Source organism: Lactococcus formosensis, from assembly GCF_037892375.1.
GTDB lineage: Bacteria > Bacillota > Bacilli > Lactobacillales > Streptococcaceae > Lactococcus > Lactococcus formosensis.
On sequence record NZ_CP141721.1, the window covers coordinates 1,384,115 to 1,441,785 of the forward strand.

General features: G+C 38.2%; 44 protein-coding genes (2 of these 44 running past the window's edge). 37 read left to right on the plus strand and 7 right to left on the minus strand.

Annotation, left to right across the window (positions count from 1 at the left end):
* The 7 genes from smc to VNN39_RS06825 all read left to right on the plus strand — a co-directional run.
* Positions 1 to 846, plus strand: the final stretch of a protein-coding gene (smc, locus tag VNN39_RS06795) for a chromosome segregation protein SMC (RefSeq protein ID WP_338997181.1). Its footprint begins 2,673 nt before the window's first position; only the last 846 of its 3,519 coding nucleotides appear in the window; the start codon falls outside the window, past its left edge; it ends in the stop codon at positions 844 to 846.
* A gap of 84 nt (positions 847 to 930) precedes the next feature.
* Positions 931 to 3,168 (plus strand): LTA synthase family protein, encoded by a 2,238-nt coding sequence (locus VNN39_RS06800; protein ID WP_096369304.1) that lies wholly within the window; start codon positions 931 to 933, stop codon positions 3,166 to 3,168.
* A gap of 6 nt (positions 3,169 to 3,174) precedes the next feature.
* The gene (locus VNN39_RS06805; protein WP_017369216.1) at positions 3,175 to 3,597 is read left to right on the plus strand and encodes an EbsA family protein; all 423 of its coding nucleotides are present in this window, start codon (positions 3,175 to 3,177) and stop codon (positions 3,595 to 3,597) included.
* Positions 3,551 to 5,125 (plus strand): ArnT family glycosyltransferase, encoded by a 1,575-nt coding sequence (locus tag VNN39_RS06810; protein WP_165714803.1) that lies wholly within the window; start codon positions 3,551 to 3,553, stop codon positions 5,123 to 5,125. Before VNN39_RS06805 ends, VNN39_RS06810 begins: the two co-directional genes overlap by 47 nt.
* Complete coding sequence (locus VNN39_RS06815) at positions 5,109 to 7,202, plus strand: hypothetical protein (RefSeq protein WP_165713414.1); 2,094 nt, start codon at positions 5,109 to 5,111, stop codon at positions 7,200 to 7,202. Before VNN39_RS06810 ends, VNN39_RS06815 begins: the two co-directional genes overlap by 17 nt.
* Complete coding sequence (locus VNN39_RS06820) at positions 7,195 to 8,298, plus strand: YibE/F family protein (RefSeq protein WP_338997186.1); 1,104 nt, start codon at positions 7,195 to 7,197, stop codon at positions 8,296 to 8,298. The genes VNN39_RS06815 and VNN39_RS06820 overlap by 8 nt, the downstream gene beginning before the upstream one ends.
* Complete coding sequence (locus VNN39_RS06825) at positions 8,291 to 9,040, plus strand: YibE/F family protein (protein ID WP_165711533.1); 750 nt, start codon at positions 8,291 to 8,293, stop codon at positions 9,038 to 9,040. The genes VNN39_RS06820 and VNN39_RS06825 overlap by 8 nt, the downstream gene beginning before the upstream one ends.
* A 427-nt stretch (positions 9,041 to 9,467) precedes the next feature.
* Here VNN39_RS06825 and VNN39_RS06830 read toward each other — a convergent pair whose 3' ends face one another.
* A complete protein-coding gene (locus tag VNN39_RS06830) occupies positions 9,468 to 10,796 on the minus strand; it encodes a hypothetical protein (RefSeq protein WP_338997189.1) in 1,329 nt (442 codons plus the stop codon).
* 485 nt (positions 10,797 to 11,281) lie between these two features.
* Here VNN39_RS06830 and VNN39_RS06835 point away from each other — a divergent pair, with 485 nt between their 5' ends.
* From VNN39_RS06835 to VNN39_RS06865, 7 genes are all read left to right on the plus strand, one after another.
* Positions 11,282 to 14,677: an Ig-like domain-containing protein gene (locus tag VNN39_RS06835; RefSeq protein ID WP_338997190.1), complete on the plus strand. Its 3,396-nt coding sequence runs from the start codon at positions 11,282 to 11,284 to the stop codon at positions 14,675 to 14,677.
* 198 nt (positions 14,678 to 14,875) lie between these two features.
* Positions 14,876 to 15,685 (plus strand): Cof-type HAD-IIB family hydrolase, encoded by an 810-nt coding sequence (locus VNN39_RS06840; protein WP_096369312.1) that lies wholly within the window; start codon positions 14,876 to 14,878, stop codon positions 15,683 to 15,685.
* A gap of 8 nt (positions 15,686 to 15,693) precedes the next feature.
* Positions 15,694 to 16,995, plus strand: coding sequence for a signal recognition particle-docking protein FtsY (gene ftsY, locus VNN39_RS06845; protein WP_165711531.1), 1,302 nt, complete (start codon positions 15,694 to 15,696; stop codon positions 16,993 to 16,995).
* Between the two features lie 160 nt (positions 16,996 to 17,155).
* Entirely contained in the window at positions 17,156 to 18,127 is a 972-nt protein-coding gene (locus tag VNN39_RS06850) for a ribose-phosphate diphosphokinase (protein ID WP_004256224.1), read from the plus strand.
* Between the two features lie 34 nt (positions 18,128 to 18,161).
* The gene (locus VNN39_RS06855; protein ID WP_270264956.1) at positions 18,162 to 18,839 is read left to right on the plus strand and encodes a helix-turn-helix domain-containing protein; all 678 of its coding nucleotides are present in this window, start codon (positions 18,162 to 18,164) and stop codon (positions 18,837 to 18,839) included.
* Positions 18,840 to 18,945: 106 nt separating this feature from the next.
* Positions 18,946 to 21,426 (plus strand): leucine--tRNA ligase, encoded by a 2,481-nt coding sequence (leuS, locus tag VNN39_RS06860; RefSeq protein WP_338997195.1) that lies wholly within the window; start codon positions 18,946 to 18,948, stop codon positions 21,424 to 21,426.
* A 153-nt stretch (positions 21,427 to 21,579) separates the two neighbouring features.
* Entirely contained in the window at positions 21,580 to 22,389 is an 810-nt protein-coding gene (locus VNN39_RS06865; protein ID WP_213496061.1) for an alpha/beta fold hydrolase, read from the plus strand.
* A 12-nt stretch (positions 22,390 to 22,401) separates the two neighbouring features.
* Here VNN39_RS06865 and VNN39_RS06870 read toward each other — a convergent pair whose 3' ends face one another.
* Positions 22,402 to 23,571 (minus strand): AI-2E family transporter, encoded by a 1,170-nt coding sequence (locus VNN39_RS06870; RefSeq protein WP_338997198.1) that lies wholly within the window; start codon positions 23,569 to 23,571, stop codon positions 22,402 to 22,404.
* A gap of 134 nt (positions 23,572 to 23,705) precedes the next feature.
* Positions 23,706 to 24,059: an iron-sulfur cluster biosynthesis family protein gene (locus VNN39_RS06875; RefSeq protein WP_165711525.1), complete on the minus strand. Its 354-nt coding sequence runs from the start codon at positions 24,057 to 24,059 to the stop codon at positions 23,706 to 23,708.
* A gap of 254 nt (positions 24,060 to 24,313) precedes the next feature.
* On the opposite strand from VNN39_RS06875, the gene VNN39_RS06880 reads away from it, so the two are divergent.
* Both VNN39_RS06880 and menA read left to right on the plus strand, forming a co-directional pair.
* Entirely contained in the window at positions 24,314 to 26,296 is a 1,983-nt protein-coding gene (locus VNN39_RS06880; RefSeq protein ID WP_338997200.1) for an FAD-dependent oxidoreductase, read from the plus strand.
* Between the two features lie 198 nt (positions 26,297 to 26,494).
* The gene (menA, locus tag VNN39_RS06885) at positions 26,495 to 27,454 is read left to right on the plus strand and encodes a 1,4-dihydroxy-2-naphthoate polyprenyltransferase (protein WP_004256242.1); all 960 of its coding nucleotides are present in this window, start codon (positions 26,495 to 26,497) and stop codon (positions 27,452 to 27,454) included.
* 49 nt (positions 27,455 to 27,503) lie between these two features.
* On the opposite strand, the gene VNN39_RS06890 is transcribed toward menA, so the two are convergent.
* Positions 27,504 to 29,036, minus strand: coding sequence for an acyl-CoA synthetase (locus tag VNN39_RS06890; RefSeq protein ID WP_338997204.1), 1,533 nt, complete (start codon positions 29,034 to 29,036; stop codon positions 27,504 to 27,506).
* Between the two features lie 278 nt (positions 29,037 to 29,314).
* On the opposite strand from VNN39_RS06890, the gene sdaAB reads away from it, so the two are divergent.
* The 11 genes from sdaAB to VNN39_RS06945 all read left to right on the plus strand — a co-directional run bounded on the left by sdaAB (position 29,315) and on the right by VNN39_RS06945 (position 40,772).
* A complete protein-coding gene (gene sdaAB, locus VNN39_RS06895) occupies positions 29,315 to 29,986 on the plus strand; it encodes an L-serine ammonia-lyase, iron-sulfur-dependent subunit beta (protein ID WP_004256246.1) in 672 nt (223 codons plus the stop codon).
* Between the two features lie 9 nt (positions 29,987 to 29,995).
* On the plus strand, positions 29,996 to 30,868 hold the full coding sequence (gene sdaAA / locus VNN39_RS06900) for an L-serine ammonia-lyase, iron-sulfur-dependent, subunit alpha (protein WP_165711521.1): 873 nt from the start codon (positions 29,996 to 29,998) through the stop codon (positions 30,866 to 30,868).
* Positions 30,869 to 31,011: 143 nt separating this feature from the next.
* Entirely contained in the window at positions 31,012 to 31,452 is a 441-nt protein-coding gene (locus VNN39_RS06905; protein ID WP_017369199.1) for a CopY/TcrY family copper transport repressor, read from the plus strand.
* 15 nt (positions 31,453 to 31,467) lie between these two features.
* Positions 31,468 to 31,677: a heavy-metal-associated domain-containing protein gene (locus tag VNN39_RS06910; protein WP_017369198.1), complete on the plus strand. Its 210-nt coding sequence runs from the start codon at positions 31,468 to 31,470 to the stop codon at positions 31,675 to 31,677.
* A gap of 73 nt (positions 31,678 to 31,750) precedes the next feature.
* Complete coding sequence (locus tag VNN39_RS06915) at positions 31,751 to 33,838, plus strand: cation-translocating P-type ATPase (RefSeq protein ID WP_338997207.1); 2,088 nt, start codon at positions 31,751 to 31,753, stop codon at positions 33,836 to 33,838.
* A 76-nt stretch (positions 33,839 to 33,914) separates the two neighbouring features.
* Complete coding sequence (recQ, locus tag VNN39_RS06920; RefSeq protein ID WP_339006988.1) at positions 33,915 to 35,693, plus strand: DNA helicase RecQ; 1,779 nt, start codon at positions 33,915 to 33,917, stop codon at positions 35,691 to 35,693.
* A 125-nt stretch (positions 35,694 to 35,818) separates the two neighbouring features.
* Entirely contained in the window at positions 35,819 to 36,769 is a 951-nt protein-coding gene (locus VNN39_RS06925) for a N(4)-(beta-N-acetylglucosaminyl)-L-asparaginase (protein ID WP_165713401.1), read from the plus strand.
* 16 nt (positions 36,770 to 36,785) lie between these two features.
* A complete protein-coding gene (locus tag VNN39_RS06930; protein ID WP_035001163.1) occupies positions 36,786 to 38,156 on the plus strand; it encodes a PTS sugar transporter subunit IIC in 1,371 nt (456 codons plus the stop codon).
* Positions 38,157 to 38,165: 9 nt separating this feature from the next.
* Positions 38,166 to 38,684 (plus strand): GrdB-related putative oxidoreductase, encoded by a 519-nt coding sequence (locus VNN39_RS06935; RefSeq protein WP_046400981.1) that lies wholly within the window; start codon positions 38,166 to 38,168, stop codon positions 38,682 to 38,684.
* Between the two features lie 28 nt (positions 38,685 to 38,712).
* On the plus strand, positions 38,713 to 40,005 hold the full coding sequence (locus tag VNN39_RS06940; RefSeq protein ID WP_270231627.1) for a Sapep family Mn(2+)-dependent dipeptidase: 1,293 nt from the start codon (positions 38,713 to 38,715) through the stop codon (positions 40,003 to 40,005).
* A gap of 41 nt (positions 40,006 to 40,046) precedes the next feature.
* Positions 40,047 to 40,772 (plus strand): GntR family transcriptional regulator, LSA1692 subfamily, encoded by a 726-nt coding sequence (locus VNN39_RS06945; RefSeq protein ID WP_017369191.1) that lies wholly within the window; start codon positions 40,047 to 40,049, stop codon positions 40,770 to 40,772.
* Between the two features lie 23 nt (positions 40,773 to 40,795).
* Here the strand turns inward: VNN39_RS06945 and VNN39_RS06950 are convergent, their stop codons facing one another.
* Positions 40,796 to 43,390: a YfhO family protein gene (locus tag VNN39_RS06950; protein WP_338997215.1), complete on the minus strand. Its 2,595-nt coding sequence runs from the start codon at positions 43,388 to 43,390 to the stop codon at positions 40,796 to 40,798.
* Between the two features lie 45 nt (positions 43,391 to 43,435).
* Complete coding sequence (locus VNN39_RS06955; protein WP_017369189.1) at positions 43,436 to 44,215, minus strand: DUF4931 domain-containing protein; 780 nt, start codon at positions 44,213 to 44,215, stop codon at positions 43,436 to 43,438.
* Positions 44,216 to 44,375: 160 nt separating this feature from the next.
* Here VNN39_RS06955 and mnmA point away from each other — a divergent pair, with 160 nt between their 5' ends.
* From mnmA to VNN39_RS06995, 8 genes are all read left to right on the plus strand, one after another.
* Entirely contained in the window at positions 44,376 to 45,500 is a 1,125-nt protein-coding gene (gene mnmA, locus VNN39_RS06960) for a tRNA 2-thiouridine(34) synthase MnmA (protein ID WP_339007281.1), read from the plus strand.
* A gap of 98 nt (positions 45,501 to 45,598) precedes the next feature.
* The gene (locus tag VNN39_RS06965; RefSeq protein ID WP_165713395.1) at positions 45,599 to 46,126 is read left to right on the plus strand and encodes a hypothetical protein; all 528 of its coding nucleotides are present in this window, start codon (positions 45,599 to 45,601) and stop codon (positions 46,124 to 46,126) included.
* 181 nt (positions 46,127 to 46,307) lie between these two features.
* A complete protein-coding gene (gene rpsA, locus VNN39_RS06970) occupies positions 46,308 to 47,531 on the plus strand; it encodes a 30S ribosomal protein S1 (protein ID WP_004256275.1) in 1,224 nt (407 codons plus the stop codon).
* A gap of 221 nt (positions 47,532 to 47,752) precedes the next feature.
* A complete protein-coding gene (locus tag VNN39_RS06975; protein WP_338997217.1) occupies positions 47,753 to 48,178 on the plus strand; it encodes a hypothetical protein in 426 nt (141 codons plus the stop codon).
* 101 nt (positions 48,179 to 48,279) lie between these two features.
* A complete protein-coding gene (locus VNN39_RS06980) occupies positions 48,280 to 49,908 on the plus strand; it encodes an alpha-glucosidase (protein WP_338997219.1) in 1,629 nt (542 codons plus the stop codon).
* Positions 49,909 to 50,066: 158 nt separating this feature from the next.
* Positions 50,067 to 50,972, plus strand: a complete 906-nt coding sequence (gene gnd / locus VNN39_RS06985) for a phosphogluconate dehydrogenase (NAD(+)-dependent, decarboxylating) (RefSeq protein WP_165714767.1) — start codon at positions 50,067 to 50,069, stop codon at positions 50,970 to 50,972.
* A gap of 9 nt (positions 50,973 to 50,981) precedes the next feature.
* Entirely contained in the window at positions 50,982 to 52,478 is a 1,497-nt protein-coding gene (gntK, locus tag VNN39_RS06990) for a gluconokinase (RefSeq protein ID WP_338997222.1), read from the plus strand.
* A 16-nt stretch (positions 52,479 to 52,494) separates the two neighbouring features.
* Positions 52,495 to 53,847, plus strand: coding sequence for a gluconate:H+ symporter (locus VNN39_RS06995; RefSeq protein WP_279364461.1), 1,353 nt, complete (start codon positions 52,495 to 52,497; stop codon positions 53,845 to 53,847).
* Positions 53,848 to 53,884: 37 nt separating this feature from the next.
* Here VNN39_RS06995 and nhaC read toward each other — a convergent pair whose 3' ends face one another.
* The gene (nhaC, locus tag VNN39_RS07000; protein WP_339006991.1) at positions 53,885 to 55,300 is read right to left on the minus strand and encodes a Na+/H+ antiporter NhaC; all 1,416 of its coding nucleotides are present in this window, start codon (positions 55,298 to 55,300) and stop codon (positions 53,885 to 53,887) included.
* Positions 55,301 to 55,930: 630 nt separating this feature from the next.
* Between nhaC and pyrR the strand changes: the two genes are divergently transcribed.
* Both pyrR and VNN39_RS07010 read left to right on the plus strand, forming a co-directional pair.
* Complete coding sequence (gene pyrR / locus VNN39_RS07005; protein WP_004256286.1) at positions 55,931 to 56,455, plus strand: bifunctional pyr operon transcriptional regulator/uracil phosphoribosyltransferase PyrR; 525 nt, start codon at positions 55,931 to 55,933, stop codon at positions 56,453 to 56,455.
* Between the two features lie 2 nt (positions 56,456 to 56,457).
* Positions 56,458 to 57,671, plus strand: the 5' portion of a protein-coding gene (locus tag VNN39_RS07010; protein WP_017369180.1) for a uracil-xanthine permease family protein. 73 nt of this gene lie beyond the right edge of the window; the window shows 1,214 of its 1,287 coding nt (coding positions 1-1,214); the start codon lies at positions 56,458 to 56,460; the stop codon falls past the right edge of the window.

Sequence of the window (57,671 nt, forward strand, 5' to 3'; positions counted from 1 at the left end):
GCTCAAACAGAAGAACTTGAGGAGCAAAATCGTGACTTGCTGGAAAAAAATCAAATACTGAATAATAAAAAAGCGCGTTTGGAAGTAAGGATTGAACAATCAGAAAAACTTTTAAAAAATCGCCAAAACACACTTTTTACTGAGTATGAAATGAGTTTCGATGAAGCTAAAATGAAGGCTAAAACCCTTGAAAATCTTTCTGAATCAGAGCAACAGCTCAGTCTTTTAGAGCGCCAAATCCGTGCACTCGGACCGATTAATTTAGATGCAATTACTCAGTATGAGGAAGTACATCAACGTCATGCCTTTTTGAGCAGCCAACGGGATGACCTCTTGGAAGCTAAAAATATGCTACTCGAAACGATTCAAGAAATGAATGAAGAGGTAGAAATCCGCTTTAAGACAACCTTTGAACAAATCAGAGAAAGTTTTCAATTAACTTTTTCACAAATGTTTGCAGGAGGAGAAGCCGACCTTGAATTAACGAGCACCAACTTATTGGAAGCTGGTGTTGAAATCAAAGTTCAACCTCCAGGTAAAAAATTAGCCAGCTTGAACCTTATGTCTGGTGGGGAAAAAGCATTGACTGCTCTGGCCTTAATTTTTGCTATTTTACGTGTTAGAACGGTGCCATTTGTGGTCTTGGATGAGGTAGAAGCAGCATTGGATGAGGCTAATGTTAAACGTTTCGGAGATTACATGAATCACTTTGATAACTCCAACCAATTTATTGTTGTCACACATCGCCGTGGAACAATGGCAGCAGCTGGTACAATGTATGGTGTGACGATGGCTGATGCGGGGGTTTCTAAGGTTATTTCTGTACGATTAGAGGATGAAGTTTAAACAGGTTAGCCATATGAAGCTTAAGCTTAGCTCAAGGCTCATTTGTTAGAATTATTCTCAATGTAAAAAAAGGAAATTACTCTTGTGCAAATAAAAAATAAATTGAGGCTTACCTTGAAAAAATTACTTAATAGTTTTAATACACGACTAGGTTTAGTATGCTGGTCGACCTTCTTTATTTGGGTCAAAACCATGATTGCCTACTTTTCTGTCTTTAAGGGGTTAAACTCTTCTAACATTGCAGATTATCTATTAGTCATTGTTAATCCAATAGGCTTTACAGCAATCTTCTTTAGCTTAATACTGTTTGTTAAAAGAAAGCAGCTTTTCTACTTAAGCATGCTGTTGATGAACTTGATTGGAAACTTATTGGTTTATGGGAATATTCTCTATTATCGTGAGTTTTCAGATTTCCTTACGCTTAACACCTTGACTGGGGGAGCCGGAATGGTCGGGAAAGGTTTCGACTTAGGTTCTATTGCTGTTTCTTGGGTGGATCTCGTGTTCTGGATTGACATTCTCGTTATTCTTGTGCTTTTTCTGACCAAGAAGATTAAGATGGATGAACGTCGTCCTACGAATATTTTTGCCTTTAAGGTTTTCAGTGCCTCAGTCATGATTTTTGGATTGAACTTTTGGATGGCTGATCTCACTGAACATCGTCTAGTTTCACGACAAGCGCAATATGATGCCACTTATGTTGTACGTTATTTGGGCTTAGGCCCATGGTTAGCGACCAATAGCTGGTATACTCATGTGTCCAACGAAACGAGAGCTATGGCTTCCAAAACAGACTTTACAAAAGTTCAAAAATACATTCAAGAAGATCGCTATCTTGCGCCAAATGCGAAGATGTTTGGTATTGCGAAAAACCGGAATGTTATTGTGATTCACCTTGAATCACTGCAGCAAGATGTTATTAATATGAAGGTAAATGGTGAAGAAGTTACACCTTTCTTGAATTCACTTTATAATAATAATCCTTCCGTGTATTCTTTCTCAAACTTCTTTAACCAAGTTGGGCAAGGTAAAACTTCTGATGCAGAAACTATGCTTGAAACTTCAACATTTGGTTTATCATCTGGCTCACTTTTCTCAAGCCTAGGAAGTACACAGACTTTCCAAGCTATGCCGGCCATTTTGCAACAAAAAGAAGGCTATTCAAGTGCTGTATTCCATGGTAATGTTGGTTCATTTTACAGTCGTAATAACGTTTATCGTAATATGGGTTATCAAAATTTCTTTGATCAATCTTTCTATGATCTCACGCCAACCAACTCTACTGCCTGGGGTGTTAAGGATAAATACTTCTTTAAGGACTCAATCCCATATCTTGAGCAGTTACAGCAACCTTTCTATGCGAAATATTTGACGGTTTCAAATCATACGCCCTATACAGGACTTGAAGATTATGAAATGAATCCGAAACTAGTAGAAGGCGGCTCTGGAAACTCAGTCGTTGATAACTATTTTGTGACGGCTAATTATCTAGATTCATCGGTTAAAGATTTCTTCGACTACTTAAAAAAATCTGGACTTTATGAAAAATCTGTTATTGTTCTTTATGGAGATCATTACGGAATTTCTGGTTCCGATACAAAATATTATGCCCCATTCATCGGTAAAAGCGCAGACAACTGGACAGAGTATGATAATACGATGATGCAACGTACACCGTTCATGATTGATATTCCTGGTCAAACATCAGGACATATCAGTGATGAATTTATCGGTGAAATAGATGTTATGCCAACCTTAGAGCATTTGCTTGGTATTTCAACGAAAGATTATATTCAATTTGGGCAAGATGTTTTTGCACCTAAACGAGAACAATTTGTTGCACTCCGAAATCGTGGTTTCGTTACACCAACTATTACGAAATCAAGCGCGACAAGTTCGGTTTATCATGATACAAAAACCGGAGAAGTTCTGAAGTTAAACGAGAGTCAACAGAAGTATGTTGATAGCATCCAAGAAAAAGTTAATAAAATGTTAGATATGTCGGATACTTTCAATACGGAAGATCTGCTTCGTTTCTACACACCACCTGGATTTAAGCCAGTACAACCGGGCAACTATAGTTACAACGTTACTTCAACAAGGAATCGTCTCAAAGAAGAACAAGATGTCCTAAAAGCACGTTCAACATCTCTTCTTTCAGAAAACCAGGGAGTATCTACAGTTGATCTCTTTAATGATCCAGTCTTAGCGGCGAAAAAAGCTCAAGAGGAAGCTGAAGCAACAGCAAAAACAAAAAATAAAGAAAAAGAAGATGCCAAAAACTCATCTTCTGTCAGCAAAAACGAAGAGAAAGGAAAGTAAAATCTTATGAAATCAGGATATTTTCAGCCTTTAAGCAATATTTATAAAATAGCCTGGATGTGGTGGGTTATCCTTCTTTCTTTCCAACAAGTTCTTTTCTATGAAAACAATCTTCGAATGAACTGGTTTCAAATAACTATTCTTGTCTTCTTGGTTCTCGCTTTCTATTTCTTGGTGAGACAACGTCGCTTTTTTGCAGCGGAGAATGCACTTCATTTTTCTCGTGATTTTCGTTTGGGTATGCTTGAGATTGATTTCAATTATATGAGTTCAGTCAAACTTACGTCAAGAACGCTTCGTTTTATCTATGTTGGAAAAGAATATCATTTTGTTGTATTGGGAAAATCCAATCAACTACTACAAAACGTTTTAAAGGAAAATAATGTTGAATACACTACATCAACACTTAAAAGATCCGCGAAAGTGTAAGATCTTTTGGTCTCTTATTTTTGGCCTCATTTGGCTTGGGACAAATATCTATGTTATTATGGAAACACCTGTTTGGAGTGAAAAGTACATCACAGCTTTTATCCTTGGGAATATCTGTATGTTTATCGCAGCAGCTTACATGGTTTTCATCTATCGTTCGGTCAAGAAAATCGACACACTTACAGAAAGTAAAATCCAGCATTACTATAAAATGTCAATGTGGATTTTAGGGCTTGCAGTATTGCTTGTGCCTTTTTTCTTTATTATTCATGTACCTGACACAGCACACGACTGGGATTTCTTCGTAATATTTAGAGATACCATGCAGCTTGGTGGTCGTTCATTTGCCAATCTTCCGATGACTGAAGATGAACTTCTCTACTTTTTACGTTATCCAAATAATCAGTTCTTTGGGATTGTCTATAACACTCTTTTTGCACCTTTCACAACCAACTTATCGAGAATTATTGCGACAACTGTTGTAGCGGCAATTCTGACAAGTATTTCTGTATTGGGTGGATCATTGATCATTAAAAAGATTTCTAATCTTAAAATGGCCTTGATTTACAATTTGGTTGCTTTTGGTTTTATACCGTTTTATCTTTATGGAGCACAGCTCTACACAGATACAGCGACATTACCATTTGTCATTTTTGGCTTACTCTTCATGATTTATGCACTTCAATCAGAGAAGACCAGCAAGATGATCATCTGGTGGATAGCAGCATGCCTTGTTGTATTCTTTGGCTACAGTATTAAACCTACTGTTTTCATCCCAATGATTGCTGTCTTTTGTTTCCTGGTACTTAACCGTAAATGGAAAAAACTGCTTATTATGGTTCCTGTAGCAGCGTTGCTCTTTGTAGGTGTTCATCAAGGAGTTAAAGCAGTTATCGCAAACGAACCAGCTTTCTCAGAACAAGCCAATGACCGATATAATCTACCGATGATTCACTGGGTGACGATGTCTTTTGACCCTATCAATAAGTATGGAGGCTTCAATCCGGATGTCTTAGCATACTCTCAATCATTTACAGATGTAGCATCGAAGAAAGAAGGAATAAAGCATCGTTTTATTGAAAATCTCAAGGAAATGGGTGTTCCGGGTGTTCTGGTTCAATTGTGGCGTAAAATCATGTATACGTGGTTTAATGGTGATTTGAGTAATTTCTTCTACACATATCGTCATTCTAATCCCTTTATTTTCCGTTATTTTGACTGGACGAGCTTTGCTCCAGAAGAAGGGAATATTACGGGCTGGTTGTTGATTAAAGCAGCACAAACACTCTATTGGTTAGCCATTGTCCCATTGATGTGGTATGAGATTTTCCTGGGTATTTTCAAGAAACACAAGACAGAATGGTTTATTGTCGGACTTTCAATGGCAGGTTTGACAGGGTTCTTATTGCTTTGGGAAGCTAATTCTCGCTACCTTTATAACTTCGCACCAATAATGCTTATTTTGGCAACCATGGGCTTGGTAGACTTCATTCAACGCAACAGGAGGAAAAATGGAATTTCTGAATAAAAGCATGTATCGTATTTTGCTTTGGCTCTTTATGGCAGCTTTAGCTATTATGGCTGTGCAACCTTTTACGGATGCTGGTTTTGTCGAACCTATTTCGGTTGTGTTGTGTGCTAGTTTGCTCTTTTTTCTCCTCCGTTTTGCCTATCGAAAATTTCATAATATGAATAAAAAAGGCTTGAAAATGTTTATTTTCGCCTTTTTTGCAGTTTTTATTCTTTTGCAGATTTTATCTGTGACTCAAATTCATACAATGGTTTTTGGAGATCCTTGGCATATTCAGGCACAAGCTACACGAATTATGCAAGGAGACATGGTCTGGGATGTTTGGATTAGACAATATCCTAATCTCGTACCTTTAGTTGCCTTGAACGTCGGATTTATGAAGGTTGCAGAAGGACTTCATATCTCTTACTACTTCGTTTTTTATGCATTTAATATTCTTATCAATACTAGCATTTGGGCTTTGCTGATTCGCTTCCTATGGAAAAAAAGAGCAGGCTTAGCAGCCTTTGTTACCTTACTAATGTTAATTCTCCCAATGAATTATGATTTCTTATTGAGGGTAGGATATTCAGATGGATTTGCGATTTTAGTTTTATTGATTATTGCATTGCGCTTTGATAAGATTCAAAGTACAGGCGTGTTCGGTATTTGGCAACTTATCAGTACAGCGCTCTTGTTTACTCTCGGCTTTCTTGCACGTCCTAATGTGATTATCATTCTGGTTGCTTTAGCAATTTTAGGCTTAGTGGCCTTCAGTCAACGAAAAAAATATAAAAAATTATGGATTTTAATAGTTAAGCTCATTTTAGCTTCTTTTGTTGGTATTATTTTGGCAATGGGAGTAACTCGTGGATTAGCAAGCGCTATGCAGTATGATTTAAAAGGCCCAGATGTATTTCCTACTGTAAACTGGATTTATGAGGGTCTAAATACAGAATCAATGGGCGAATGGACACCCATTGATCGTGATTATACACTCAACCACTTTGGTTTTGAAACAGCAAAAGAAGCCAATATTGCTGGAATTAAAGAGCGTTTAATGCACTTAGGAAAAAATCCATGGATGATCCCAATACTCTTATTGGCGAAATTTGGGCAGCTTTGGTCTTGCGGAACGTTCGCAACGGCTACGGATTATCAGCTTTTCTCTGGTTATTACAACTGGACAAAAGCTCCAGGTTGGATCATTGATAATATCGGTGCCATTAATATCTTTATCTCAACTTACGCTAAAGCGCTGATGACCGTATTCCTCTTTGCCATTGTTTACCGCCTTTGGAAGACAAAAAAAGAGGAGATATCAGTTTTTTCTCTAGCAATTTTAACAACGATGGGAATTACACTCTTTCATACTTTACTTTGGGAAGTTAAACCTCGTTACCAATTCATGACCTTTGCTTTAATCATTCTTGCGGCTGCACTCAGCTTTGATAAAATTTTTTCGGAAAAAACTGTCTTTAGACCTGAAAAAGGGCGAAGCAAGCTTTTGAAAATAGCTTATCCAATTATGGCTTTGTTATCTTTAGGGCTGATGTTAACATTGATGCAAAAACAACCAAAACAAGCAATTGTCGTGAACGCACAGCAACATTCGGTTAATCACTTTGGTTATAGTAAAGGGAGTATTGACTTAGGTGCAGGAAAAAGTATTTCTCAGTCTTTTGACTTAACAACATCGGCTAATCGTATTGATTTCAATTCTTATGCGAATATGGAAATGAAATTAATTCTTGAGAAAAAAGAAGAAGATATATGGAAAAAAGTGGGTGAAACTCCAATCCTTGCAGAAAATGCTATGACTGTTTTGGAAACAGCTATGCCCGTTGGGCATTATCGTATGCGAGTAGAAAATATTCAAAAAGTTCCTGTTACGATGGGCTTAATGACGAATACGGAAAATCTAGATTATCCGCATCTGATTGAGTTACCCAACAGTAAACATGCTTCTTTTGGCTTCTCAATTTCACAAAATGAGCCAAAAACAAAATTTCCCTTGGGATTGATTCTCACCTTTGCGGTTATTTATATCTTAGGATATTTTGTCATTTTGACTGTGGTAAAAAACAATGATTAAATTCTTTCTAAAAAAAATTATTCTGCCCTGCTTGGTTGCAGTGGCAGCTTTTGTTATCGTTGATCATAACGCACGATTTTATCATGAACCTTTAGGCCTTATTGAGGAAGTAAAAACTATTGAAAAGATAACTTTAAGTGATAATTTCAACAATAAAGATACAGAAATACAGCAAAATCTTAAAGTCAGGATGCTCAATACTTCACAAAAAGATCAGGTTTTAAATCTTAAAAATATCTCCAATCAGTCCCAACTCACCGGCCAGCTTTACCGTAAAAATCAAAAAATATTATTACGTGAAAGTGCGGGAACGATGCAGATTGTTGGTCAGAAGCGAGATGCATTGATGGTTAGTTTAGGTGTTCTTTTCATCGGACTAACCTTGAGTTTTATTCGATGGCGTGCAGCACTCTTCCTTACCTTATCCCTTCTACTCAATCTTCTATACTTTGTTTTAGCGATTGCTTTTGATATTCGTTTTACTTCTGTAAATGCGCTCATCACTTTTTCTTGCTTGGCATTGGTTTTTGCGATTAGTTCATTAGGTTTTGTTTTAGGCTTTACGCGGCAGATGTTATTTACTTTGTTGACCACAGTTCTTACCAGCCTTTTGACATTCCTGCTGACTTTTTCTGTTTTAAAACTTACCGGAAATTCAGGGATTCATTTTGAAATGATGAATTATGTAACCCAAAACCCAATCTTATTTTTCTTTGTAGGTGCAATCATTAGTGTCTTAGGGGCAATTATGGATGGTACAGGAGATATTGTTGCTGGTTTATTTGGTCTTTATCGTCAAAATCAGTTTAATAAAATAAAGATGTCTCAAAAAGACTATATTAAGTCCGGTATGGAAATTGGGAAAGAAATTATTGGAACATTGACAAATGTACTCTTTATGATTTTCATGGCGGAAACGATACCCATGACTTTACTTCTTTTAAGAAATGGAAATACGTGGAATTATATCGCAGGCACAGCTCTAAATCTGGGTCTACTACAAACAATTATTTCTGCAATTGGTATTGTACTTGCAGTTCCAATCACAGCTGTAGTGACGAGTTTCGGACTAAGAAAGGAAGCAGTAAATGAATAGTTTAGTTGTTCTCTTCATTGTTTTGACTGTCTTAATTATTTTAGTTTCGGGTGTTGAAGGGATAAGAAACCTCATCGGCCTAGCGCTTAATTTCATTTTGATTTTTGCAATGATAACTCTGCTTTCTTGGGGGATGAATACCTTTATTCTCTTAAGTGTGGTGTCGGTGCTTATTCTGGCAATCGCAATATACATGTCTTCCGACGATAATATGGTAACAAATATTTCCTTTAAAACAAGCCTTATAGTTGTATTTTCTCTTCTTATTTTAGCTGTTTTGGTGCAGTACATTGGGAACCTCCAAGGCTTTGCAATTGAAGATACAGAAGAGCTAGAAGAACTATCGCTAGCAATAGGATTGAATTTCTCTAATATTGCAATTGTTGTCATGGTTATTTCGATGTTGGGTGCAGTTGCAGAAGCGGCCATGGCCTTGGTTGCCAGTTTATCTGAAGTTGTAGAACAAGATGAGCAGATGACATTGCCACAGTTTAAAGAACAGCGCTTTATAATTTCACAGCAAATTCTTGGGACCGCTGTAAATACACTTTTTTTTGGTTTATTAGGATCATCACTAAGCCTTATTCTTTGGTTTATTAGACTTCATTATAGCTTTGCTGAAATAATAAATTCTAAATTACTCATGGCTGATATGGCATCAATGCTTTTAGGAATGCTTGGAATTCTGTTTGCTATTTGGCTCTCTGGATATTTCGTTGAAAAAGAATTTGTGAAAATGTAACTCGAAGTAAAACGATAGCTCAAAAGTTATCGTTTTTTTTGAATTGTTGGTTAATCAATTTGTAACTTTAAAGAAAGTAAAGAAATGATATTGAAAAGAATTAAACTTTTTGATATATTATATGTATGAATAAAAATATATTGGATGGGATTGCAGATCGATTACACATTAAAGGTCTGAACCCTTTACTTTCATTAATGGTCTGGGAGATACTATTATTATTGGTCGTGCTTTTTGCCGTTCTATTAATCATTTCTGTGAATTAAACAACAATGCATGAGCAGTTGCTGATTCTTTTACGTACTTTTATTAAAAAAATATTCTGAATAAAACACTTATCAATGCTAACTAAGAATATAGAATTATAATTTCCATTATACTAATGTATAAAACCATATTCCTAAGTGAATATGGTTTATTTTTTATATTACTTTTCTAATGCGGCAATCTTTGCTTCAAGAACTTTGATTTCCTTTTCTAATGTCTCTTTTTGATCGGGATTTGAGGCAGCTTGAAGCTCTTTCTTCATTTCTTCTAAAGATTGTTTTTGATAAGTAACGAGCTCTTTTTTCTTATCTGTTATTTTTTCTAAAAGCTTGCTTTTATCTTCTTCATTAGGTGGAGTGTATGCTGGAAGTTTTTCATTTTGGAAATGATCAGCTAATAAACTCATTGGTGTAGTTTCTTTATCTTTCATGAGTTTCATTTTCCATGATGAATCATAATGATCTAATAAAAGACCTGCGAAAGCACCAATATCATAAGCTTCCTCTACATTTCCAGTAGAAGTACCATAGCCTTTGGTCTGTTTTCCTAAGGCTTGGATGGCCTGAGCTATATCCTCATCTGTGCGAAGTTGCTCTGGGAAGTAGGTATATAAGGCAACCATAATTTCCATATATTGTGCAGAACCTTCAGTACGGTCCCAATAATGTGCGTTATCAAAGTCAGTTTTATGTTTTGCCTTATATTCATTATAAGTTGCGATAGCTTGCAAAACTAAGTCCATGTCCTTTGGTTGAGCAACAGCCTTCATCAAGTTTTGAATCAATTGATAACGGATAATACGTGCTTCTGTTTCTTCTAGATGTTGGTCTTTTTCTGAGCCTATCTTGGCGGTATTATTTTCAGAAAGCTTATTCCATTTTTCCTGTTCAAAGATATGAAAATTTTCATGTAAGACAAAGACCAAGGCATCGTAAGCTCCTAAGTGGGGATAGCGATTAAGAAGTTCCTTGTCTTTGAGTGTAGCATCATTCAGGGAAAAATACATTCCTCCGCCCTTAAGCTCCTTATCATGCACGCTATAGTTTGCATCTACTCCAAATTTTTCAAACTGCTTGCCGTAATAGCCCCAAGTACCGGGAGTCTCTGAACGTTCGACATTCATTTCCTTGGCTTCTTGTTCAGAAAAATCACTGATTTGCCCGTCTGGAGTGATTTTCCACATTTTTTTACTGTCTGTGTCTTCCAACACGACTGGAATATTTGTCACAGCACTCTTCGGCCAAATCTTTTCAGCGACTTGATTATATTTTTTGAGTTGTTGTGCAAAGATAGGGACAAAATCTTGCACTGTTTCAGGTTGATTTTTATTTGGAATAAAATTAAAAGCTGCTTGCTTTTTGTTTTCCTTACTTTGTTTAGAATCTACAGATTTTGATTTGTTTGTATTTCCAGTCGAGCAGCCAATAAGACTTGAACTTAAAATGATGATCCCTATACCTGCAGTTATTTTTACTATTATTTTTACCATGCTTTTTTCCTCTACTTGTTTATCATTTTTATCTATACAATGTTTTATGAGTTTATATAAATCCTCCTCTCTTTTGAAGACCCTTGTCCCTTGATGGAGAACAAAGCATTCAAAAAATAAAATATTAGTTATTCCAGATAAATATCATAAAAGCACTCTAAATATTAGTACGTAAATAAATCTAAAGATTCACTCAAAAAATATTTTGAATAAAAAGGTTAAATTAACGTGTTAATTATAGATAGTTTTCGCTATTAATTAAGTGTTATGAAGTTTTCTTCTTAGCCGTAGCAGCTACGAATTACAAAGGGAATAAAAGAGATGTTTTTATGAGACACTGGACTATTCTGGCATCTGAATGTAATGTAAGTAAAATAAATATCTTTTTAGTGATCCCAAAAACAATAAAGTTATATTGTTTTCTAAGTATTGATGATTGTGAGATAATAGTAATATAATTAAAATAAAATGAGAGTGGAGCACTTATGTACAAAACACCCCATCACTTTTCTAGTTCAGATGCGAGACTAGAGCGCTTAAAAAAATTTGGTAATGTGATAATGACGGCTACAGTGGCTGCAGGATTAGGTACTGCAGTAGGAATTGCTTTACCTGTTAAAAAAGCATCAGCAGATGAAGCAGGCCAAGAAATCATTGCTAAGCAACTTAGTAACTTCGCAATTTCAAATAAAGCTGATGATGCTGTCTTACGCTCAGAAATTGAACGCTCCCTTTTAATTTCAGCATCAGCTGCCATTTATGCAAACACGTCGGAAACAATAATTGATGGGTATATTGATGAGATTGTAGATACGTTATTCTATCAGCTCCGTGAAGCTGGAACACCTGTAGGTGTGAATGACATGTCGGCAGTCGTAAGCATTGATGGGCATAATGTGTCTTTTAACCTTGAAATTTTTGTCTATGATGATACGCAGGCCTTTCTGGAGGATAATCATTTTGTCCTCTTTGATCAAGCACCTGTACAGCAAGACCAGAGTGAGGAGATGAGAAATTTGGCAGGGGCTGTGACCTATAAGGTACAAACTGGAGAACTCCTCTCCACTGTAGAGCCGCAGCAGATACAGACGGTAGCACAAGCTTTTGATACACTAACCATTGTTGCGAGTGATCCAAACGGGAATGACCGTATCAATGCTACAGGTACAGCTGAGCCCTATACGACAGTTACCGTGACTTGGCCAGATGGCACACAGACGCATAATATCCCAGTAAATGCAGAAGGAAATTGGACTGTAGAAAGCCCTACATCTCAAAACACTGGTGAGCTAAGTGCTACTTTTATTGACTTGGCTGGGAATATGAGTTCGCCAGTAATTACTCAGTATGTAGACCTTACACCACCTGTTAAACCTACAGTTTTTGTTTCTAATGTAGACAATGACCGCTTCCCTACAGCCTCAGGCAGCATGTTCGGAGAGTTTCAGACTGGGACGACGATTACGGTTACTTGGCCAGATGGCACGATGACTGCTGGTATCCCGCTTGATGCAGCGGGGAACTGGACTGTTGAGAGCAGTAATCAGCAAGCTTCTGGAAATGTTACTGCCCAAGCGGTTGATCCCGCTGGAAATACAAGTCCAGAGGCAGTTGCCCCTTGGGAAGCTGACTTCTATGCAGAAATTGAATTTGATGCAGAACCGGTAAACCCGAGCAACATCATCTACAAAGGACAGTTTTTCGATGTTACAGGTACAGTCACAGATGTGGAAGATGGGCAAAGTGTTACCCTTACAATAAGTAGTGGTGGAGGAACTTCAAGGGTCTTTAGAACGATTGTCGAGAATGGCAAGTGGAAAGTTTCCGATATTGACTCCACAGACCTTAATCTTGGTTCTCTCGGTATGTCTGTTGCAACAGTTGATCAGGCGGGAAATCAAACAAGCACTGTTTGGGTGACAGCTGTCTTCACTCCTCCAAGTATTGAGATTCTTGATGCTATGACTGTTGTTGAAGGTGAAAGTAGCCAATTCGTTATTAGTTTAGAAACAGCCCTTGCGTATGACGTTGAGATTACCTACCAAACGAAGTCTGGTACAGCCAGTGAAAGCTCAGACTTTATCGGGAAAACAGGAGTGGTTGTTCTTAAGGCTGGTCAAAGTTTTGTTGTTGTTGATGTCGAGACGCTTGATGATACTTTTGACGAGGCAGATGAGGAGCATTATAGTTTGCAGTTGATTTCAGCAAAAGCACATATCGGTAACCAACTTTTAGCACTAACGCTAGGAAAGACAGAGGCCCAAGCAGCAATTAAGGATAACGATAGAGGATTTGTCGTAGACACACGAGCTGTTGTTCACATTAACCCCGTCAGTGCTATCTATGAGAGTCAGATTTTAAATCTTTCAGGCTATGTAGAAGATATCGAAGATGGGCAAGAAATCATTGTAAGACTCTCCTCTGCTCTCGGAGGCGTCAAGGAGTATCGAGTTATCATTGCAAATGGTCAATGGATAATCTCCAATATTGATTATAGTCAGTTTCTAGAGGAGCACACGGTATCAGTGGAAGTCACAGCTGTTGCTACAGATCAGGCAGGAAACACAGCATCAGACGGAGAAGTATTCGCCATATTGCCTTTACCAACGGTTCGTGTGACCGATAACCCAACAGTTAAAGAAGGAGAGCAGGCAGAGTTTATCTTTAGTCTGGATCAAGAACAACCTTATGATGTTTATTTGACATTTACCAGCTTGAGCGGTAGTGCGGGTGTAGATGAGGATTTTGAAAATCTTTCAGGCGGTGTGTGGATTAGAGCGGGGCAAAAACAGGTGACTGTCTACGTGTCTACCAAACAAGATTCGATTGTAGAGCTAGATGAAAACTTTATGGTTGTCATCTTAACGGCGCATCTGGACTTAGACGGAGATGGGACTATTTCAGAAACAGATTTGCCTATCCGTATCCTACCACCAGCCAATGAGATTATCTTAGATGACGATACATTGACAGATACGGAACATATCAACAATGTTAGGATTGAAACTGTTTCAATCGATAATCACTTGACCTTGCTTGAACAAGTGCAAGAAAAAACTGTAATTACGGGACAGGCTATTTTACCAGAAGACACCGCTGAATATACCTTGATAATTAAAATCTATAATCATACTTACGAGGCAACAGTTGCTACAGATGGTTCATGGACCCTAACAGTGCCGACGATCGATTTACTGCAAGATGATGATTTGAAGGTCGAGGCGTTTTTGATCTCTAAGGATAATGTAGGAAATAGTGCTGAAAGTTCACACTACTTAAACTATAAACTAGAGCGTGATATAGAGGCACTAGAGGGTGCTACATTAGATATACTGCATGTCGCTCAGGATGATCGTCTGTCACTCGTTGAACAAGAACAAGGTACTGCTATCATCGAAGGGATATTTAGTCTCCCACCAGATGTTAGAGAAAGTAGTCTTGCAGTTCTTGTTGGAAATACGACTTATCTTGTAAGTTTAGGAGAAGATGGTTCTTGGCAAGTGAATGTACGTATGGAGGACCTTTTGCTAGATTTAGACCGTACGGTAACTGCGATTTTAACTGTAATTGATCAATCAGGAAATAGTAATACACTTGTTAAATCTAGAGTGTACAGTATTGACACAGAACTTTTGTTATCAAAAGAAAAAAATGATGTTGGAGTGGAAAAAATAACTTCACTACCTGTTCTGCAGACGGTGCAAGTTCCTCAGGCTAATGATAAAGTATTTGCTCTTGAAGTAGTTGCTGAAGAAAAGGATAAGGTCAATGAATTACCTGATACAGGAGAAAATCTTGACTGGACACTAACTGCAACTGGAATTTTACTGCTTACTTTAGTAGCTTTCTTGAAGAAGAAACAATCTTTGGCAAAACTTTGAAAGCTAAATATTAATTAATTTTTAAAGGCAGTCTGAGAGTATCAGATTGTCTTTTTTGAGGGGGAGAAATCAACAAAGAAATACGATACACTGATAAGAAATGAGGAATAATCTTTTTCAAAAACAATAGAGAGACTGTAAACTAATAATATCAATAATTAACAGCTGTCTTCTCATGGAGTATGTTATAATATAAGCATGACAAATGATGTAAAATTGATCGCTTTAGATCTTGATGGGACACTGCTGAACAGTGCAAAAGAAATTTCTGCTCCAAATATTGAAGCAATCCAAGAAGCACGTCAGAAAGGTGTAGAAGTAGTTTTGACAACTGGGCGTCCTCTTGCAGCAATTCAACCTTTTTTGAAAACATTGAAGATGTTAGATTTTGATGATTTTAGTATTACTTTTAATGGCGGCTTGGTGCAACGTAATACAGGGGAAATTCTTTCAAAAAGAGTACTGAGTTACGATGATGTTCGTCTGATTAAGCAAGAAACTCAGGCTTTAGAAATTCCTTGTGATATTTTGAGTGATGACATTGTCTATGTCACTGAGAGTGCACGACAATCCCAATATGGTTTTATCAACAGTCTTTTAGAATTTCATCCCGTAAAATTTGAAGACCTTGCTCAAGATGCAATTTATAATAAGATAGTTTCTTGCACAGATGCATCTTTTCTAGATTTACAGATTCCTAAGTTTCCCAAAACATTATTTGACCAGTTTGAAATTTTTAAAACACGTGATATTTTGTTAGAATTCATGCCCAAAGGAATAAATAAGGCCTTTGGTTTATCAAAATTGATTGAGCAATTGGACATCACACCTGAAAATGTAATGGCAATGGGCGATGAGGAGAATGATTTAAGCATGATTTCATGGGCTGGTTATGGTGTTGCAATGGGGAATGCTGTACCGACAGTGAAGAAGGAAGCCAATATCATTTCACGCTTTACAAATGATCAACATGCAGTTGCTGAAGTGATTCAAGAGTATGTTTTATAGGAGGAAATATGGGATTATTTGATCGGTTATTTGGTAAGAAAAAGGAAACCGAAGAGGTTCCTGAAGAAGTTGTTGAAGTAAAAGAACAGCCAGAGGTTGAATCAGAAGAAATAACGGACGATGTAGCTGAAGCAGAAGAACAGGTTCAGAACGAGCCAGCTGAAGAAGCTTTAACGGAAACGATACCTGAAATTGTAGCTGAATTTAGGCAAGAAACGTCAGCTAAAGAAGCTGAAGAAAAGAAAGAATTTCAAGAAGAATCTGATATCTTGGAAGAAGAAATTGAGGAGATTGAAGCAGCCGAAGTTGAAGAACTTACTCCAAAGGAAGAAGTTCTAGACGAATCTGAAACTCCAGTAGAGTCAAAAGTTCAAGAGGAAGAAAACTCTAATATTGAAGAGAAATACGACAAGTCCTTAGAAAAAACACGTAAAACTTTTGGACAACGCTTTAATGCTTTTTTAGCTAATTTCCGATCTGTAGATGAAGAATTTTTTGAAGAGCTTGAAGAAACACTAATCATGTCAGACGTCGGTGTTGACTTGGCTCTAGAAGTCACGGAAGAGTTACGAAATGAAGCTAAACTGGCAAATGCAAAATCACAAGAAGCATTACGCCAATTAATTGTTGAAAAAATTGTAGATAAGTTTGATGATGAAAAAGTACCTTCTGAGTTAAATTTACAAAATGATCTCACTGTTTTTCTATTTGTGGGTGTAAATGGTGTAGGTAAGACAACAACGATTGGTAAACTTGCACATCGTTATAAAAATGAAGGTAAAAAAGTCCTTCTTGCAGCTGCGGACACTTTCCGTGCAGGTGCGATTGACCAACTTGTGGAATGGGGCAAACGCTCAGATGTACCAGTCGTAACGAAACCAGCGGGATCAGATCCAGCGAGTGTGGTATTTGACGCTGTCGATAAAGCAAAAAAAGAAAACTTTGATATTCTTTTGATTGACACAGCAGGTCGTCTGCAAAATAAAGACAATTTGATGAAAGAACTCGAAAAGATAGGGAAAATCATCAAGCGTGAACTGCCCGCTGCACCACATGAAGTAATTCTCGCTTTGGATGCAACAACAGGCCAGAATGCTATTCAACAAGCTAAAGAATTTAGTGCAGTGACACCAATTACGGGGATCGCTTTGACTAAGCTAGATGGTTCTGCAAAAGGGGGAATTGTCTTATCTATCGTCCAAAGCTTAAAAATTCCGGTAAAACTTGTCGGGTTGGGTGAAGGCATTAACGATCTTACAGATTTTGATGAAGAATTCTTTGTTCGTGGTCTGTTCAAGGAGCTTATTTAGTAAAAAATGTCCATCTGGAAAAGATGGACTTTTTTTCTATTTTAGGATGAAAGTGGGGAAGTAACAGACTAGGTTAGTTTATCGGGACTTGAAAAAAAATACAATTCACGATAAAATGGAAAGGTCTAATTAGAGAACTGTTTTATATAGAAAGGCTATCATGTCGTATTCAAATTTGAAGTTATTTGCACTTTCCTCTAACCAAAAGTTGGCGCATAAAGTCGCAAAAGAAATTGGTATCCAAGTTGGAAAATCACGCGTGCTCACTTATAATGATGGTGAAGTCGAAGTCAAAATCGATGAAAGTATCCGCGGAGAGCATGTCTTTATCCTCCAATCAACAAGTGCTCCTGTTAATGAAAACTTAATGGAACTCTTGATCATGATGGATGCCCTAAAACGTGCCAGTGCTGCCTCAATCAATGTGGTTATGCCTTACTATGGTTATGCCCGTCAAGACCGTAAAGCACGTGCACGCGAACCAATCACATCAAAATTGGTCGCAAATATGCTTCAAATTGCGGGTGCAGATCGTTTGATTACCTTTGACTTGCACGCCGCGCAAATTCAAGGGTTCTTCAATATTCCTGTGGATCACCTCATGGGTTCACCATTGATCGCTGATTACTTCCGCCGTCACGGCTTTGCTAATGGCGATGACTTGGTTATCGTATCTCCCGACCACGGCGGTGTAGGTCGTGCACGTAAGTTAGCTGCTTTCTTGAAAGCACCAATTGCAATCATTGATAAACGTCGTCCACGTGCCAATGTTGCTGAAATCATGAATATCATTGGTGATGTTAAAGGTAAGAAATGTATCTTGATTGATGACATGATTGATACAGCTGGTACAATTACATTGGCGGCAAATGCCTTGAAAGAGCTTGGCGCTACTGAAGTTTATGCTTCATGTACACATGCGGTTTTATCAGGTCCAGCTATTGAACGTATTGAAAGTTCAGGAATTAATAAGTTGGTAGTTTTGGATACTATTGAAATACCAGATGAACGTCGCAGTGATAAGATTGTTGAAATTTCAATCGCACCATTGCTTGCTGATGCTATCATCCGTATTCACGAGAAGCGTCCATTATCACCACTTTTCGAATTGCACATCCCTACTGAAAATTAAGAGCAGAGTGACCTTTGGGTCACTTTTTTGAAAAATGGAAATAGAAAAGATAAAAGAACTTTATCGCAACGTAGATCGAGCAGAGCTTAATCTACGTGAACGTACTTTAATAGCTTTACTTTCTGAGCCTTCTACTGACTTCTCGTCTTTACCAGCAGGACGTTTTCGTATTTTACAATTTTCTGTTGCAAATTTTTCAGAACTTGTAGAAAACCTAAAGTTTATCTTGCCTGATGTAATACGAGAAAATGCTGAAAGACAGTTCGTTCTGGAAGAATATACTGGAACTAACCTGAGTAAATCAGAGCTTGCAGATAGCCTAAAAGTCTTGTCTCAAGATATGGGAGAGACATTTCAACATTATATTGGAAGCTTTGCTTCCAAAGAAGAGTTAGAACATGTCTATCAAGAAGAAACGCAGTTTTTTCAGAAAAAAGAAAGCTTTAGTGAATTTATTCTGGCCCAGGGCCTCAAGCATGTCGAAAGTTTATTATTGAATAACGTCAGACAAGAGCTTCTGCAAAGTCCAGAAGACAAGGAACTAGTACGAGCGCTTTATAGTACATACGGTAATCAAGCAGCTGCAGCAAAGTTGCTCTATGTTCATCGGAACACCTTACTCAATAAAGTAAAAAAATATGAACAGAAATATGGCTTACAACTTGTAGGCAGTGATTTAGTTTTAGCGTTTAGTCTCATCGGTCATGAATAATTTTCTGCTCCAGATAAAAAGCAGCGATCTGCTTTTTTGATTTTTTTGATATAATAGAATTTGAGATTTGTAAATATAATTTATAAAAAACGATAAGGAATGAAATATGGAATATAAACACATTGACATTGAAGCCAAGTGGCAAAAATACTGGGCGGACAACAACACTTTCCGTACAGGAACAGACAAAAACAAACCGAAATTTTATGCACTCGACATGTTTCCTTATCCATCAGGAGCAGGTCTTCATGTGGGACACCCTGAAGGTTATACAGCAACAGATATTCTGAGCCGTTATAAACGTGCACAAGGTTATAATGTTCTTCATCCGATGGGTTGGGATGCTTTTGGCTTGCCTGCTGAGCAGTATGCGATTGATACAGGTAACGATCCTGTCGAATTTACAGCGAAAAATATTGCGACTTTTAAACGACAAATCAATAGTCTCGGTTTCAGCTATGACTGGGAGCGTGAAGTCAATACGACTGATCCAGAATTTTATAAATGGACACAGTGGATCTTTACGAAGTTATATGAAAAGGGTTTGGCATATGAAGCAGAAGTAGCTGTTAACTGGGTTGAAGAGCTAGGAACAGCGATTGCGAATGAAGAAGTCCTTCCTGATGGTACTTCGGAGCGCGGAGGCTACCCTGTTGTTCGTAAACCAATGCGTCAATGGATGTTGAAAATTACAGCTTATGCGGAACGTCTACTTAATGATTTGGAAGGACTTGACTGGCCAGAATCAATCAAAGAAATGCAACGTAACTGGATTGGTAAATCAGTTGGTGCAGATGTTAACTTTAAAGTTGAAGGTAGTGACGAAGAATTTACGGTTTTCACTACGCGTCCCGAAACACTTTTTGGCTCAACATTTGCTGTTCTTGCACCAGAGCACCCATTAGTAGAAAAAATTACTACTGCTGAACAAGCTGACGCTGTAGAAGACTATAAACATCAAGCTAGCCTTAAGTCAGATTTGGCTCGTACAGACTTGGCAAAGGATAAGACTGGTGTTTGGACTGGTGCATACGCAATTAATCCAGTCAGTGGCAAGAAAATGCCTATCTGGATTGCTGATTACGTTCTTGCAAGCTACGGACATGGTGCCGTTATGGCTGTTCCTGGACATGATGAACGAGATTGGGAATTTGCTAAGGTCTATGATTTAGAAATCATCCCTGTTTTTGACGGTGGAAATGTGCAAGAAGCCTGCCATACAGAAGGTGGAAAAATTATAAATTCTGATTTCTTGGACGGTATGGAAAAAGAAGAAGCGATTGAAAAAATGGTCGCTTATCTGGAAGAAAAAGGTATCGGTTCCCGTAAAGTGACTTATCGTCTACGTGACTGGCTCTTTAGTCGTCAACGTTATTGGGGCGAGCCAATCCCAATTATTCATTGGGAAGATGGCACAACTACTGCTGTTCCAGAAGAAGAATTGCCATTAGTGTTACCAAAAACTTCCAATATTAAACCTTCAGGTACTGGTGAGTTACCTTTGGCGAATTTAACAGATTGGCTGACTGTGACACGTGAAGATGGTGTAAAAGGCCGTCGTGAAACAAATACAATGCCACAATGGGCCGGGTCGTCATGGTATTACTTACGATATATTGATCCTAAAAACAGCCAAGCCATTGCTGATCCAGAGCTGATTAAAGAATGGCTTCCCGTCGATATTTATGTCGGCGGAGCCGAACATGCGGTTCTTCACCTTCTCTATGCACGATTCTGGCATAAAGTTCTCTTTGACTTGGGTGTTGTTCCAACAAATGAACCCTTCCAAAAACTTTTCAATCAGGGAATGATTTTGGGAACTTCTTACCGTGATAGTCGTGGTGCTTTGGTTGCTACAGATAAGGTTGAAAAACGTGATGGCTCTTATTACAATATTGAGACTGGTGAAGAGCTTGAGCAAGCTCCAGCTAAAATGTCTAAATCATTGAAAAATGTGGTTAATCCCGACGATGTCGTTAAACGCTACGGAGCCGATACTTTACGTGTTTATGAAATGTTCATGGGGCCTTTAGATGCAAGTATTCCTTGGTCAGAAGAAGGGCTGGAAGGTGCACGTAAATTCTTGGATCGTGTGGTTCGTTTGCTCAGCAATAGCATAATCACTGAAGAAAATGATGGTAGCCTAGATAAAGTTTATAATGAAACAGTTAAAAACGTTACCGAGCGCTTGGATCACATGTTGTTTAACACAGCAATTTCTCAATTGATGATCTTTGTAAATGCAGCAAATAAAGCTAAAACATTACCGCTTGAATATGCGAAGGGCTTTGTTCAACTTTTAGCTCCGTTTGCACCTCACCTTGCAGAAGAACTCTGGGTTGACCTCGGTAATGAAGCAGGTATTTCTTATGTAGCATGGCCATCGTTTGATGAAAGCAAACTTGTTGAAAATGAAGTAGAAATTGTCGTTCAAATCAATGGTAAGTTAAAAGCTAAAGTCATGATTGAAAAAGATTTACCAAAAGACCAACTTGAAAAAGTAGCTTTAGAAGCAGTCGAAGTGGAAGGGAATATCGTTAAAGTTATTGCAATTCCAAATAAATTGGTAAATATTGTTGTTAAATAATCTTAAAAGAGCGAGCAAATTTCGCTCTTTTTCTGTTCATTGCAAAACATTAAAGCAAAAAAGCAGGATTTCGTCGTCTTTTTTGCTACAATATGAATAGTTTTTGCTGTCAGAAATGTACAGTAAAAGATTGAGCAATAGAAAGAAGAAACAATGCCTTTTTATACAACAAATGATGGAGTTCAGATCAATTATCATAGCTATGGAGCAACAGAAAATCAAGCAATAGTTTTTATTAACGGCTATTCGGCGAGTGAAGTCACTTGGGCTTTTCAAGTCGATTATTTTGTTGCTGCTGGCTATCGCGTTATCACTTATGATCATCGGAGCCATGGACAAAGTCAAGAAGTAGATTATGGAATGACCTTACATCGTTTGGCGACAGATTTAGAAGAGTTGATGAGCGCTCTGCAACTTGACCGGCCAATATTAGTTGGACACTCCATGGGAGCAGCAACTATTATGGCATATGAAGAACTTTTTACAGACGGAAAGTTAATGGCGATTGTAACAGAGGATCAAGCGCCAACATTTATGAAAGCGCCGGACTGGTTAGATGGACAAACAGGAAAAACTCTTTCCGAATTATCTGATTTTATTAAAGAATTTCCGCGCACAAAATTAACTCATCGTCAATTGACAGATCAAGTGAAACGTGTGCTGGGTAAGGGAATGCTCCCCTTTAATTTTCAAAAGTACCAAGCTTTACTTCAAAATGTGATTACGCAAGATTGGCGTCAGAATCTTACGCGTGAAACGGTTCCACATTTATTTTTTGCAGGTGGTCGTTCTCCCGTTTTCCCACCGGAACATGCTCAGGCAGCAAGAAACCTACAACATAATACACAATCAGAAGTAAGTATTTTTGAAGATTGTGGTCATATCCTTCACGTAGAGAATATTGAGGCATTCAATCAAAGACTTCTTAATTTTATTCAAAAAGTGCAAGAAAAAAAGAGTTAGAAATAACTCTTTTTATTTCTCTTGTTGAGCCAGAGAAAGTTTACTTTCTTTAGCTTCTAGATATTCAATAAAAATAATTTTAAGCAAGGCTGCAATAGGTACGGCGACAAACATTCCTATTACGCCAAAATAAGCACCACCAATCGAGATAGAGATAATAACGATAATAGGGTTAACATTCAAAGCTCCACTCATTAATTTTGGGCCAATGATATTTCCGTCAATTTGTTGGAGAATGATGAGCATAACAATCGTAACGAGTCCTGCTTCCCATCCCCCAGTGAAAAAAGCGATAATCATTGCGACAATCGAGGCAAAAATTGATCCAAAATAAGGAATCATGTTGCAAATACCAATTAGCAAACCTAAAGCCACTGAGAAGGGATTATGAGCGACTCCTGTTACATGGAGGAGAAGCAGTAAGAGCGTGGATAAAACCCATATGATACATGCATCAATAAATTGTGTGGAAATAAATTTATAGAAGATAATATCTGTCTGACGAAGATAATATTTTATTGCTTGGAGATGCTCCTGCTTAACAGAAATCTTCCCAAAGCGGAAGATAATCTGTAAGATACTTTCTTTATATAACAAAAGGTAGATTGAAATGATAATGCCAACAACAATACGGAAGAGCTGTGAAGCAAGTGTAAAAGTAAAGGTACTCAGAGATTCAATGCCGCTGGTAATGTAGCGTGCGGCGTCCTGTGCACTAAACGCATTGACAAAAGAGCGAATAGATTCTTCGATTTGTAAAAAATTATCTAACTCTTGAAATTGATTACTACTGAGCCATTGATAAATATTTTGGTAAATCGTAGGTAATAAGCGTAGAAACTCGAGTAAGTTACGAACAACAATGGGAAATAGATAGTAGATAACAAAAAAGAGGAGAAGAAAGAAAATTATATAAGTGACCAAAATACTAAATTTTCTGGCATGACGCTGTACAAATTTTACATTTAAACGCCTAAAAAGCAAACTAAGCCTATGGATAGGTTTGTCTAAAAAGTATGCCACGATTGCTCCGAGAAATAGAGGAGAGAGAATTTGTAAAAAGTTGGCAATACCTTTTGTAATCGGGGTGATATTTGAAATGACATTAAAAAGTAAGAAGAGTACAACGAAAAAAAGAAGTCCGTTAAGCCAAAGGTTGAAGTTGATTTTTATTTTTCCCATGGGCGAATTGTCCTTTCGGGTAAATTGATATAAAGTAGTTCCTTTTATTGTAATATCATTAGAAAATCCTGTCAATTATTTTAAGAAAAAACACAGAATTTTTCTGTGTGTAGGTTAAAATGTTTGAAAAGCATTTAGTGACGACGATAGTCGACAATCTCAATATGTGGGGCAATCTTTTCACCATCGCCCATAATCTCAATCAAGTGATTAGCTGTAACACGGACACGCATATTTTCATCAAAATACATCATACCCCAAGCTTTACAGTAGAAATCACCTAAGGGTGAGCTGATTTTACCATCAAAAACTTTAGGGACTGCTCCTTTATTAACCGCAACAATACGGTAACGTGTAATGCCACAACAGCTACTTAGGAGTGTCTCACTACTTAAAGTATGATCAAAGTCTAAGACAAAGTCAGCAGGTTTATCTTCAATAAGCGCTAATAGACGCTGTGTAATAGTATCGTCAAATGTAATCTTCATAAAATTATTGTACTACATAGTTATGAGGACATGCCTTAATTCAGCTTGAAAAAGAGGATATATATAGCGCCCAAACAATCAAAACTTGACTAAAAAACACAAAAGACCATGAAGAAATTCGTCAACAGGCTTTTGTTTGTCCGCTTACTTACTCAGAACTACATTTTCGGGCTTTACAAAGCAGCATGAAAGCGATATAATGTTAGATGGAAATTTTTTTCATTATTATATTACTAGTAGGAGACCGATTTTAAATGACTAAGAAAAAAATCGTAGTCATCGGTGGTGGTGTTGCTGGGGTTCATGCAACACGTGAGCTTTCGAAAAAGCTTAAAGCGAATGCTGACATCACTTTGATTGACAAACACAGTTATCATACATCTATGACGCAACTTCATGAAGTTGCAGCAGGACGTGTGCCATTCACAACAGTTCAATATGACTTCCAAAAACTTTTGGGAAAACGTAAAAATGTGAGCCTTGTAACTGATGCTGTTGTCAGTCTTGATAAAGATAACAAGAAGGTTATCACTGAACAAGGAAGCTACGACTATGACTATGTTGTAGTTGCTCTTGGTGGTGAGCCTAATGACTTTGGAGTACCTGGTGTTAAAGAACATGGTTTCACTCTTTGGTCACTCGAAGATGCAATGCGTATCAAACGTCAACTTGAAACTGTTGTTCAATATGGTTCAACAGAAGTTGATGATGAAAAACGCCGTGCACTTTTGACTATTTCTGTTGCAGGTTCAGGATTCACAGGTATTGAAATGGCTGGTGAATTGATTGACTGGCGTAAGAAAGTTTCAACAGATTGGAAAATTCCTGAGGAAGAAATCACAATCAACGTTGTTGAAATGATGCCAACAATCTTGAATACGTTAGATCGCAAACAAGCAGACCGTGCACATGCATATCTTGAAAAGAAAAATGTTAATGTGTTGACAAACCACGGTATCGTTGAAGTTGCAGAAGATCACATCAAAGTAAATGTTGGTGGACGAGACGAAGAAAAAGTTTCAAAAGAAATACCAACACACACATTGATTTGGACTACAGGTGTTCAAGGTAACACAGCAGCACAAACTAATCTTAACGAAACAGAACGTGGACACCGCCTCCAAGCTAACGAGTTTATGGAAGCTGTTGGCTTTGAAGATAAAGGTATCTATGTAGCTGGGGATGTATCCGGCTATATCGAACCAGATACAGGCCGTCCAACACCACAAATCGTTGAAGCAGCAGAGCAAACAGCTCACACAGCAGCTTCAAATATCATCGCTGATATTAACGGTAGCAGCAAACATAAACATGAAAGCAAATACCAAGGAACAATGGTTTCTATCGGATCAACTTGGGGTGTTGCTAAGGTCGGAAGCATGCGTTTGACAGGCTTCTGGGCAATGTTGATGAAAAACATCGTTTACTTTATCTACACATTGCAAATTCGTTCAGCACATTATTTCTGGCGTTATGCTTTGGATGAAGTATTCCGTACAAAAGATGACCGTAACTTCATGCGTGGTCACACTTCACGTTTAGGTAACGTACTCTGGGCTGTGCCACTTCGTATCTTCTATGGTCTCGTTTGGTTGACAGAAGCAATGAAGAAAATTGTTGGTGAAGGTCAACTCTTTAATCCTACAACTTGGTTTGGTAAAGGTTCTTGGTTTACAGATGATCTTAAATTCCCATTTGCTTGGTTGCAAGAAGTACCTAAACATGCAGATGCTGCTGCTGGCGCAACCGGTGAAGCTGCAACTAAAGCTGCAGATGCTGCTGCTGGTGCAACTGGCGCTGCTGCTAGTGGTGGAGCAGAAGCTGCACACAAAGCGACAGAATGGGGTCTCTCATATGCTTATGGTACAGAGCCAATGCCAGTACTTGAAAAAGTACCACATTGGATGGAACCTATCTTTAAGTTCATGATTCCAAATCGTGATGTTGCATTGTTCATGCAAAAATTCATGTCTATCGTTGAAGTTTTACTTGCTCTTGCTATTATCTTTGGTCTCTTTACTTGGATTGCATCAGCTGTAACTGCAGCATTGACAGTGATGTTCGCACTATCTGGTATGTTCTTCTGGGTAAACATCTGGTTTATTCCAGTAGCAATTGCCTTAATGAACGGTTCAGGCCGCGCATTTGGTTTAGATAAATGGGTTCAACCTTGGATTCAAAAAATACTTACCCAAGTATGGTATGGTAAATCTCGTTCAATTTATAAAGGACGTTAATTAAAAAATAGCTCATTAGAGCTATTTTTTATTTCTGATAAATTCCTTCGGAAATTGATTCTGGAGCATTTATCAGCTATAATATAGAGTGTTCATGCTGTCTGGAAAAGATGAGCATCCTAAGAAGAATTAAACATCTAGGAAGTTTGATTGTTTGAAAACCAAAGAAAATATAGTGAAGGATATCCCAAACGCTTTATGACATTTAAAACATTTTTAGAACTTGTTGAAATTAAAACCAAAATTGCCAGTATATTTCCTTATATTATTGGCTTACTTTTCAGTCTGAGTTATTTTAAAACATTTAACGCTGGCCTATCGTTTCTTTTTTTATTGGCTATGCTTATTTTTGATATGACGGTAACAGCGATTAACAATTATCAAGATTTTCAAAAAGCTAAAGATGAAATTTATCAAAAACAAGAAAATATTATTGGTAAAGCTAATCTGTCACCACATTTTGTTAGAAATTTGATAGTATTCATGGTTCTTGTCAGCCTGGGTTTGGGTTTCCTTTTGGCTTATTTTACGGGCTGGCTCTTTTTGGTGTTGGGAGGCATCGTCTTCTTTATCGGCGTTTTTTATACTTATGGTCCGATACCTCTGTCTCGTATGCCATTGGGTGAAATCTTTTCCGGTGGAACAATGGGATTTGGAATCTTTGCAATGGTGATTCTCATCAATAGTGCAGAAAATCCTATTTTTAAACTTGATCTCAACTTTGCGGCAAACTCTTTTGCGCTTTCTGGAGATATAGTTGGTGCTATAGCAATGGTAATTGCGAGTTTACCGTTAGTCTTTACGATTGCAAATATTATGCTGGCTAACAACTTGCGTGATTTGGATACAGATATTAAAAACCATCGTTATACTTTAGTTTATTATATTGGACGTAAACAAGGTATTCAGCTTTTTCAACTGCTTATGTACAGTGCATATTTCTTCATTATTTTAGGTTTTTTCATTGGAATTTTTGAATGGCCAACATTATTGACTGTTCTTTCCTTTCCGATAATTCAGAAGAACTTGAAACACCATGCAGCAGAAGTTCCTGCGCCTCATAGCTTTGTTTATTCTTTAAAAAATATGGTTTTATTTAATAGCTCTTATGCTTTCTCTCTCCTTTTATCGCTTCTGTGGCAAGCAGTAGCAAAATAATTTAAAAAAGGTAGTTTCCTCTTGGGAACTACCTTTTTGTATATGATATTTATTTTTTAGCTGCTGCAAGTTCACGCTCAAGAGCTAATCTTTGAACTTTCATTGTGGCTGTACGAGGTATCGCATCATAGTCCATGAGAAGCGGCTCATTTAGGAATGGCATGTCAATGATAGAAGACCACCAAGCTTTCCAGTCCATTTCTTTACCTTCGGCAAGCGCCAAAATAGGTTGAGGATGTCCAGAAGCATCGCGGATAATTATTACTTCGTCAAGAAAGTCGTGTTGATCGAGGAGGAGATCTTCAATGGCTAAGTTTGACTCCACTTTGTCAATAAGATCAACTTGACGATCATAGAGGAAGAGCACACCGTCTTCATCCATAATCCCCCAGTCGCCTGTATCCCACCAGTTACCATAAACTTCTTCAGCAAAACGACTATCCTCTTTATAGTAAGTAAGAGCACGCCCTTTAGAGAGGAAATGAATATGACCAGGTGTACCAGCAGGAACAACTTTTCCGTCAGCATCTGTTACGCGCGCTTGGGAAAGTCCAGGCATGCCGATGCCCATTTCACGAGCATTTGTATTTGGTAAGGTACTAAGGCGGTGTTTTTTCCAAATCATTGGACCGCATTCAGACTGACCGTAGATTTGCAAGAAAACAGGATTTTCCTCTTTAGAAGCCGCAAGGAAAGTATGCATTGTATCTTTGTTAATTGCATCAAAAGTAGAGTGGAGATAGCGAATAGAAGCAAAGGCCTCGGGTGTTTCTTTTACAACATTTGCTAGGCGAACAAAATGGTTTGGGTGTGTTTCGAAAGCTGTAGGGCGATATTTTTCAAACATGCTAAGCACAGTATTTTTTTCTAAATTAGAAAGTGGCATAAGATCAAAGCCGAAGGTCATGGCTGATGATATACCAATGTTAAAGCGGGAATGAACAGGTGAAATATGGAATGCCAACAGTGAAGATTTGTCTGGCATCCAATCCATTACTGTACGTTGCAAGACCCAACGCCAGCCCATAGATTGAGCTGAGTGTGCAATCAGTTTCGGAATTCCAGTAGTACCTGAGGTATGTGTGAGATAAGCAATCTCATCCGTAGCTAATTGTTGATTGCTTACCTCAGGACTATTAGTGATTGAAGCAAAGTCAGAAACAAAGAGTTTGTGATCTTCGTTTACATTTTTTAATTCCTGAACGACAGCATCTGTATCTTCATCAAAAATGAGCCAAGGAGTTTCAAGGCGTGCAGCAAGAGTATCCATTACTGGTGTAGAAAAGTGATGGGAAATCATTGCAGGCACAGCACCCAGATAGGACACAGCAACGGCAAGAAGATAAGTGTCAAAAGCACTTGATTTAAAAATAATGACCTTGTCTTCTTTTTTTATTCCCAAGGCTGACAAATTATAAGCTTTTTGCAAGACTGCTTCGTGAACGCTTTGATAATTTGTTTCAAGCTCTAATTCCGGGAAAGCGTTTAACTTTTTATCGAAAATAAAACGACTTTTGGGGAACTTTTCAGCAGATTCTTTGAAATTTACATAAAGATTCAGAGGTTTGTGATTGAATTTCATTGAAATCTCTCTTTCTATTTTTCTAAAGTTTATTATATCACAAACTATCGGCGAGAATTGAGAAAAAAATGTCCTTTTTGCATTTTTAATCATTAAAGAATAGTCTGAAAAGTCCACGTAAAATGGGAAAATTAGCAAACTTATCTTTTTGCTACAGCCCCAGTTTTATATAGATATGAAAGCGTATTAGTGTTATAATGATTTTAAGAATAAATTGTTTCGTTGGAATATAAAAAATTCGAACGAAAAGCTTTGCTGAGCAAAGTTGCGGAGGAAATATGGAAAATTTACGTTACAAAAGTGTATTTGACATTATTGGCCCTGTAATGGTTGGTCCCAGTAGTTCACATACTGCTGGTGCCGCCCGTATAGGTAAGATTATTCGTTCAATTTTTGGAGAATTACCCGAGAAGGTGGAGATTCATTTGTACGAAAGCTTTGCTAAAACTTACCGTGGACATGGAACAGATGTCGCTTTGGTTGCTGGTGTTTTAGGTATGGATCCTGATGATCCTCGCTTACGAGATGCACCGCGCATTGCTCACGAAGAAGGGATGGAAGTGACATATGTGCCTCATCCAGAAGATAAGGCAGACCATCCTAACACAGCACGTTTGATTTTGAAAAAGGGCGACCGTGACATGAGCGTCACAGGGATTTCTATTGGCGGCGGATTGATTCAAGTGACCGAACTCAATGGTTTCGACATTTCTATCTCAGCAGGGATGCCAACCTTTGTAATTGTCCATCAAGATGCACCAGGTATCTTGGCGCGTCTTGGAGCTATTTTTGAAAAGCATGATATTAACGTGGCACAAATGAATTTGACGCGTGAAGCTAAAGGTGAAAAAGCAATCATGATTATGGAAGTAGACAGTTTCGATGTCGAAGAAGCTTTTGAGGAAATGAAACACATTCCGAAACTTTCTGCTGTAAATTTCTTTAAATAAGGGGTAATTATGTTTTCAAATGTACAAGAACTGCTTGAAGATGCAAAAGCATATCCATCAATTGCTGAATTGATGATTGCAGAAGAAATAGAACAAACAGGAGCAAGTCGTGAACAAATCATTGAGATGATGGAGCACAACTTAGCAACGATGATGTCATCGATTGAGGAAGGACTACTTGGCAATAAGTCAACAACAGGTCTTACAGGTGGTGATGCCAAGAAAATGGATGAATACATTAAATCAGGAAAAGCGATATCAGGTGATGTTATTTTAGGTGCAGCGCGTGATGGCGTAGCTGTAAACGAAGTGAATGCTCAGATGGGACTCATCTGTGCGACACCGACAGCTGGGTCAGCTGGATGTCTACCTGGTGTGCTCTCTGCAGCAACGAAAAAGCTAGGTCTTACGCACGAGCAACAAGTAGAATTTATCTTTACAGCTGGTGCTTTTGGTTTAGCAATTGCTAACAATGCAACAATTGCTGGTGCCGAAGGAGGATGTCAAGCAGAGGTGGGTTCGGCATCGGCCATGTCAGCAGCCGCCTTGGTTATCATGGCCGGAGGTACAGGCGAGCAAGCTGGAATGGCTTTAGCCTTGACGCTCCAAAATATGTTGGGCTTGATTTGCGATCCAGTTGCAGGATTAGTAGAAATCCCTTGTGTTCACCGTAACGCTATGGGGGCTTCTCAAGCGATGATTTCTGCCGATATGGCTTTAGCTGGTGTAAAAACAGTTATACCAGTAGATGAAGTGATTACATGTATGTACAATGTAGGGCGCTCCTTACCTTCTGCTCATCGTGAAACTGGTGAAGGTGGACTTGCTGCTACACCAACAGGACGTGAAATTATGGAACGTATCTTTGGTGATGAAAAATAATAATATTGAAAATAAAAGACCCTTTTTGAAAGTCTATACTTGCCTTAAAGGGTTTTTTTATTTATAATACAGAGTTGTGACTTGACATTTATAGTTTACAGTTGTAAACTATAGTTGTAGTAAAAATAAAGTAAGGAGCGCCAATGAACGAAACAGAATTTAATATATCAAATGCAGAATTGATTGTTATGCGTGTTATATGGTCGCTCGGCGAAGCACGAGTTGATGAGATTTCTTGTCAAATTTCGCCCGATTTGGATTGGTCTCTAGCAACAGTTAAAACTTTGCTGGGGCGCCTCGTGAAAAAGGGAATGCTAAGTACTGAAAAAGAAGGTCGTAAGTTTGTTTATCGCCCTTTAATGGCAGAATGTACAGCTATTCAAATGATGGGACAGTCTTTACTTGAAAAAGTTTGTGAAACAAAACAAGTGAAGCTCTTAGCCGATATGATCGCCTTGTCAAACTTGACTTCAGAAGATGTAGCAAGTTTGCAAGAAGCGTTAAAAAATAAAGAAACAATTCAAGAAACAACTTGTACTTGTTTAGAAAATTTTAATTCTTGCAGCTGCCAACACGTCAGCTAATAGGGAGGAGAAAGAATGGAAAAAGAAAAATTCGTAATCAAAGGTATGACTTGTGATCACTGTGCAATGCATGTGACTTCGGCTCTTGAAGGTCTTGCTGGAGTAAAATCAGCAAAAGTCTCTTTAAAAAAGAATGAAGCACTTGTGAAATTCGATGCAGAGACAACAGCAGTAGAAGATTTAGCAATGGCTGTTAAAGAAGCCGGCTACGAATTAGTAAAATAAGTATGCTGTCCTTAGGGGCAGTTTTCTATGGGATGTATTGTTTACATTTGTAAATTTAATGAAGGAGTAGAAAATGAGAAGTCAAAACTTTGTCATCACGGGTATGACCTGTGCAAACTGTGTGAATACCGTATCCAAAGCATTGAATAACTCGAATAAAATCCAAGAAGCAACAGTCAACTTGGCAACCGAAAAAGCAAAAGTCATTTTTGATGATAACATTAGTGATCAAGACGTGATCGATATAGTAGAAAAGGCAGGCTATGGTGCTATTGTAAATGATAAAGCGCATCAAGAAAAAATTGCAGCCCAAGCACAAAGAAGGAACCGTAATTTACGTTTGTCATTGATCGTGTCAGTAATTTTGACACTACCTTTAGTGCTTGCCATGTTTGAGAGTTTGTTGGGTACACATTATTTGATGTTTCTACACAATCCTGTTTTACAACTTATTCTCGCAACACCTGTTCAGTTTATTATCGGTTGGCGCTTTTACGTCGGCGCTTATCATGCATTGAAAAATGGAAATGCAAATATGGATGTTCTAGTAGCACTGGGAACTAGCGTTGCATATTTTTCGAGTTTAATTTTAGCGGTATTTTTAGGACAAGAGAATGCTTTGAATTTTGAATCAGCTATGGTTATTATTACCTTGGTTGTTTTAGGAAAAGTACTTGAGCACAATGCTAAAGAAAAAACAAGTCAGGCAATCACGAGCTTGATGAGTAGTAGGGTTAAAATGGTTCACACAGAAGAAGGTGAGCGCCCGCTTGAAGAAGTCCAAATCGGGGATGTTATTCAAATTTATCCGGGAGAGAAGGTACCTTTGGATGCAATGATCCTTAAAGGTAAAGCATCTTTTGACGAAAGTCACTTGACTGGCGAATCTTTACCTGTTGTCAAAGCAGACGATGATACACTATTTGAAGGGGCTGTGAATTTAGACGGTTCCATTAAAGCTGTTGTTGTTCGAGATGTTAACGATTCAACCATATCTAGGATGGTTGAAATGATGGAAGAAGCGCAAGCTTCAAAACCTGATATTCAAAAATTCGCGGATAAAATATCAAATGTCTTTGTTCCGATTGTTTTGATCATTTCACTTGTAACTTTTGTTGCAACGTGGGTCTTTACAGGGACATTATTGACTGCCATTATGCATGCTGTGGCAACATTAGTTATTGCTTGCCCATGTGCGCTTGGTTTAGCGACACCAACCGCAATTATTTCAGGAACAGGGCTTGCTGCTAAGAATGGTTTGCTGTTGAAAAATGCCAATGCTTTAGAGTTGACGAATAGCGTAAAAACTGTGTTCTTTGATAAGACTGGTACGATTACGACAGGAGAATTTGAGTTGTCTCAGTTTGATGGGAGTGATAAAGCATTTAAAATTTTGGCAAGTTTAGAAAGTCACTCGCACCATCCGTTAGCTCAAGCTGTAAAAACTGAGGGAATCTACAGCGTAGAAAATCTTAAAGAAATTGCTGGTCGTGGACTTGCGGGAGAAATAAATGGCCGTCAGTATTATGCAGGAAATGCAAAACTTATGGAAGAGCACGGGTACAGTGTCACATCAAGCACAGATACTGTTATTTATCTTGCAGATGATGTAAGCCATATAGCTACAGCAACTTTTAAATCTTCTATTAAGCAAGAAAGTGTGGAGACCGTAGCTGAATTGAAAAAAGCTGGCATTAAAACCGTTATGTTAACAGGAGACAATGAAGACTCTGCTAAAAAAATCCAAGAAATTGTCAATTTGGATGAAGTTAAGAGTAATCTTTCGCCAGAAGATAAGGCTAATATCGTTCAAGAAACACCCTATTCCATTATGGTAGGCGATGGAATCAACGATGCTATTGCATTAGCAAGTAGTACTGTTGGTGTTGCCATGGCTACAGGATCAGATATTGCGATGGAAGCAGGTGATGTGACGATTATGGGTGGAAAAATCCATAAATTACTCGACTTGTTTAAAATCTCACAGAAAACCTTAAGAAAAATCAAGCAAAATTATTTTTGGGCTTTCATCTACAACATTATTGGTATTCCATTGGCTGCATTTGGTTTCTTGAATCCGATGATTGCCGCTGCCGCAATGAGTTTGTCTAGTGTTTCTGTAATTTTGAATTCCTTACTTTTGACGAAGACAAAAATTTGAAGTAGACTAAAAATAAAAGAAAAAAATTCACTTTTATTCGTGAATTTTTTTAGTATTAAACGTATAATAGGAAAAGATGAATTTAGAAGCAAAACTCAAGGAAATATTTGGCTATGAAAGTTTCCGTCAAGGTCAAAAACAAATCATAGAGCAAGTTCTACAGAGAAAAGATACTCTGGGGATATTGCCGACTGGTGCAGGAAAATCCATTTGCTATCAATTACCTGCCCTTTTACAAGAAGGGGTCACTCTTGTGGTCTTACCTTTAATTTCCCTGATGAAGGATCAGGTGGATCAGCTAAATATTGCAAATATACCAGCTACTTTTATTAATTCGACAGTAGATGAGCAAGAAGCTTATTTCCGGATGAAACAGATCGAAAATGGCGAGGTGAAAATCTTATTTGTCGCACCTGAGCGTTTTGAATTAGAATCTTTTAACTATTTTTTGCAACACCTTCCTATTGATTTAGTTGCAATTGATGAAGCACACTGTATCTCCCAATGGGGACATGATTTTAGACCTTCCTATGTTACTTTTGCCAAGCGTTTGGCTGATTTGCCTACTACGCCAACGCTCTTAGCACTAACAGCTACGGCTACACCCCGAGTATCTGCAGATATTCAAGATTTATTGCACATAGCTACAGATAATACTGTTAAAACAGGTTTTTTACGCGAAAACTTAAGGTTTGAAGTAGTTAAAGGAAAAGATAAACGTGACTTTTTAAAGTCCTACTTAAAAGAACATACTGACGAATCAGGCATTATCTATGCTAACACACGTAAAGAAGTAGAAGAAGTTACGGAATGGTTAAACCGAAATAATTTTCCTGCTAAACGTTATCATGCCGGTTTATCTGAGGGAGAGCGCCAAAAAAACCAAGAAGATTTTCTTTATGATGAAGTTCCTATTATGGTGGCAACCAATGCTTTTGGAATGGGGATAAATAAAAGCAATGTTCGTTTTGTAATTCATTATGGGATGCCCGCCACTATTGAAGCCTACTATCAAGAAGCAGGTCGTGCAGGACGAGATGGACTTGATTCGGATGCTATCTTATTATTTTCGCCCAATGATGTTCGTCTCAGAAACTTCTTGATCGAGCAAGGCGAAGGGAGCGAGCAACATAAGGAGCAAGAATACGAAAAGCTAAGGCAGATGCAAGCTTATACAAGCTCCGAAACTTGTCTGCAAGGCTATATTTTGCAGTACTTTGGAGATGCTGGGGAAGACTGCCGTAAATGCTCAAACTGTTTAGATGACCGGGAACGTACAGATGTTACGCTTGATGCTCAAAAAGTTATGTCCTGTGTTATTCGGATGGAACAACGTTTCGGGAAAACAGCAGTCGCACAAGTTTTAGTAGGCTCTAAAAATAAAAATTTAGCACGTTGGAATTTTGAAAAACTCTCAACTTTTGGCATAATGAAGGGATATTCGCAAAAAGCAGTTGGAGAACTGATTGACTTTTTAGCGGGTGAAGGTTATCTAACTGTTTCTGCGGGTAAGTTTCCCTTGCTTGGAGTTTCTGAGCGTGGGATAGCTGTTCTACAAGGAAGAGAAAAGGTTTGGCGACGTGCACCTTTAAGTGCTGATAAACAAAACATTTCACATAGTGTGGCGTTTAATTTGGAGTTATTTGAAGAATTACGGACATTACGACTTGATATTGCCAAGTCAGAAGGTGTTCCTCCTTTCATGATATTTTCCGATGCTTCATTGAAAGATATGACAAGAGTTATGCCTTTAGACGAAGAGAGATTTTTAGAAGTTTCTGGTGTAGGTCAAGTCAAGTTGAAAAAGTATGGACAGGTGTTCCTAAAGGCTCTCAATGCCTATAATAAAGAATGAAATAAAAGTAGAGAAGCATTGGATATTCTCTATTTTTATTTATGCCTTGACAAATGTAAGCGTTTAATTTAAAATATAAACAACTAGTATATACTAGATTGTATATAAAATAAAAAGGAGTATTTATGTGGGGAATCATTGCAACGTGGCGAATGGCTCATGATGGAGTCTGCAAAGCTGAAGAGCTTTTGAAAAAAGGAGGGGACGCCGGAGAAGCATTAGAACAAGCGATAAAAGCGGTTGAAGATTATCCTTATTATAAATCCGTCGGGTATGGGGGACTACCAAATGAAGCAGGAATTTTAGAGATGGACGCTGCTTACATGGATGGAGACAGCTTTAAAATTGGTGCAGTCGCAGGCATAACTGATATTGCTAATCCCATAGCAGTAGCAAAAGCCTTATCTGAGGAAAAATTCAATAGTATGCGCGTTGGTCCAGGCGCAAGACAATATGCTATTGAAGCAGGCTTTGAGGAGAAAAAAATGTTAACAGAACGCGCCAAAAAAATATGGGAGAGACGTTTAGAAGATATGAAACGGACAGGTCTTTCGGCTTATGATGGACATGATACGGTGGGAATGGTTGCGTTAGACAGTAATAGGAAAATGGTTGCAGGAACTTCAAGTTCTGGTCTCTTCATGAAAAAATCTGGCAGGGTTGGTGATTCTCCACTCTCAGGTTCCGGCTTTTATGTGGATAGTCAGGTTGGAGGAGCCACAGCAACAGGACTTGGTGAAGATTTGATGAAAGGAATTTTATCCTATGAAATCGTTCGGCTCATGTCTGAGGGCTATACACCACAAGAAGCTTGTGATCAGGCGGTATATTCTTTTGAAGATAAATTGAAAGAAAGATACGGTAAAGCAGGAGCTTTTTCACTTGTTGCACTGGATAAAGAAGGCAACTGGGGCGTTGCGACTAATGTAGAATTTACTTTTAGCGTAGCTACTCACAAACAGGATCCAAAAATCTTTATCGCATATCCAGAAGTAAATCATAAAACAAAAATCGAACCCATTAGCCAAGAATGGTTAGATGCTTATGAAGCAAGAATTAAAGCACCTATTGAATAGATAGAAGGAGAAATTGATGTTTTCAAAGCTTGAAAAAATTATGTTGCCCCTGGCTGAAAAAATAGGACGTAACAAGTATCTTATTGCAATAAGAAATGGTTTTCTCGTTTCAACACCACTATTGATTGCGGGATCTTTCTTTTTACTTTTAGCAAATTTCCCTATTCCTCAATGGATTAATTTTTTGGAAACGACGGTCATTAACAGTAAAACAGGGACGACCTTAGCTGAAATGATTACCAAACCTGCTGATGCGACCTTTACGATTATGGCTGTATTTGCAGTTGTGGGGATAGGATATTCTTTTGCAAAAGAAATTAAGGCCAATCCTATTTTTGGAGCGGCAGTTACCTTAATGTCGTGGTTTCTTTTGATGCCATACTCTGTCACCGGAGAAGTGACAGTTGAGGGAATGGCAAATCCTGTATCAGCTACCTTAACAGCTCTCCCGCTTTCTTGGGTTGGAGCAAAAGGGATTTTTATCGGGATCATCTGCGCATTTGTTTCTGTCAATCTTTATCAATTTGCTGTCAACAAAAAATGGGTAATCAAAATGCCAGAAGGTGTACCACCAATGGTTGAAGATTCCTTCGCTGCTTTGATTCCAGGTGCTTTTGTCATGCTAATATTTTTTGCACTGAACTTGGTATTGAATGTTTTTGGTACAAATGCTTTTGACCTAGTCTTTAACTTTTTACAAATCCCACTGCTTCATCTCGGAGATACAGTATGGGCAATGATTATTGCTTATATCTTTCTTCATGTTTTCTGGTTTTTCGGCGTCAACGGAAGTTCAGTCGTGGGTGCGGTATTTAATCCAATCCTTTTGACCCTCTCTCTCGAAAATGTAGAGTACTTTAAAAATGGTACCGGAGCACCTCATATTGTAAATGCTCAATTTCAAGACTTATTTGCAACCTTTGGAGGTGCTGGATCAACACTTTCTTTATTAATTGCAATGTTAATTGTTTGCCGTTCAAAACGAATTAAGGAGTTAGGTAAGCTTGCTTTGGTTCCAGGCATATTTGGGATAAATGAGCCGATTATTTTTGGTCTTCCTATTGTACTTAATCCTCTCATTTTTATTCCTTTTGTCTTAGTACCAACCTTTAATATTATTGTTTCTTATATTATGATGAACCTTCATCTTGTGCCTATCACCAACGGTGTTTTGATTCCGTGGACTACGCCCATTATTATTTCAGGTTTCTTAGCAACAAACTGGGCCGGTGCGCTTTTACAGCTCGTTTTGCTTATTATAGGTGTATTCATCTACATTCCGTTTATCAAAATTATGGATGTACAATACATGAATGAAGAGCGCCAAGCTGCTGACGCAGAATTAGAAGCTATTACAGAAGAAATGTTGAGTTTTGATAACCTATAGGAGGAAAAAATGAGACTTGTAATGATTTTGAATCAAATTCAAGCAGGAATGGGAACAAAGGATGATGTACACGTTCCGCTAACTGCTACAAAAGAAGTGATTGGACCAGGAGTGACTTTGAAGCCATTGCTTGCTGAGCATGAACAAAATTTGTTAGTTACGATTTACATGGGAGAACAAACCTACAGAGAAGCACCAGATGTTGTTCAAAGAAAGATAAAAGGAATGTTACAACGGCTTAATATTGAGGGGGTGGTTTGTGGCCCTTCCTTTAATTACCCGGAGTTTTCTAAAATGTCATTGGAGCTTGCACAAGATATACAAGAAAATACTTCTCTCAAAGTAGTCTGTGCCATGTCAGAAGAGAATGGGGCTTTAATTTCGGATTACAAAGAAGCGATTGATATTGTAAAAATGCCTAAAAAGGGTGGCGTCGGGCTTAATGAATCTTATAAGGCAATTTGTAAAGTGCTACAGGCAAAAGAAAACAATAAGTCACGTGAAGCATATAAACAATTCGTTTTTTAAACAGGAAAGCATCCTAAAGAGGTAAAAAATGTATAGGACAGAAATTGAACAAAATTGGGGGGAGTATGTTGCTCTTTTAAAAGAAGCAATCGCAATTCCCAGTGTCAAAGGGAAAGCGGAAACTGGAGCTCCGTTTGGAGTTGAAGCACGTCAAGTTTTAGATTATGTAACGGGAAGAGCCAAAGGCTATGGTTTAAAAACTCGAATTATTAATGATGCAATGGGCTATGCTCAATTAGGGGAAGGTGAGGATTATATTGGAATAGTTGGACATCTTGATGTGGTCGCTGCGGATGGCCCAGGCTGGTTATCGTCTCCCTTTAAGCTAGATGAGCGTGAAGGCTATTTCTATGGGCGAGGTGTGTTAGACAATAAGGGACCAATTCTGTCCTGTCTATTTGCTTTGAAGTTATTAAAGGAAAGAAATTTTAATCCTCGTATCCCGGTTCGCATTATTTTTGGGACTGATGAAGAAAGCGGATCAGCGGATGTGCCTCTTTATTTGTCAGAAGAAAAGGCACCAATTTTTGGTTTTACACCAGATTGCAAATTTCCGGTAGTTTATGGGGAGCGGGGTGTTGTTGCTCTTGAGTTGACGACGAGATTTGCTCACGGTGTTTTGGATTCATTGGGGGATTTTCATGGTGCAATGGCTAAAGACTTTGTTCCTGATGATATCGAGCTTTCTGGTGGAAATCAAAACTACAGTGCTAAGGGATTGCGGACACCAAGCAACGCGCCAGAATTAGGGAAAAATGCAATAACAGCATTGGCAGGCATACTTCAAAATAATTTAGAAAATAAGGAGCTGAGGCACTATTTCTCATGGCTCACTCATAGTTTTCACGAAAAACATTTTGGTCAAGGAGTAGGTATTGACTTTTCAGATCAAGAGAGTGGCCGTTTAATACTTACGCCATACAAAATCAAAAGAGAAAACAATCTTATTCATCTGTCACTTAGCATTCGTTATCCGGTAACTGTGACAGAGGAGCAGGTTATTAATGGCCTAAGCGAGAATCTTTACGAAGGTACAAGCATTAAAATTACTCGCAGTCTGCCAGGAACCTATGTTGATAAGACGAAGCAAGAAATACAAGATTTATCGAGTATTTATGAAGAAGTGACAGGATTAAACGGTCAACCTGTCACAACTACAGGAGCAACTTATGCGCGGTCAATGCCTAATATTGTAGCTTTTGGCCCGTCTTTTCCGGGGGAAAAAGGCATTGCCCATAAGGAAAATGAATATATAAAGATTGAACATTTAAAACAAATGATAGAAATTTACATGAAAAGTATTGAAAGGCTCTGCCAATAAGAAACTTTTAAAAAGAAGATAAGCGTGATAAAATAAAGGTAATGAATACTGAACGAAAAGAAAGCAAAGCAAAGTTTTTAGTTGTTTCTCAAGAAATAGAAAAAAGAATTGAGCAGGGCACTTATGTGTCTGCTCAAAAACTTCCTTCTGAATATGATTTGGCATTGGAATTTGGCGTGAGTCGCTTAACCGTACGTAAAGCCATGGAAGATTTGATGACTAAGCAAATTGTAATTAAGAAAAAAGGAAAAGGCGCCTATGTGATTGAGCAACCCAAGATCCAAAGTGGAGGCATGGGTTTAAAGTCCTTTACCGAAGCAGCAGAAGCTATGGGTAAAGTTGGGCAAACACGTTTACTAAATTTTAAAAAATTAAAGGAAGTGCCAGAAGAAGTTGTAAAAGCACTGAATAACACAGCAGATCTGGTGGAATTACAACGACTGCGTTTACTTGATAATGAGCCCATGACTTTAGAAAAACTCTATTTTGCAGAACAATTAATCACAGGAGCAACGGAGAAAGAATTGACTGGATCCTTGTTTTCCATGATTGAGGAAAGAATAGAAATTGGCTATTCACACCAAGAAATTGAAGCGATTCTGGCTACAGAGGAACTTGCTCAGTTACTGGAAGTGAAAGTGAACAGTCCAGTTTTCCGCGTACACTCCACGGCTTTTGCTTTAGACGCTCGACCTATCTTATACGATATTTCTTATTATCGTGCGGATAAATATTCTTTCAAGAATACTTTGATTCGCCAGCATTAAAGTTAAATAGAAAAAAACAGCATTTAAAGCTGTTTTTTTCTATTTAAGAAATCATAGAGAGCAAAGAGAGCGATTCCACCTATAAAACATGCTATCCCTGCTTTTAAGCCTTGAGGGAAGAAAGTAAGTTCGATAACATGTTCACCTTTAGGGGCAGTAACTTTCATGAAACCTTCTTGTGCTTTGTCTAAGGTTACGGAATGTCCATCCAATTTGGCTGACCAACCTTTATCATAAGGTAATGTGAGGAAAAGATCACCAGAGGTATTGGTATTATAAGTCAAACGAAGTCCGTTTTTTACTTGTTCGGTTTTCACCTGTGTTTGCTTTAGGGTATCCATAGCCGCTTGGTATTTGGTGTTGTCCAAAGCCCAAAATCTTGTTATGCCAAAGGAAACTTGTGAGTTTTCTGGGAAGGAAACACTCACTGTTAGTTTTGTTTCCTTTTCAGAAGTTCCCAAATTATAAAAATTACCAACATCTTTACTATTGACATTATAAGAATGAAGAACTTTTTTTCCTGAATGAATCGTAATCGTAGTCATTTTTGAATTATCATTAATGTAGCTTACATTAGGTAGCTCAAGATAGGCTTGACTATGTGCGGGTATGGTAAGCTCATAGGTTACTGAAACACCGCCGTCTTCTTCGGCTTTACGTATCAGTGTAACTTGTTCTTTCCCACCGGTTATTGTGCTGTTACTGTTTTCTGAGTTTGGGTAAATCTGTGTGAAATATTTTTCTTTACTGTGCGTCAATTGACGGAGAAAGGCTTCTTGATTACTGATTGTTGCTCTTTCTGAACTGCTCAGAGCTGCATCTTGGAATCGATCTTTTACAAATATTCCAACCGCTTGTGCATTTTGATTCTCAAATAAAGAAGGTTTTATTTGCTTAAAGCCATATTTTTCAGGTTGAAATTGATTAATATTATAATTTATGGAAAGAAGTGAATCCATGAGTAATGTGTTTTCGGGGTAGCGGAGATTAAGGAAGGTGCTGTCTGTATGAAAGCCTAAAAGTCCCAAGACCCGGCTTGAATTACTATTACGGACAGAGGAAAACTGCGCTATGGCATTATAATTGTATTTCATACCATCATTTGCCGTATCAGGCATCGTGTTTTCTGTACGCACAAAAGTATCTCCAGAACGCTCGACTACATTTTGGACGAGAGGTTGAATGAATTTTGTTTGGGTATTGTAGTAAGTTCGGCTTGCAAAATTCCATTCTTTCTTAACTCCTGCAAGCTGGTAGTATCCATTTAAACCTGCTTCTGCACACATGAACAAAGCAAGGATGACAACTAAACCTTTCCAAGGAAGCCATTTTTTAAAGAAGGTAAGAAGAACCAAGAAATAAGCCAAAGCAAAGAGTAGAGTCAGAGCAAACTGTAGCGTATCGAGATAAGGATAATCTCCGAGTAAAGCAGCAGCAATAAAACCAAGGGAAAGTAGCACAAAGGGTACTATAGTCATCCAGAGTTTTAAAGACTTGAAGCGCGTGAGAACTTCACAGGCCATAAGTAAAATGAGAAGAGAGAAAAGGAAAGCGTAACGATGTAAAAACATGTTTGGAGAATGCATCCCTTGCCACGCCAAATCTAAAACTTGCAGATAAAAAGAGGCAGTCAAGAATGCAAGCAGGACACTGAAAGCTATTTTGGTTCGCCGTTTTATTTGGGGGAGGAAGAAGAAAGTAAGAGCAAGAAGGAAGGGAATGAGGCCTAAATAAATCATTGGGACAGCATTATACTGTGTTGTATCATAGACGCCCACAAAGTTTTTAGAAAAAAGATCAAAAACGGCAGAATTTTGTGTCCAAAAATCATTGATTTGAGAAACAGCTTGAGTATTATTTGCTTTCAAATCAAGATACATCGGAAGAAGCATAACTAAACTTGTCACAGCAGACAATATAGAAGTAATCGAAAAATCAAAAAACTTTTTCCAAGACCACTTGGTAAATGTTGAACGTGCTAAAAAATACAACACTAAGAAAATTGCAACCATAAATCCGAAATAGTAATTTTGGATGAATAGAATGCTTAAGCTGCTGAAATACAGTTTACGCTTGCCGAAATCTTGAAGTCCGTGCAAGCCCCACATGATGAGAGGAAGCCAGATGAAAACATCGAGCCACATTATAATTTCAACTTGACTCGTTAAGAAGCTCATCAGGGTGAAAGATGTGGATAATGCCAGCGTGATAAGAGAGGGGATGGATTTATACATGTTTTTCAATGCCACAAAACTTGAGAGACCTATCGTTCCAAACTTTAAAAGTGTAATCAGATAAAGTGCATCTGGCATAGTATGAACATCGAAAAAATAAGTAAGGGGCATGAAGAAACTTCCCATATAGTAAGCAGAAAAAGCATAAAGGTTTAGCCCCAAACCATTTGTGAAAGTATAGAGAAAGCCTAAGTTACTATTATGAAGAATATCCCGATAAAGCGTGTGAATAGCAACATATTGATGATATGAATCGCCAGCGAGGATAGAAGTGTCACTCCCCCAATAAATACCGAGGAAGGCGAAAGCTACCGTAAGTAGTCCAGCAGGGAGGATAAAACTTCCGAGCATTAGCCAAATATTTTTCTTGATAAAATCAAACATACATTTATTATAACCTAATTTCTTATTTATAAAAGAAAAACTGGACTAGTCCAGCTTTGTTTTTAACTCTTTTGCGATTTCTTCTAAGCGATTATCTTTGTTGACCTGAGGTATTTTATAGCCGATGTAGTAAGGAGAAGTGATAAATCTCGGTACAATCTTACAAATATAACGCTGGCTGTCCGGCATTTTGTAGAAAAAAAGATTGTAAGAATCACAGCGTCCGTTCATATAGTCATTCAGTAAATACTGTGTAATGAGCTGAACCTTATCAGCCAAATGATCGATATATTCAAGTTGGGAAATGATAACATTAAATTCCACAAATCCCATAATCGGACGAGTGGAGATTGTAATATCGACACTATTTTCCTTAAGTGTTACACCTTCAAAATTTTCAGGAGAGATATGTTCATAACCATCTGCTTCTTCCAAGCCAACAATCTGCATGTGTGGATGGCGTAATGTTCCACCAGAGTGGGGGCCAAAGTTTTTAAACATAAGTACTGATTTATATTGGGGATTATCCAATAGCTTCTGCCAACATTCAAAAGCAAACCGAAAGACTTCTCTATTTTCTTGAACAGAGTAGGTAGAGACATCTCCGAGGTGTTTATCTGACTCGATAATCACAGTCATTAAAGAATTTTCGACAGTAGGAAATTTGTTTTTAAGCCAAATTTTGTGTCCTTGTCGGTCCAAAATATTTTTGAGATTAGGGGTATCGCAAAAAGGACAGACTCGCTTTGTCTCAGCAAGATTTGCGTATTTATTTTTATTGATTTCCATGTTAAAAATTAAAGGATTATCTGTGTGTTCAATCATATTTCTATTATAGCATTTCGCAGTCTATTTATTTCTGGAAAAAACTGGTATAATAAATCGTTACCTATTATTTACTTCAGCCTTCAACTGAATGTAAGCTTTTTTGTTTTTCTAAAGAAAAATAGGAAATCTAATAAAAATAGAAAGAGATGGTGAACAAATAATGGATAATTCAAAAACAAGAGTCGTTGTCGGTATGTCTGGTGGCGTCGATAGTTCAGTTACAGCTTTAATGCTGAAAGAACAAGGTTACGATGTCGTTGGTGTTTTCATGAAAAACTGGGACGATACTGACGAAAATGGTGTATGTACAGCTACAGAAGACTACAAAGATGTAGCAGCAGTAGCTGACCAAATCGGTATTCCTTATTATTCTGTCAACTTTGAAAAAGAATATTGGGACCGTGTGTTTGAATATTTCTTGGCCGAATACCGTGCAGGTCGGACACCTAACCCCGATGTTATGTGTAATAAAGAAATTAAGTTTAAGGCTTTTCTTGATTACGCAATGGAACTCGGGGCTGATTACGTAGCAACAGGCCACTATGCGCGTGTAACAACAGACGAAGATGGCACAGTTCATATGCTTCGTGGCGTGGATAATAATAAAGACCAAACTTATTTCCTAAGCCAATTGTCACAAGACCAATTGAAGAAAACAATGTTTCCACTTGGTCATTTGGAAAAACCGGAAGTACGCGCCATTGCCGAACGTGCTGGACTTGCAACAGCGAAGAAAAAAGACTCAACAGGAATCTGTTTCATCGGTAAAAAGAATTTTAAAGAATTTTTAACAAACTATCTTCCAGCCACTTCAGGTAAAATGATGACACTAGATGGTGTAGAAATGGGAACGCATGCCGGACTCATGTATTATACCATTGGTCAACGTGGTGGTTTGGGAATTGGTGGACAACATGGTCAAACTACAAGTGATCCGTGGTTTGTAGTAGGGAAAGATCTTAGTACAAATACGCTCTATGTTGGACAAGGCTTCCATCATGAGCATTTATACTCTGATAATTTAACTGCCAGTGAATTGAGCTTCACTCGTCCAATGCCTGAAGAATTTGAAATGCATTGCACAGCGAAATTCCGTTACCGTCAAGAAGACACAGGTGTAACTATCTCTGTTAAGGGAGATAAAGTTGCTGTCAAATTTGATGAACCTGTACGTGCCATCACTCCAGGACAAGCCGTTGTTTTTTATGATGGTGATGAATGTCTCGGCGGTGCCTTGATTGACTTTGCTTATAAAAACGGCCAAATTATGCAATACCAATAAAATAAGAGAAACGTGGGGAAACCCGCGTTTTATTTTTGATTAAATTTTAAATTTGTTATAATTTATTTATAATCAAAAACTTATTTATGGGTGCGAATATGAAAAAAATTGGAAAAGGAAACCTCCTTTTACTTGCTTTGACGCTGGTAATAAGCCTTGTATTTATTTGGAGTACGAATTATAAAGAAAAAAGTAAACTATTTGCTGATAATATCACCCTTCCACGTTTGATGATGGGTTTTGAACAAGAAGAAGCGACAGAGCAGCTTGTTACAGAAATTGCACAAGGAGATTACTCAAATATCCAAGGAAAATGGTCGACTGAGAAGGGGGTAAATTACGAAATTGATGGCACACAATTTCGGTGTGGGAAGCGGGAGTATTATATGATTAAAGGTGGATATGATGAATACGGGACGCCATATATCATGACAGATGACAGGGACTCAGCAAATCTTTATTTTTATCCAGCAGGAAAGCCGATTCCTATGCTTCAAGAAGATGGTACTGTTGTCGTATCAGATATGGCGGATCCAAGTGATACAAATAGAAATCGGCTCTTATTTGCACAAACCATACTCACTGCAAATCAAATAAAAGAAAACGTTTCCTATCAAAAAAATTGAGTCATTTAGACTCAGTTTTTTTAGTACCAAATACTGTAAAGACAAGACCAAATATACTTTTTCACTATTTATATAAAAAAGAAGAAAAAAAGTATTAAAAAGCTTTCATTTCTCTCATAGTTGTGATATACTAAGTCATAAGACTGTAGACAGTCAAATTGTTGGAGGAATTTTTTTACAAATGAATGAATTTGAAACATTGTTAAACAGCGTTGAGGACGTTAAAGTACGTGACGTCGTAAAGGGTGAAATCCTTACTATCGAAAACGGGCAAGCAACAGTTGCTATCGTTGGTACAGGTGTTGAAGGTGTCCTTACACTTCGCGAAATCACAAACGACCGTGATGCTGATATCAATACATTCGTAAAACCTGGTGATATTCTTGATTTGCTTGTTATCAAACAAATCGTTGGTAAAGATGCTGAAGGTGCAAATGTATACCTTCTTTCATTGAAACGTCTTGAAGCTCGTAAAGCTTGGACTGAACTTGAAGGTAAAGAAGGCGAAATCCTTACAGTTAAAGTTACTAAAGACGTTAAAGGCGGACTTTCAGTAGACTATAACGGTGTTCGTGGATTTATCCCAGCGTCTATGATTGATACATACTTCGTTAAAGATACTAAGAAATTTGTTGGTCAAGAAATTGAAGCTAAAATTATCGAAATCAACGCTTCTGAAAACCGCTTCATCCTTAGCCGTCGTGCTGTAGTTGAAGCTGAAACTATCGAAATGCGTAAAGAAGCTTTTGCTCAATTGAACGAAGGCGATATCGTTGAAGGTACTGTTTCACGCGTTACTAACTTCGGTGCATTTGTTGACCTTGGTGGTATTGACGGACTTGTTCACGTTTCAGAACTTAGCCACAACCGTGTTAAACGTCCATCAGACGTTGTAAAACCTGGTGATAAAGTTGAAGTTAAAATCTTGAAACTTGATGAAGAAGCTGGTCGTCTTTCACTTTCTCTTAAAGCTACACAAGCTGGCCCATGGGAACAAGTTGAAGAAAAAGCACCAGTTGGTTCAACTGTTGAAGGAACTGTTAAACGTCTCACTGACTTTGGTGCATTCGTTGAACTCTTCCCAGGCGTTGAAGGACTTGTTCACGTTTCACAAATCTCTTGGGAACGTGTTGAAAATCCAAAAGACGTACTTAAAGTTGGTCAAGTTGTGAACGTAAAAGTTCTCGATGTGAAACCTGAAGAAGAACGTATCTCACTTTCAATCAAAGCATTGGAAGAAGCTCCAGCTCGTCCAGCTCGTAACAACGAAGATGGCGAAAAACGTGACCGTAAACCACGCGCTCCACGTAAAGCAGCTAAACCAAGCTACGATCTTCCAGAAACTCAAGAAGGTTTCTCACTCGCAGACTTCCTTGGCGAAGACTTCGACATCAACGATTTGTAAGAAAATCTCCAGAAAAGTCGCTTAAGCGACTTTTTTTGATCTTTGATAAAAATTCCTTTTGGCAATTTGAAATTGACTTCTGAACTTAATAGTTCAGGAGTTTTTCTATTTTATTGAGGTTTCTTTGTGTTGATTGCGAAAGCTTAAAGCATTTCTAGATCTTTATATTTATTTCCTTGATTTAATTTTTCTTAATAGAACAAAAAAATACAGGAAACCGCTTGAAAAGTAACCCTTATGAATCTACTCCCCAAGATAAATTAGTTATCCTTGATAAAGAGAGCTTGGCACGTAAGGAAGTTAGCTTGGGGCAAGCTGAACCTCACAAAATAGCAGTCTCTAATGACGAAAAAACTTTAGCCATAAGTCATACGAATGACAGTTTTGAACCCTCAATGATAATATGTTTCTACAACATAGACACCCAAAAAATTAGTCGCTTAGCACTTGAGAAATTACTCATGGAGAACTATTCTACAGAAGATATGCTTATCAATGTCGATTTTGATAAATATGGTAAAGTTTGGATCTTGACTTGGAAAAATCTTCTTGTCTATGATTTAGAAAGGCAAGAAAAAATTTTCGGGCTTGACTTAGCAAAATATGATTTGGAATATTCGCACTTACTGGCTTTGAAGGAGAAGTGAGCAATTTTTAAGAAAAATCAACACTTTCTTTTGTTGCTCATTTTACTTAAAAATGATATTATATTTTTAAGCAACCGTTTGCGTAAAAAGAGAGGTGAATTATGAATAAACAAAATTGGTGGCAAGAAGCAGTAATGTATCAAATCTATCCCCGTAGTTTTCAAGACAGTAATGGTGATGGCATTGGGGACATTAAAGGGATTATATCCCGCTTAGATTATTTGGAAAAATTAGGGATTACTGGCATTTGGCTTAGCCCAGTATATAAGTCTCCCAATGATGATAATGGTTATGATATTTCGGATTATGAAGCAATCATGGCAGAGTTTGGGACGATGTCAGATATGGAAACATTGATTTTGGAAGCAGAGAAGCGTGGGATTAAGATTATTATGGATTTGGTGGTCAACCATACCAGTGATGAGCACCCGTGGTTTATTGAAGCAAGAAAATCAGAAGAAAATAAATATCGTGACTATTATATTTGGCGTGATGCTCCTGCTGATGGTGGTCTTCCTAATGATTTAAAATCAATATTTGGTGGACCAGCATGGCAGTGGGATGAAACAGCAGGTCAATATTACTTGCATCTTTTCAGTAAAAAACAACCTGACTTGAACTGGGAGAATGAGGCACTACGTCAGGCTGTTTATGATATGATGAATTTCTGGATAGACAAAGGCATTGGTGGTTTCCGTATGGACGTTATCGATCTTATAGGAAAACAACCAGATGAGGGTATAACAGGCAATGGACCAAAGCTGCATGATTACTTAAAAGAAATGCACCAGGCAACGTTTGGAGGGAAAAATCTCTTAACAGTAGGAGAAACTTGGGGAGCAACGCCTGAAATTGCAAAACAATATTCTAACCCAGCCAATAAAGAGCTTTCGATGGTTTTTCAATTTGAACATATCGGCTTAGATGAAGCTGAAGGACAAACTAAGTGGGATTTGATACCGCTAGAGATTCCAAAATTAAAGGAGGTCTTTAGTAAATGGCAAACAGAACTTGGAGATGAGGGATGGAATTCACTCTTTTGGAATAACCATGATTTACCACGGATTGTTTCACGTTGGGGTAATGATAGAGAATACCGTGTAGAATCGGCTAAAATGTTGGCTATTCTCCTACATATGATGAAAGGGACTCCGTACATTTATCAAGGAGAAGAAATTGGCATGACCAATAATCCTGTAACTGATATTGAACAAATTGATGATATTGAAAGTCGAAATATGTATTTTGAGAGATTGGAGGAAGGTTACAGTAAAGAGGCTATTCTTCATTCAATCAATGCAAAGGGACGTGACAATGCGCGTACACCGATGCAATGGAGTAATGCAAAAACAGCTGGATTTAGTACAGGCCACCCGTGGTTAGCCATTAATCCTAACTATGAAAAAATTAATGTAGATGCAGCTTTAGAGGACGAAAATTCCATCTTTTACACTTATCAAAAGTTGATTGCTTTACGTAAAGAAAATCCTATCATCGTCTGGGGCGAGTTTGAACTACTTAAAGATACAGCAGAAGAAGTATTTGCTTATATTCGCTCTTACAAAGGTGAAAACTGGTTAATTGTGGCTAATTTCAGCGCTAACGAAAATCAATTTTCTTCCTCATATGAAGTAAAAGAGGAGGTGATTCATAACTATTCTGAGGTTATCGATGATGTGAAAGAAATTGTACTTAAACCTTATGAAGCATTTGTTGCCAAGCTTAAATAATTTACAAAAACCTTACTTCAATCAGAGTGAGGTTTTTTTGTGCATCTTTTAACAGAAAAATATTTACATTTAAATTGTTGACAAATGAAAAAGAATTACTTATAATAAAAGAAAGCGTTATCAAAATATTGACAGATAATTTAAGGAGAATAGATAAAATGAAATTTGGAATGATTGGTCTTGGAAAAATGGGCTACAACTTAGTACAAAATGCTGTGGATCATGGGATTGAAGTGGTGGCTTTTGATCAAAATGAAGCAGTTGTATTTGAAGCAGAAAAATATTCTGAAAAAGTTACCGCAGCTCAAAACTTGGGAGAGCTTTTGAGTAAACTTCCAAGTCCTAGAATAGTGTGGGTAATGTTACCAGCAGGAGAAGCGACAAATTCAACTATTGAACAGCTTTCTGAACAACTGTCGGAGGGTGACATTCTTATTGATGGTGGTAATTCTAACTATAAAGATAATTTGCAGCAAAATGAAAAACTTAAAAAGAATGGTATTCGCTTTTTCGATGTTGGAACTTCCGGAGGAATGGCTGGTGCACGCTCTGGCGGTAACTTTATGATTGGTGGCGACGATGAAGTAGCCTGGAAAGTGCTTGAACCACTATTCAATGCATTGGCACAAGAAGATGGCTATCTCTATACTGGAAAATTGGGGAGCGGGCATTATCTTAAAATGATTCACAATGGGATTGAATATGGCATGATGCAGGCTATTGCTGAAGGTTTTGAGATTTTGGAAGCCTCACCTTATGATTATGATTACGAGGCGGTAGCAAAGCTTTGGAATCATGGTTCGGTTATTCGTAGCTGGTTGATGGAGTTGGCTGAAGCACAGTTTGCTCAAGATCCAAAATTAGAAGATATTGCAGGAAAAGTTGCTGCATCGGGTGAAGGGAAATGGACGGTGGAAGAAAGTCTAGATTTAGAAGTACCTGCCCCAATCATTGCTCTCTCGCTTATGATGCGAAATCGCAGTTTACAAGAAGATACAATGACAGGAAAAGTCGTTGCTGCCTTGCGTAATGGCTTTGGTGGACATGCAGTTGTAGAAAAGTAAGGAGAAAAAATGGAATATTTGATTGGTCTTGACTTAGGGACGACTGCAACCAAGGCAGTACTCTTTAAGAAAGATGGAGAAATCGTGGCAAGCAGCAGTCATGGCTACAAACTTCATCGCGATTCGACAGGAATGGCAGAAGAATCCCTAGAAGACATTTTCGAAGCTGTTTTGATTACTATTCGTGAAGTCTCAATTCATCTAGAAGAGGATGATGAGCTCTTAGCTGTATCTTTCAGTACACAATTGCATTCTCTCATTGCTTTTGACCATGAGTGGCAACCTTTGACAAGGGTAATTACTTGGGCAGATACACGAGCAGTTGCTTTTACAGATGAACTAAAGTCTTCAGGACAGGGTTTCGAAATTTATCAACGAACAGGAACACCGATTCATCCGATGGCCCCACTTTCAAAACTCTTGTGGCTGGCAAGTGAACGTCCAGAAATTTTTGAAAATGCAGCGCACTATCTCGACTTGAAGGGTTATATTTTCTATCGTCTCTTCAAAACGAACAAGATGGACTTGTCGGTCGCAACTGGAACAGGCATTTTTAATATTCATGAGTTGAACTGGGACAAGGAAGTTCTAGAACTTGTGAAAGTATCTCAACAGCAACTTCCGCAAGTCGTTGAACCTTATGAGATTGAGGAGGGAATGCCTTCAGAGTTCGCCAAGAAGATGGGCATTCCTGAAACAACTAAGTTTGTCTGGGGGGCAGGAGATGGTCCACTTTCTAACCTTGGTGTTAACGCCATTAAACCGGGAGTAGCTGCAATTACTATTGGGACTTCAGGAGCGATTCGTGTGGTAACAGACAAGCCACGTGTTGATGCTAAAGCACGGACATTTACCTATGCTTTAGATAAGGAACATTGGGTAGTCGGAGGTCCAGTTAACTCTGGTGGTGATGTTTTCCGTTGGGTGAGAGATCAAATTTTCGATGAAGAATTAAGCTTTGACGAAATTACTGAGATTGCCGCTCAGATAGAGGCAGGAGCAGAAGGACTGATTTTCCATCCTTATCTGGGCGGAGAACGTGCCCCTCTTTGGGATGCTAATGCCAGAGGATCCTTCTTTGGCTTAAACCATGGGCATAATCGTGATCATATGGCCCGCGCCGTTTTAGAAGGAGTGATGTTCAATCTTTACATGGTGGCTTTGAGTTTGATTGAGGTGACAGGGGATTTAAAACAAATCCAAGCAACAGGCGGATTTGTTAGTTCAGAGTTATGGACACAAATCTTAGCTGATATTTTTGAACAACCAATTAATGTGCCAGAAAGCAAAGAAGCAGGCTGTTTAGCAGCTGTGGTAATGGCAGAAAAAGCCTTAGGACTTATTGATGATTTGGGTGTTGTTGAGCAAATGATTGGTTCTAATGCAACCTACAAGCCTAACAGCAAGAATTTTAAAGCTTATAGAGAATTATCAATCATTTTTGTACAACTGGCCCGTAGCTTTGAAGAAAGCTATAAGGCTATTGCTGACTATCAGCGCAAATAAAAGTTAGGAGATTTTTATGGATTTACTTATCGTTTTGGTCGGAGTATTGATCTTGCTTTTCTTGATTGGGAAAGCCAAGTTGAATACTTTTGTCTCCCTAGTTATTGTTTCCTTTATTGTTGCGATGCTTCTTGGGATTGATTTAGCAAAGATTCCAGCTTCTATTGAAACAGGTATTGGTGGGCAGCTCGGACACTTAGGAATTATCTTTGGGTTTGGAGCCATGCTTGGTCGGTTGGTTTCAGATGCCGGTGGTGCTTATCGAATTGCGCACACCTTGATTGACAAATTTGGGAATAAGAGGATTCAGCTTGCTGTTGTTTTAGCTTCCTTTATCATTGGAATCGCGCTTTTCTTTGAAGTCGGTATGGTTCTTTTGATTCCGATTATCTTTGCTATTGCTGCAGAACTCGCTATTCCGATCCTCTATTTGGGTATTCCAATGGTTGCAGCCCTATCTGTGGCTCATGGATTCCTCCCACCTCACCCTGGCCCTACAGCCATTGCAGGTGTTTACGGGGCAAATATGGGATTAGTTCTTCTTTATGGTTTTATTATTGCAGTGCCTACAGTTCTCATCGCGGGTCCTCTCTTTACAAAATTTGCGAAAAAGATGGTCCCAGATGCCTTCTCAAGAAAAGGCAATTTGTCAACAGTTGGAGAATATAAAGAGTTCAGACTTGAAGAAACGCCCTCTTTCTTGTCAGCAACGCTTACCTCACTTATGCCTGTACTTCTGATGGCCATTTCTACTTTATATGTGATGATTGCACATGGAGGCAAAACACCAAAAAATCCAAGTGCTCTAGATAATATAGTTGCTTTTATTGGTAGCCCGGATGTAGCAATGCTACTTTCACTACTTATTGCTATCTTTACAATGGGTGTTTTCCGGAAGATTCCAATGAAGCGTTTAATGTCATCAGCTGAAGCTTCTATTAAACAAATTGCTATGATGCTCTTGATTATTGGTGGTGGTGGAGCCTTTAAACAAGTCCTTATTGATGGTGGAGTGGGCGACTCAGTTGCTCAAATCTTCCAAGGCAGCAGTCTGTCACCATTGATTTTAGCTTGGCTAATCGCTGTTGTTTTACGTTTGGCTTTAGGTTCTGCTACAGTGGCCGCTTTAACTGCAGCTGGACTCGTTTTACCTCTAATGGCAGCCACAGGTACAAATCCAGCTTTGTTAGTTATTGCTACAGGTGCAGGATCACTTTTCTTCAGTCATGTCAATGATGCAGGATTCTGGATGTTTAAAGAATATTTTAATCTCACAGTGAAAGAAACCTTACTGACCTGGTCGCTTTTAGAAACATTAATTGCCATTGTTGGATTAGTTGGTGCACTTATATTAAATGTGTTTGTATAAGGAAAAAGCCATTAGAGAACTTCTAATGGCTTTTTTCTTACAAACTTTGTGTTTTAGAAACGACATCTTTATTTTTGATACTGGAAATCTTTTTAACCCCAAGGCCAGTAAAAGCGCTGATAAGAGAAAAGACAGGGGAGAACAAACTAAAGAAGACAAAAGGTAAGTAAGTCAGAGTTGGTACGCCGAAAGTACTGGCAACGAAACTCCCTGCAATTCCCCAAGGAATAAGGTAGTTGATGACTGTTCCGCCATCCTCAAGCGTACGTCCCAAGACAACGGGGTCAAGATTGGCTTTTTTGTAGACTTCTTTAAAGGCGTTACCAGGAAGAATTACGGAAAGGAATTGCTTACCAATAAAGATATTGACCCCAATACTGGTAAATAAGGTCGTTGTGATTAAGCTCTTTGGTGAGGCAAGTTTATGTGCGACACGGTCCATGACTGTTGAAACAAGCCCCGTTTTCATGAGGAGCCCGCCAAGAGATAAGGTAAGAATGATGAGTGATACTGTTGGCATCATGCTTTCGATTCCGCCACGTGAAAGTAGGAGGTCAATTTCTTGATTTCCTGTTGCTGATTTAAAACCAGAATCAATCAATAAACCGAGGTCAGTAATTTTTGTATGTGGATTCTGAATAAATATCATCACTAAAGCAATACCAATATTCAAAAGAATAGTGAGGATAGCAGGGATTTTTTTCCACGCACAGACAAACATGAGGAGGATAGGAATGAAGGCCCAGCCAGAAATCGAAAAGTGAGCATGTAGAACTTTTGTGACTTCAGCAATCTTATCTAAGCTAGTTGCTTGATTGCTGACACCTAAAATGGCAAATAAGACTAAGGAAACCACAAATGCTGGAAGTGTTGACCACATGAGATTTTTGATGTGCTTAAATAAATCCGCATCAACAACGGCAGCAGTAAGGTTTGTTGATTCTGAAAGTGGAGACATTTTATCTCCAAAAACAGCACCAGAGACAATCGCCCCTACGATGAGCGCTGGATTGAGTCCGAGCGTTGCGCCGATACCAAAGAAAGCAATACCGATAGTTGACATCACAGTAAAGGCACTTCCTACGGCACTCCCTACAATCGCACAGACAATGAAGACTGAAGGTACAAACCATTTGACACTGATAATATTAAAGCCAAGAACCATCAGAGTAGGTATGATTCCAGCTTGAATCCATACAGCGATTAAGGAGCCCACTAAAATAAAGATAAATATTGGGATGATGCCAGGTTTTATTCCAGAGATAATGCCATCATGAATCGCATCAAAGGGCATACGTTTCACAGACATGTAAATCATGACAATACCGATAGCAAATAAAATAGCAATGTTTGGTGCAATCTTAAAGCCAATTACGGAAATGGCAATTGTTGCGATGACTAAAGTAAGCATGAGACAGGCTTCTATCATGCTGGGTTGTTTTATTTTTTTCATAGATTTTTCCTTGTAGATTAACTTGTGTTTTGTAATTGTTTATGAACCTTTGTTAAACAATATCGGATAATTCCTCCACAGGATAAATAACTTATGTTCTGTGAGCTCATATCTTTCCTCCTTTTGAAATAAAAAAATCACCCTCAGCTTAAGAAGCTAAGGGTGAATTTCTCCACGGTACCACCTTATTTTTAAAACAGCGAGTGTTTTTCTTTATAATTTCAATTATTATTTTTTCTCAGCTCATTTTAGTGTAATTCAACAAATAGTTCTGATCGGTTCGCAGCAACCACCGACTTTCTGAACAAGAAAACTATTTCCTACTGGGTTAAAATGTTTTTTAGCTTATGTACAAGAATATATTAATGTTTTTAATTTGTCAAAAATATTTACTCGAAGTATGGAAATATTCTGTATATTGATAATAATTTTATTTTTAAAAGGGGAACCTGTCGTAAATTCTTGCAAAAAAATCAAGGATTTGCTATAATCACTATAACCTTTAAGTGTGTCCAGAGAGGCAGGCAAGGTCAGAATCTTGAATGAACTTAATTAAAGTATATTATAGAGTATTTTCTGATACCTTCCCTAGCCCTTGGACTAGGGAATTTTTCTATATTGGAGAGTTTTATGGCAAAAAAAGAAATCATTGATGAAATCACAATGAAACGTGCAATTACACGTATTACTTATGAAATTATTGAACGAAACAAAGAATTGGATAAACTTGTTCTTATCGGAATTAAAACACGTGGTGTATATTTGGCACAACGAATCCAAGAACGCTTGGCCCAATTGGAAAATATCGATATGCCTTTAGGTGAACTTGATACACGTCCATTCCGTGATGATAAGAAAGCGACAGAAGATACAACAGAAATTAACGTTGACATTACCGGTAAAGATATTGTCTTAGTAGACGATGTACTTTACACCGGTCGTACGATTCGTGCAGCAATTGATGGATTGGTTGATCGTGGGCGCCCTGCGCGTGTTCAGCTAGCAGTCTTAGTGGATCGTGGCCATCGTGAATTGCCAATTCGTGCGGACTACGTTGGAAAAAATATCCCCACATCCCAAGGTGAAGAAATTATCGTTAACATGTCAGAAGTTGATGGTGAAGATAGCATCTTAATCAAGAAAGAAGAGGCTTAATCGTGTCCAGCAATACAGATATTCTTTTAAAAGTTGACGAGAAACCGAAAGGTGGTCAATGGTTTGGCCTTTCTTTCCAGCATCTTTTTGCCATGTTTGGATCAACAGTTTTAGTGCCAATCCTTGTGGGTATAGATCCTGCGATTGCCCTGCTTAGTTCTGGTTTAGGAACTTTAGCACACATGTCGGTCACACGTTTTAAGGTCCCAGCCTATATGGGTTCGAGTTTTGCCTACATTGGAGCAATGCAGCTTCTGATGAAGCAAGGTGGGATGCCAGCAATTGCTCAAGGCGCTTTGACAGGTGGTTTAGTTTACCTGTTGGTAGCCATTATCGTTCGCTTTGCTGGACAAGGCTGGATTGACCGAGTTTTACCACCTATCGTTGTGGGTCCAATCGTTATGGTCATCGGTCTTTCCTTGGCGCCTGTAGCCATCAATGACTCCATGTATACTAATCCAGGAGCAATGACAGGATATAGTTTGCCATTCTTAGCTATTTCTATGATTACTGTCATGGCAATCGTTATTTTCAGTATATATGGTAAAGGCTTCCTATCTGTGGTCCCTATCTTGCTCGGAATTGTTACCGGATATATCGCAGCTATCATCATTGGTAAAGTAACTGGTCAAAGCATTGTTGACTTTTCAAATGTTTCTCAAGCAAGTTGGCTCTCGCTTCCTACAATGGAAATACCATTCCTAAGTTATAAATGGGCCTTTTATCCGTCTGCAATCTTGACAATGGCACCTATCGCCTTTGTCACAATGACAGAGCACTTTGGACATATTATGGTTTTGAATTCCTTGACAGGCAAGGATTATTTTAAAGAACCAGGACTTGACCGTACTTTAGCAGGTGATGGGGTAGCACAAGTTATTGCTTCATTTATTGGTGCGCCACCAGTAACTTCATATGGTGAAAACATCGGTGTTATGGCTATTACGAAGATACATTCGATTTATGTTATCGCCGGTGCCGCTGTTCTTGCGGTAGTAGTCAGCTTCATTGGGAAATTGACAGCTTTGCTGACTTCCATCCCAAGTCCAGTTATCGGTGGAGCTTCCATCGCCCTCTTCGGGGTTATCGCTGCAAGTGGTTTGAAAATTATTGTTGAAAATAAAATCAATTTTGACATCAAACGTAACTTGTTAATTTCAAGTGTCGTACTGGTTATTGGTATCGGAGGTATGGTTCTTGATATCACGCAAAATCT

What these genes read in the sequence shown, in the direction of transcription:
- gntK (WP_338997222.1), top strand. Translation starts at nt 50,982, where the DNA reads ATGGAATATTTGATTGGTCTTGACTTAGGGACGACTGCAACCAAGGCA.
- VNN39_RS06950 (WP_338997215.1), bottom strand. Translation starts at nt 43,390, where the DNA reads ATGTTTGATTTTATCAAGAAAAATATTTGGCTAATGCTCGGAAGTTTT.
- sdaAA (WP_165711521.1), top strand. Translation starts at nt 29,996, where the DNA reads ATGTTTTCAAATGTACAAGAACTGCTTGAAGATGCAAAAGCATATCCA.
- VNN39_RS06890 (WP_338997204.1), bottom strand. Translation starts at nt 29,036, where the DNA reads ATGAAATTCAATCACAAACCTCTGAATCTTTATGTAAATTTCAAAGAA.
- VNN39_RS06925 (WP_165713401.1), top strand. Translation starts at nt 35,819, where the DNA reads ATGTGGGGAATCATTGCAACGTGGCGAATGGCTCATGATGGAGTCTGC.
- VNN39_RS06830 (WP_338997189.1), bottom strand. Translation starts at nt 10,796, where the DNA reads ATGGTAAAAATAATAGTAAAAATAACTGCAGGTATAGGGATCATCATT.
- VNN39_RS06880 (WP_338997200.1), top strand. Translation starts at nt 24,314, where the DNA reads ATGACTAAGAAAAAAATCGTAGTCATCGGTGGTGGTGTTGCTGGGGTT.
- menA (WP_004256242.1), top strand. Translation starts at nt 26,495, where the DNA reads ATGACATTTAAAACATTTTTAGAACTTGTTGAAATTAAAACCAAAATT.
- VNN39_RS06980 (WP_338997219.1), top strand. Translation starts at nt 48,280, where the DNA reads ATGAATAAACAAAATTGGTGGCAAGAAGCAGTAATGTATCAAATCTAT.
- VNN39_RS06805 (WP_017369216.1), top strand. Translation starts at nt 3,175, where the DNA reads ATGAAATCAGGATATTTTCAGCCTTTAAGCAATATTTATAAAATAGCC.
- VNN39_RS06915 (WP_338997207.1), top strand. Translation starts at nt 31,751, where the DNA reads ATGAGAAGTCAAAACTTTGTCATCACGGGTATGACCTGTGCAAACTGT.
- VNN39_RS06905 (WP_017369199.1), top strand. Translation starts at nt 31,012, where the DNA reads ATGAACGAAACAGAATTTAATATATCAAATGCAGAATTGATTGTTATG.
- VNN39_RS06865 (WP_213496061.1), top strand. Translation starts at nt 21,580, where the DNA reads ATGCCTTTTTATACAACAAATGATGGAGTTCAGATCAATTATCATAGC.
- VNN39_RS06940 (WP_270231627.1), top strand. Translation starts at nt 38,713, where the DNA reads ATGTATAGGACAGAAATTGAACAAAATTGGGGGGAGTATGTTGCTCTT.
- VNN39_RS06850 (WP_004256224.1), top strand. Translation starts at nt 17,156, where the DNA reads ATGTCGTATTCAAATTTGAAGTTATTTGCACTTTCCTCTAACCAAAAG.
- VNN39_RS06820 (WP_338997186.1), top strand. Translation starts at nt 7,195, where the DNA reads ATGATTAAATTCTTTCTAAAAAAAATTATTCTGCCCTGCTTGGTTGCA.
- recQ (WP_339006988.1), top strand. Translation starts at nt 33,915, where the DNA reads ATGAATTTAGAAGCAAAACTCAAGGAAATATTTGGCTATGAAAGTTTC.
- VNN39_RS06840 (WP_096369312.1), top strand. Translation starts at nt 14,876, where the DNA reads ATGACAAATGATGTAAAATTGATCGCTTTAGATCTTGATGGGACACTG.
- VNN39_RS06935 (WP_046400981.1), top strand. Translation starts at nt 38,166, where the DNA reads ATGAGACTTGTAATGATTTTGAATCAAATTCAAGCAGGAATGGGAACA.
- ftsY (WP_165711531.1), top strand. Translation starts at nt 15,694, where the DNA reads ATGGGATTATTTGATCGGTTATTTGGTAAGAAAAAGGAAACCGAAGAG.
- pyrR (WP_004256286.1), top strand. Translation starts at nt 55,931, where the DNA reads ATGGCAAAAAAAGAAATCATTGATGAAATCACAATGAAACGTGCAATT.
- VNN39_RS06855 (WP_270264956.1), top strand. Translation starts at nt 18,162, where the DNA reads ATGGAAATAGAAAAGATAAAAGAACTTTATCGCAACGTAGATCGAGCA.
- nhaC (WP_339006991.1), bottom strand. Translation starts at nt 55,300, where the DNA reads ATGAAAAAAATAAAACAACCCAGCATGATAGAAGCCTGTCTCATGCTT.
- VNN39_RS06930 (WP_035001163.1), top strand. Translation starts at nt 36,786, where the DNA reads ATGTTTTCAAAGCTTGAAAAAATTATGTTGCCCCTGGCTGAAAAAATA.
- VNN39_RS06965 (WP_165713395.1), top strand. Translation starts at nt 45,599, where the DNA reads ATGAAAAAAATTGGAAAAGGAAACCTCCTTTTACTTGCTTTGACGCTG.
- VNN39_RS06955 (WP_017369189.1), bottom strand. Translation starts at nt 44,215, where the DNA reads ATGATTGAACACACAGATAATCCTTTAATTTTTAACATGGAAATCAAT.
- rpsA (WP_004256275.1), top strand. Translation starts at nt 46,308, where the DNA reads ATGAATGAATTTGAAACATTGTTAAACAGCGTTGAGGACGTTAAAGTA.
- VNN39_RS06995 (WP_279364461.1), top strand. Translation starts at nt 52,495, where the DNA reads ATGGATTTACTTATCGTTTTGGTCGGAGTATTGATCTTGCTTTTCTTG.
- VNN39_RS06825 (WP_165711533.1), top strand. Translation starts at nt 8,291, where the DNA reads ATGAATAGTTTAGTTGTTCTCTTCATTGTTTTGACTGTCTTAATTATT.
- VNN39_RS06870 (WP_338997198.1), bottom strand. Translation starts at nt 23,571, where the DNA reads ATGGGAAAAATAAAAATCAACTTCAACCTTTGGCTTAACGGACTTCTT.
- VNN39_RS06835 (WP_338997190.1), top strand. Translation starts at nt 11,282, where the DNA reads ATGTACAAAACACCCCATCACTTTTCTAGTTCAGATGCGAGACTAGAG.
- leuS (WP_338997195.1), top strand. Translation starts at nt 18,946, where the DNA reads ATGGAATATAAACACATTGACATTGAAGCCAAGTGGCAAAAATACTGG.
- VNN39_RS06815 (WP_165713414.1), top strand. Translation starts at nt 5,109, where the DNA reads ATGGAATTTCTGAATAAAAGCATGTATCGTATTTTGCTTTGGCTCTTT.
- VNN39_RS06875 (WP_165711525.1), bottom strand. Translation starts at nt 24,059, where the DNA reads ATGAAGATTACATTTGACGATACTATTACACAGCGTCTATTAGCGCTT.
- VNN39_RS06810 (WP_165714803.1), top strand. Translation starts at nt 3,551, where the DNA reads ATGTTGAATACACTACATCAACACTTAAAAGATCCGCGAAAGTGTAAG.
- sdaAB (WP_004256246.1), top strand. Translation starts at nt 29,315, where the DNA reads ATGGAAAATTTACGTTACAAAAGTGTATTTGACATTATTGGCCCTGTA.
- gnd (WP_165714767.1), top strand. Translation starts at nt 50,067, where the DNA reads ATGAAATTTGGAATGATTGGTCTTGGAAAAATGGGCTACAACTTAGTA.
- VNN39_RS06910 (WP_017369198.1), top strand. Translation starts at nt 31,468, where the DNA reads ATGGAAAAAGAAAAATTCGTAATCAAAGGTATGACTTGTGATCACTGT.
- VNN39_RS06945 (WP_017369191.1), top strand. Translation starts at nt 40,047, where the DNA reads ATGAATACTGAACGAAAAGAAAGCAAAGCAAAGTTTTTAGTTGTTTCT.